The organism is Lysinibacillus sp. A1, from assembly GCF_000801965.1.
Classification (GTDB): domain Bacteria; phylum Bacillota; class Bacilli; order Bacillales_A; family Planococcaceae; genus Lysinibacillus; species Lysinibacillus fusiformis.
Genome location: NZ_JSZM01000021.1, coordinates 1 through 57,671 on the forward strand (window position 1 = coordinate 1; position 57,671 = coordinate 57,671).

Genomic DNA, 57,671 nt, shown 5'->3' on the forward strand with positions numbered 1-57,671 from the left:
TAATTTTTAAACATAAGGACCCTTCTTTCTGTATAATTTGGTTGTGGTGACTTAATTTTATCAGAAGTGGTCCTTATTTTTTATGAAAAAATGTAAAGCGTGTGAAATTTTACTGATGGTAAAATTTCACACGCTTTTTAATTTAGAGGTGGGTTTTGTCCCAGCCTCTTTTTTATAGGATGTCACATGTCATGTAAAGCGTTCTACTAATTCATACATGCGCTCTGCCTCTGTATGCAGCTCCTGTGAGGAGTGCATGATAGACGTAACGGCTGACTTTTGTTCATCAATGGATGCATTAATTTGCTCTGTTGCAGCAGCAGATTCTGTGGCCACGCTTGCTATTTCGTTAATAGCATGAATGACCACTACACGATTTTCTGCCATTTCACTCATACCCTCATTAAGAGAAACAAGGTGCTCGGTTATGTCTTGAATAGAATCGGCTAGGAAAGTAAAAGCTCCTTTTACTTCTGTAATCGACATTGCCTGACTTTGTGAAAGTTGAAGAGTGTGTATCATTTTTGTATCTGAATTGACCGTATCTATCTCAATGCGCTGTAATAGATTTTTAACGCGATTAGTAGCTTCATTTGTATCCTCTGATAAATTTCGTACTTCTTCTGCTACTACAGCAAATCCTTTACCATGTTCACCTGCACGAGCTGCTTCGATACTTGCATTTAGCGCTAATAAATTTGTTTGCTCTGAAATGGAAGTTATTGTTTGTACGACTTGATGAATTTCTTTCATCTGGCTTGTTAAACTTGAAAAATTAGTTCTTAACTCTTCGATTACTTGCGTGAATTCATGAGAATTTTGCAGTAATAGATCTACTTTTTGTCTACCATTTTCTTGTGATTGATTAATAGTATTCATATTTTCGGTAATGTCATTATATTTACTTGTAGCATTGGAAATCAGAGATGATAGTGTTTCCACTTTACTACTAGCCATTTCAGCCTCCTCTGCTTGCACAACAGCCCCTTTAGAAATGTCGTTGATAGCTTGATGGATTTCATCAGCTGAGGCGGTCGTTTCCTCTGTAATCGCACTAAGCATTTCTGAAGAAACTCTCATTTGGGAGGCACTGTCCTTTGTATTGTTGACCATCTCATGCAAGCTTTGCTTCATATCATTGACATTCTTCGCTAGTGTGCCAAGCTCATCCTTTGTCGTAACGGGGATGTCCTCTCCCGTGAGCTTACCTTGCGCAATATCCGATGTGATCACCATAATTTTTCGTATGTAGGCGGTCATCTGTCCAGAGAAGAACCAAAAAAGCACGACACCAATTATAGTAGCTAGCATGGTTGTACCAAGTGTGTAAACTAAAACATTTTTAGTGCCTGCATTAAAATCCATTTCATATGTACCAGCCGCGATGATCCATCCCCAATGCTTGTCCATTTCAACATAAGTAATTTTTGGAGCAACAATATCTGGATTGGAGGGTAGTGCCCAGTAATACCGCACATATCCGCCACCTGCTTGTGCCGTTTCAATCATTTCCTTTACAAAATAACGTCCATCACTCGTTTGTAAATCGGATATATTTTGACCTTCAAGAGAGGGGTGAGTTTCAACCATACCATTATCCTTAAAGGCATAGAAATAAAAATTATCACCGTATTTTACAGGGTTATCGATAGATCGCCTTTGATCTTCAATTTTATTCCCAACAATCTGTGTTCTGGCACTTTCCTGTGCTTCTTCTAACGTTAATTTTCCATTTTGAACCTGGCCATCTAATTGTGCAATTAATTCAAGTATACCTAGAGTGCCATTCTTAAGACTTTGTCTACCTACCTGATCCATCTCGCCTTTTGCTACAAAATAATTCACTGTTCCAACCAGCACTGTAGATATGAGAATAACAATAATAGCTAAAGCGACCAACTTATTACGCACTGATTTAATCATAGAAAAGACCTCCGTTCCTCTAAAGTAATACAGTATAGTTATAGTATAATATAAAATTATCTAATAAAATAGAAAATTCTGATAATAAATAGAATATTTTGTTTTGTATTGTAGGCACGGTGTTTATAAAGAAATGGGGTAATGAAATGATCAAAAAAACCCCACTTCAGATTGTTCTATCCTGAAGTGAGGTTATAACGTATTAGTACACTTTATCTCCATTGAAGATAGAGTTTTTCACGATTACATAATCAACATTTCGAATAGCATCTAGCTTTGTGCCACCTGCATAAGAAATAGAAGATTGTAAGTCTTGCTGCATTTCAATTAATGTATCTTTAATGCTTCCTTTATGCTCAACATACATTTTCTTTCCTTCGACGTTTTTACGTTCGCCTTTTTGGAATTCTGAAGCAGAGCCGAAGTATTCTTTTACCTTTTTACCATCGACTTCGATTGTTTGACCAGGTGACTCTTCGTGACCCGCGAATAAAGAACCGATCATCACCATTGAAGCGCCAAAACGTACAGACTTAGCAATATCACCGTGTGTACGAATACCACCATCAGCAATAATTGGCTTTGTAGCAGCTTTTGCACACCAGCGAAGTGCAGCTAACTGCCAGCCACCTGTACCAAAGCCTGTTTTAATTTTAGTAATACAAACTTTACCTGGTCCAATTCCAACCTTTGTCGCATCAGCCCCAGCGTTTTCAAGCTCACGTACAGCTTCTGGTGTTCCCACGTTACCAGCAATAACAAAGCTATTTGGTAAGTGTTTTTTAATATGCTGAATCATACGAATAACAGCATTAGAATGACCATGTGCAATATCGATTGTAATGAAATCAGGTACTAAATTTGTAGCTGCTAATTCTTCAATAAACACATATTCTTCTTCTTTTACACCAACGCTAATAGAAGCAATTAGACCACTGCCATGCATGTCTTGAATAAAGTTGATACGTGCTTCTGGTTGGAAGCGGTGCATGATATAAAAGTAACCGTTTTCAGCAAGCTTCTTAGCAAGAGTTTCATCTATAATTGTTTGCATATTAGCAGGTACTACAGGAAGTTTAAAAGTATGTCCTCCTAAAGTAACGGAAGTATCACATTCTGAACGGCTTTCTACGATACATTTTGCGGGAATTAGTTGAATATCTTCATAGTCAAATACGTTATCCATTATATACACTCCTAAAATACGAATATTTTTAAAGATTTATTTTAAATTGTTCGCCATTTGGTAATTTACATGATTTTTGAGGAAATGTCAAAGCTTTTGCTAAAATAAATAAAAAATTTGAAGATAAGGCTATATTTCTTATGTTATAGATGAATTATTTATCTTTTAGTTTGTGTTATGATTTATAATCCATGTACAATATAATTGTTTCAAAAAATGTCAAGGGAGTGTTGGAAATGGCGGTAGAGGTATATTTAATTTTTAACGGAAATTGTCGAGAAGCTGTAGCGTTTTACGAAGATGCTTTTAGTACGGACAAGGCTGAAATTATGACATTTGGGGATTCACCACAAAACCCTGATTATCCATTACCAGAGGAAGCAAAAGATCTTGTTATGCATACACGACTTTCCGTATTCGGTAGTAGAATTATGTTCTCAGATACATTTCCAGGCTCACCATATGCGGTTGGAAACAACGTTACATTAGCAGTTGTTTCTGATGATGAAGAGCAGATGCGAAAAGCATTTGATAAGCTTAAAGATGGTGGGAAAGTTGTTATGGAGCTTCAAGAAACTTTTTGGAGTAAATGTTACGGCTCCCTTACAGATAAATTTGGTGTAGAGTGGCAGTTTAGCCATGAGGTAAATGAATAATTAATACAATTCAAAGCACGGTGATCATTCACCGTGCTTTATTTTTAGTAATGAAAACGATTGACATAGCCCTGTAATTCATCCGCCATATCGAGTAATGCTTTAGAAGATGATGCGATTTCCTGCATCGAGGACAATGTTTGTTCAGTTGAAGCGGCTACTTCTTCAGATGCTGTTGCATTGAGTTTAGCATGATCCGACAGTTCAATGGCCGTTGCCGAAACCTCTTCCACTACAGCAGACATTTCCTGAGCAGAAGCCGATATATCCTCCATTTTAGGAGCAATGTTTCGTAAGCTCTCAATAATACTTATAAATTTCTTCTTTGTGTCCTCAGACAGCTGTAAGCCCTCTTGGACATCTGTAGAAGCCTTCATCATGGTTTGAACAGATTTAGCCGTATCTTGTTGAATGCCTGTAATTAGCGTGGCAATTTGCTCTGCTGATTGATGAGATTGTTCTGCCAATTTACGTACTTCATCTGCCACAACTGCAAAGCCTTTGCCATTTTCGCCAGCTCGTGCTGCCTCAATCGCTGCATTCAATGCAAGAAGATTTGTTTGGTCTGAAATATTACTAATAATCTCGATGATGGAGCCTATTTCTTTTGTACGATCGAATAGTGATTTAATCATGCTATCAGACTGTGCTACAGATTCATTGATGGATACCATTTGATTCACCGATTGTTCGACAGATTGTCCACCCTCCACTGCTAAATGGATAGCCTGACTGGATAGATCAGAGACTTGTAGTGCACTATCTGCTACCTCTACAACTCCTTTTGCAATTTCCTCTATGGAAATTGCATTTTGATCGATTCCTGTTGTTTGTTTTTCTGTACTTATAGCTACTTGCTGCATTGCCTCTGTCACTTGTTCAGAAGCAGCGATATTCTGCTCAGCATTTGCTGAAAGACCTTGTGCAGCAGTTTGAACATGCTGAGAGCTTTGATCAACATTGCGAATGAGCTTTTTTAAGTTTACTTTCATGGAGACAAATGCCTCACCAAGCTGTCCAATTTCATCCTTCGTATGAATATCAATATATTCCGTTAAATCCCCATCACTTATTTTTAGTGCGCTCTGCTGTAATCGCTTAATAGGGCTAACAATGGATTTAATCATAGCAAGCATAAAAATAATGCCAACAATAATAGAAACTGCAATGATTAGTAGGGTGATATTAAGTGTTGCTGAGGCAGCATCTGTAGCCTCTACGGTAAACATTGTTCCGATAACCTTCCATCCTGTCAGTTCGTTTGTCTCAAAGCGTAAATGTTGGTTTTTTTCAATAATGATGCCTTCCTGTTGTTCATAAACCTTGGATATATATTTTTCTGTAGCTTCGGTTCCACTTTCTTTATCCCTTTGTGCTACATATAGCTGATTACTATCCAGTATGGCCGCAAAGCCAGTTTTCCCAATACGTGTATCATCTGTTAGTGCACTTAGCACAGAGATATTTAAATCTAAGGCAATAACACCTGAATCATCAGGGAGAGCTTGCATAACGGTCACTACTATATTATTTGTAGATTTTGATAGATAAGGAGAAGTGATTGACGCATGTCCCTTGTTTTCAATCGCTTCCGTATACCAAGGTCGAACACGCGGATCATAATCGCTAGCATACTCATGGACAGGTGCATCAATCATGCCACCATCTGCAGTACCTATATAAAGCAATTCTACCTCAGGGTGTGTATGAACGTATTCTTGGAAAAGGTTATTCAATTCCTGACGATTCTCTGGCTGTAAATGAGATAGATTTAACTTTTTTGCAAAATATTCAATATCATATACTTTAGGCGCAATCATATTTGTAATATTGGTATTAAGCATTCTGACACTTTCCATAGCACTTGCTTGTTGCTCATTTAAAATTTGACTTTTAGTACTTTTAAAGGAGGTATAGCCGATCATAAGTGCAGGAACGAGAAGGATGACTAAAAATGCAAAGATGAGTTTCTTTCTTAAACTAAGTTGTTTCATAGGGTATTCCTCCTTAATATGTCATGATTAGTTTGTAGATCATGGGACAACGAAGGCTAATAATGGTTGTACATGGAATTAGTCTTTGTTGTAATCTGATTCTAAGAGGAAAAGAGAGAATAATCAACATAATTTTCTGAAAAATCTGGAAAATAAAGTTAGGTTTTGGTGATATTTAAAGAAAAATGTCCTATTTTGTAGTTTTAGACAAAAGAAAAATCTGGGCTCCATGAAGTGCTGAACCCAGATTTTTAAATGAGGTACCTTAATAGTGAAAACGATTTACATGACCCTGTAATTCATCAGCCATATCAAGTAACGTTTTAGCAGCAGAAGCTATGTCCTGCATGGAGGATAAAGTTTGTTCAGTTGAAGCTGCAACTTCCTCTGTAGTTGCTGCATTTAATTTAGCATGGTCTGATAGTTCAATGGCTGTAGCAGAGACTTCCTCCACGACTGCTGACATTTCTTGAGCAGAAGCCGAAATATCCTCCATTTTTGGTGCGATGTTTCGAAGGCTTGCAATAATATTCGCGAATTTTTTATTCGTTTCCTCCGTTAGTTGTAAGCCATCTTGGACATCTGAAGATGCTTTTACCATTGTTTGTACAGATTTAGCGGTATCTTGTTGAATCGTCGTAATGAGTGCAGAAATTTGGTCTGCTGAGTGATGTGATTGCTCTGCTAATTTTCGAACTTCATCAGCCACTACGGCAAAGCCTTTTCCATGCTCTCCTGCTCTTGCTGCCTCTATAGCCGCATTCAGCGCAAGTAAATTTGTTTGGTCGGAAATCGCACTAATCATTTCCAAAATATAGCCAATTTCTTTTGTGCGATCATAAAGTGTCTTAATCATTATATCTGATTGTGTAACAGACTCATGAATCGAATTCATCTGCCTAACGGTTTGTTCGACAGCTTGCCCGCCTTCCTCTGCCAATTGGATAGCATGGCTAGAAAGATCAGATACCTGCATAGAGCTATCTGCAACTTCCACAACCCCTTTAGCAATTTCCTCCACGGAAATCGCATTTTGGTCAATAGCAGTAGTTTGTTTCTCTGTACTGATAGCCATCTGTTGTACGGCGTCAGCAACCTGCTCAGAGGCAGCAATATTTTGCTCAGCATTTGCAGATAAATCTTGAGCGGATGTTTGTACATGCTGTGAGCTTTGGTCCACGTTGCGAATCAATTTTTTCAAGCTCACCTTCATAGAGATAAAGGCTTCACCAAGTTGTCCAATTTCATCCTTGGAATGAATGTCTATAAACTCAGTTAAATCGCCTTCACTAATTTTTAATGCGCTATGTTTCAGCTTATTAATTGGATTAACAACAGATTTAATCATAAAGAGCATGAAAATCACACCAACTACAATTGAGGCAACAATGATTATTAAGTTGATATTTAATGTGGAGGCAGCTGCTTTTGCTGCTTCTGTGGTAAACATTGTTCCAATAACCTTCCAACCTGTAAGCTCATTAGTAACAAACTGTAAATGACGATCTCTTTCAATAATCGTCCCGTTTTCTTGTTCATAAACTTTCGCGATATAGTTTTCTGTTGCCTCAGTACCACTTTCCGTATCAGGCTGAGCAATATAGATTTTATTGTTATCTAAAAGAGAGGCATAGCCCGTTTCGCCGATGCGTATTTCATTCGTAATGTCACTTAATGTAGAAATATTTAAATCTATTCCTATTACACCTGAACCATCTGGTAGAGCTTGAGTGATGGTAATGACAATATCGTCTGTAGATTTTGAAACATAAGGTGCGGTAATTGAGACTTGGCCATTATTTTCTAAAGCCTGCTTATACCAAGGTCTTGTACGAGGGTCAAAGTCATCCGCATACACTTGGACAGGTTCATCCAGTAGTTTCCCGTCAGCAGTACCAATATAAATAAGGTCAACTTCAGGGTGCATATTCACATATTCCTGTAGAAGGGATTTAAGCTCAGGAATTTTATTTTCCTGCAAATAAGATTGATTAAACTTTTTTGAGAAATATTCCACATCTTTCAATTTTGGTTCAATCGTGTTCGTAATATTGGTATTAAGTATGCGCACGCTTTCAGTTGCACTAGCATGCTGTTCTTCTGAAATTTGCTTTTCAGCGCTTTGGTACGACACTATTCCAATTAACAGTGTTGGAATGAGAAGCATTGCTAAAAACGAAAAAATAAGCTTTTTTCTTACACTTAGTTGTTTCACTTGTATTATCCTCACATAACATTTTTTATTCTATACTTTTCCCTATAAGGTAAATAATTCTCATTCTAACAGAAATAAAGTAAAAGGTAAGCCCTAATAGATATTATTATCAATTTTTAGAAATTTCTCTAAACAGATTTGTTAGAAGCTATATAATGCTTTGATTTGTTGTATACTAAATTCATAAAAGAGGAGGGAATAGAGTCATGATTCATCAAATTGGACAAGTCATGTTATATGTTAACGACCAAGATGCTGCAGTGAAATTTTGGACAGAAAAAGTAGGGTTTATTATTAAAAACGAGCAGGAAGAGGCGGGAATGCGTTGGATTGAAATTGCACCGTCGAAGGAAGCTCAAACATCCTTTGTGCTACACAATAAAGAAATCATTGCTAAAATGCAGCCAGAATTAAATTTAGGAACACCCTCTATTATGTTTTACGCTGACCACATTGAAGAAATGTATCAGGATTTTCAGGCAAAGGGCATTAAAGTGGGCGATTTAGTCATGATGCCAATGGGTAGAGTTTTTAATTTTGCTGATCCAGAAAACAATTACTTTGCATTAGTTGAAAAATAATAATAAATGAATGAATCTGCTTATTTTTGTCGTGAAGTAGGCGAAAATAAGCAGATTCCTGTTTAATATCTTCTTATATAAATGTGAGTTAGCCCTCTATGGTAAATCTTCTCCGAAAATACTAACCGTTTGTCGATCTACTACAAATTCGTGGCCATCCCATTTTAATATATTTTCCACATATCCTAAGCCATCAGCATGGTACCTACCCGCAATCTCTTGATACGCTAAAATTTCATAGGTCCCATCCCGATCATAATCAACAGGGTATAATCCGCTAATTGGGTCAACCCAGCCTTCAATCGGTTGCTTTAATGTCCCATCTGGATGATAGATTTCTGCTAAATATTCTGGGCCTTTATATTGTAGATCAAGTATATATTTTTTTGCAGGAGCCTTACTTTGAACAACTGCCTTATAGTTGTTGGCATAATTGACAGTATATTGGAGCTTAGTATTAAATGATTCTGTGTCAAAAATGGAATGCACCTGATTATTCGTAGAGGAGAATATTTCCCCGTTAATAATTCCTCCGCTACCTCCTGTATCAGAAATAACCATGATATCCTCAATATGATTACCAGTAAAATCTCCTAGAAAAATGGTTGGGTGATAGCCCACATTTTCTTTTAGTGGGATTTGTTCAATTCGCCCTGTTTGCCCATAAAAAATGGTTAAGGTTATGTTTTCCCATAATGGGCTACCAGGCCTTTGAGTCCCCATTAAAAAAATAGTTTCAAAGAAGCCATCCCCATTAATATCTCCAAATTTAGTTTGAATAACCTGTGGTGCTAAATGGGATGCGATGCCCGTACCTTGCGGAGAATTTATGTTATTAGTCATATATACACCTCTCTCATAGTCTTAGCATATGTTGTAAACAAAGCTTGGTGCATAAAAATTCGAATAGGTCTAAACCATATTAAACAGACAAAAAAACTTGAATTTCACCCATTGACATTTTTAAAGGTGATAAGTAATATAAATGTCAACGAATCAGAAAATTCAGTACCACATGTTATCTCACTACAAATTTGTAGCGCGGGATTTTTTTTATTATTAATCCTTAGTAAATATATAAGATTTATATATATTGGGAAGAAGGAGATTTTTTGAAGAAATTATTTGTTAAAACGGAGCAACAACGATTTTGGTTAGATAAGTTAGAAGCCATCTCAAGTCCTATAAAGGCCGAGGCAGCTGAGGTAGATGAACAATCTCGTTTCCCGTTCGAAGCACATCGACTACTCCAGCAAATTGGTTATCCGCAACTCACTTTACCGAAACAATATGGAGGAGAGGGCCTATCAGTCTATGACATGGTGCTTATACAAGAAACATTAGCAAGCTATGACGAGAATGCCTCGCTCTCCCTCGGATGGACATTAGGCGTTGTTGGCGAAATATATGACACAAAATTATGGACGGAGGATTTATTAACGGCATTCGCGGAGGAAATAAAGAAAGGTGCCATGATTAATAGGGCTGTAAGTGAAGCAGCAACTGGGAGCCCAACACGTGGGGGGAGACCAGGGACAAATGCTGTGTCTATAAAAGATGGATGGCGCATAAATGGACGCAAAATCTTTACTACAGCTTCGCCAGTGTTAGATTATTTTCTCACTTCGGCTTGGATTGAAGAGAAGCAACAAATTGGGTTCTTCCTCATCCATAAAGATTCAATAGGATTATCCATTGAGGAAAATTGGGAAATGTCTGCCATGCGAGGTACTAGCAGCCATGATCTCGTATTAAATGATGTCGTTGTGGCTAAAGATCACTTAGTCGAATTACCGAGCCATGCTAGTGGCGGTAAAATAAATGGCTGGATTCTACATATCCCGGCCACATATTTAGGCATTGCACAAGCTGCCCGTGACTATGCCGTACATTTCGCTAATCATCATCAGCCTAATAGCTTGAATGCCCCGATTAGTACATTACCAAATGTTCAACAGCTTTTAGGAGACATTGAGTTAAAGCTTCATCAAGCACGCTTTGTCTTATATGGGGTAGCTGAGGCATACGATGATCCGGCAAGACGCGCCATTTTAACAAATGAAATGGCTGTTGCTAAACATACCGTAACGAATATCGCAATTGACATTGTTGATAAGTCGATGCGTGTAGTCGGGGCGAAAAGCTTACAATTGTCAAATCCGCTACAGCGCTATTATCGAAACGTACGTGCGGGGCTTCATAACCCACCAATGGATGATATGACCATAATTAAATTAGCAACGGCTGCTATCGAACAGCAGAAATTAAATGACCATCAATAATAATGTGGATAATAAGGAGAAATGTTACATGAAGAAGAATAAGATATTTCAATTTGCCGCGATTGGATTAGCTTCCATCGCACTTTTAGCGGGCTGTAATTCTGGAGAATCAGCTGATAAGAATTCAGATGAAGGTAGCGAAGTTCGTACAGTCAAAGTTGCCTATGATCAGGCCTCAAAGCCTATTAGTTATATAGACGATAATGGAAATCCAACAGGTTATGACGTAGAGGTAATGAAATTAGTAGATGAATTATTACCAGACTATCAATTTGAATATGTAGGAACGACAAGTGATGATTTATTAATTGGTGTAGAGCAAGGGAAATATCAGGTAGGGGTGAAAAACGCATTCTTTACACAGGAACGTACAGAGAAATTTATTTTCCCAAAGGAATTTTTAGGGTTAAGTAGTGCAGGCCTAGTATTACGTAAAGAGGATGAAGGGATAAAGACATTAGCTGATTTTGCGAAAAAGGGCTATTCGTTGGCACCTATTGCAGCTAATAATGCGCAATACACAATTATTGATGAATATAATACGGCCAACCCTGACAATAAAGTAAAGCTTCAAGCGGGTGACGCATTTACAGTTGACGTTGTGCAGTGGGTAAATGAAGGACGTGTCGATGGTGGCGTTATGATTGAAGGACCATTTAAACAGCAAGTGCTTGCAGAAGATGGACCCTATAATAACTTAAAAGATGAAGTAGTCTATAATGAATTTTCTGTGATTAAAACATGGCCTCTTTTCAATAAAAAGGAACAAGAATTTGCGGATGCTTACGATAAAGCCATCGCTCAAATTAAAGAACAGAAGAAAACAAACGAATTGAGCACGAAATTCTATGGCCGTGATTTATTTGAAGTGTTGGAAACGGTTAATCGTTAATTTAAAGCATATTGACCATTATTAGGACTGTTGAGGCTGGCACGCTCAGCAGTCTTTATTCATAAAATAAAAGTTGGTGAGGAAATGGATAAATACTTTGACGCGACCTATATTTGGAGCGCGATCCCCGTCTTATTACCGTTTTTAAAAATCACGTTTTTAGTTGCAGGGTCCTCTATAGTCTTAGGCACAATATTTGGCTTATTACTAGCGGCAGCTAAGCTCTCTTCTGTCAAGCTATTACGAAGATTAGCGAACCTGTATACGACGATTATGCGATGTACACCATCTATTGTTTTATTATTTCTTGTCTATTATGGTGTGCCCGCATTAGCTGAAAACTTTGGTCTCAATCTCCATTCCATTGAAACAGCTATTTTCGTGGTAGTAACATTCACATTACAATTTGCAGCAATTATGTCAGAGGTGATGCGATCGGCTTATTTAGCCATTCCGAAAGGGCAGTTTGAAGCGGCTGTTAGTGTAGGGTTAACGCCCATACAAGCCTACCGAAGAATTATTTTCCCCCAGGCACTTGTCGTTGCATTACCGAACTTTGGAAATGGCATGATTGCTTTATTACAGGAGGGTGCCTTGGCCTATACAATTGGATTAATTGATATTGTAGGGAAGGCCAATTTAATTATAGCTAGTAATATTAATGCGCATGCCTTAGAGATTTATATCGCCTTGGCTATTATTTATTGGGTATTATCTATTATTATTGAAAAGATATTTGCTATATTAGAAAAGATATTTGGTAGGGGTAAAAAGACCTTAGAAACAACATAAGGAGGCGTAACCATGAATTATCAATTTTTACTTGAAACATTTTTCGTTGCACTATCAGGTGTTCCCATCGCACTCCTTGTCACAGTTGTTGCTTTGTTCATTGCGCTTCCACTAGGATTTTTACTGGCGTTAACGAGGATAAATAAAATTCCAGTTATACATCATTTAGCAAAGATCTACGTATCCTTTGTGCGAGGAACACCAATTATTATACAAATCTTTATTATTTATAGTAGTATTCCGCTTATGTTAAGAATTATTTTTGAAAAATATCAAATTCCATATGATATATATAAAATCAATCCAATATGGTATGCATTTATTGTGTTTGCATTCAGTTCAACAGCTATATTAATAGAGGTATTTCGTTCTGCATTAAGTACCATTGAAAAGGGACAATTGGAGGCAGCATACTCAGTAGGTTTGACAACATTCCAAGCGTATACCCGAATCATTATTCCACAAGCATTAGTTGTTGCGCTTCCAAATATTTGTACAGCGACAGTCAATTTGATAAAAGCAACTTCTTTAGGGTACGCAATGTCTCTACCTGAAATTACCTTGAAGGCAAAGGTAGCTGCAAATGTCGGCTACAATTACGTGGAAGCCTATCTGGATATCTTTATTGTGTATTTAATTTTATGTAGCACAGTCGAATACTTGTTCAAGCGTTATGAAAAATATTTAAGCAAATACAAAGCGGCAAATGCCTAAGGGGTGAATGAGCATGTTAGAAATTAAAAATATTCATAAATCATTTGGTGAAAATGAAATTTTAAAGGGTGTAGATTTAGCTATCGATCAAGGTGATGTAGTCGTTATTCTAGGTCCTAGTGGCTCAGGAAAAACAACATTATTACGCTGTATCAATTTTTTAGAGAAAGCGGATCAAGGACATGCGACATTTGGAGATATTGAAGTGGATTTTCAACATGTAAAGAAAAAAGACGTACATGCAATTCGCCAGCGTGTGGCATTTGTCTTCCAAAACTATAATCTTTTCACGAATAAAACGGCATTAGAAAATGTCACAGAAGGGCTAATTATTGGACGAAAAGTTCCTAAGACAGAGGCAGTGGAAATTGGCAAAAGGGCTCTTGATAAAGTAGGCTTATCTGAAAAATACGACGCATATCCAAGTCAGTTATCGGGAGGTCAGCAACAACGGGTAGGGATTGCAAGGGCGGTAGCGTTGAATCCAGATATTATTTTATTCGATGAGCCAACGTCTGCACTTGACCCCGAACTAGTAGGCGAGGTACTACAGGTCATGAAAAATATTGCAGCTGAGGGGACAACAATGCTTGTGGTGACGCATGAAATGGGTTTTGCAAAGGACGTAGCAAACCGTGTTATCTTCATGGATGGAGGAGTTGTCGTAGAGGAAGGTAGTCCTCATGATATTTTTGTTAGCCCGAAAGAAGAGCGGACGAAGAAATTTTTAAAACGTGTCATTCCAGAAGACTATACGTTCTATATATAACGAGGATCATTTCCATTCGGACTAAGCTCCATGTATACAGGGGTGTCGTCTGGAGCTTTGTAGCCCTGAATGGAAATCACTTCGTGCATGCAACACTTCCCTATCATTGAAGGAAGTACGTTAATTTATTGATGGAATAAATGTGTAACTCATGCATAGCTCTCGTACAGGCTGTATAGAAATAGTTACGTTCTGTTTCTCGTGAATAGTTGGCGGCTGATGCATTATAAATCAGGACCGCGTCAAATTCGATCCCCTTTGCCATATAAGCAGGAAGTAATAATATCCCCTTTTTAAATTGCTTAGTATTGTGTGTAATAAGTTGAATATCAACGTGATGGCTTAATTGTTCAAACACTGCTGAGCATTCCGCTGCAGTTTTACAAATAACAGCGATCGTTTCAAATTTATGAGATAGGTCGTTGATGCTCTGAATAATTTGTTTATTTAACTCCAACTCATTTGGCAATATTGTAATCGAAGGTTCTAGACCATTTCGGTTAAACGCCTCTACTTCACTACCATCATTTAAAATTTTAGCCGTGAGCTGAATGATTTGCTTTGTTGAACGATAGCTTTTCGTTAAAATCATCTTTTCGGCCTGCTCACCATACAATTGAGGGTCAAGCAGTGAAGGATTATCAAAGGTATGCGGATGTATGGTTTGATGGCTATCGCCTAAAATTGTCATACGCGCTTTAGGGAATAACTGCTGTAAGACGGTTAGTTGGAATGGTGAATAATCTTGTGCTTCATCAATTAGTACATGGCGAATTGTTGTATTTGTTTGCTGACCTTCAATTTTATCCTGTAAATATAAAAACGGGGCTGCATCTTCATAAGCAATTAATCGTTTTGCTAAATTAGGAAGGGTGTTTTGGCAAATATCCTCCCAATTGTCTGGGACAAGCTGCTGAAAGTCTTGATTGAGAGTATTAGATATATCAAAGAGTTGACGATAGGTACCTAATATATGAAGGAACCTTAATTGATTGACAGAGTTTCGTAAAGGTTTAAAATGCTTTTTTACAATTTGGCGCGCTAATTTTTTGCGTTCATGATCAAAATCATCAAATGAGTTTTCTGTATAGCGTCCCTCATATAAGAGCTCACTGTAAGACTTGGAGTAGTCTTCCTTGTCTAATAGCTCAGTTGCTTCTTCTACCCAATCCTTCGTACGCTCAGCTCTTTCAATTTTCGTTAATTGCTGTAATAACCATTCCTTCACTAATTGTAGGCGGTTTGGTATCGACATGGAGGATGGGAACGAATAAAAGTATTCCGTAATTTCCTGTGCAGTAATAATTCGTTCTCCACGAAAAACAATATTTTTAAATAATAAGCCTTTGTTCGACAAATAACTTACATATTGGTCGATCAATTGCTTGTAAGTCAGGCTTGCTTTAAATGAAATGCTATTTAATTTTGTTACATATTGAGCTTCATCTTTTTCTGTTAATAGATCTTCAAGCTGCTCATAAGGGTATTCTAATTGGAACTGACGACCTAAACGTTTTTCAGCATATTCAATAAACGTTAGTTGTTGCATATTGTCTTCACCTAAATCAGGTAGGACAGTATGGACATATTGATTAAAAAGCTGGTTAGGCGTGATTAATAAAATTTGATCTGCTGTCATTTCATTACGATATCGGTATAATAAATAAGCCACTCGTTGGAGTGCAACGGCCGTTTTACCACTACCCGCAACACCCTCTACTATGAGGTAACGTGAGTGGATATGGCGAATAATTTTGTTTTGTTCCGCTTGAATGGTGGCAACGATACTGCGAATATGTTCGTTTGCATTTTGTGCAAGGATATCGAGCAATAAGTCATCACCAATGGTTAAGCCGGTATTAAACATGGATTGTAGCTGACCATTTTTAATAATAAATTGCCGTTTAAGCAGCATCTCACCGTGAATATCCTCCGTTGTAGTTTCGTAGGAAGCTTCACCAGGAGTGCAATCATAATACATACTGGAAATGGGTGCACGCCAGTCATAAATGATGATGTTTTCATCTTGCTCATCCAAAAGTGTGGCAACACCTATATAAATTTTTAGAGGTTCAGAATGCTCACTTTGTAAAAAATCGATTCGTGCAAAATAGGGTGACTGCTGTAAACGTTCATAAACCTTCACATTTCGAATGGCCCTTTGCTGTGCAAGTTCTGAATCTGAAAGTAGCTCTACTTGTTGTTTAATAGCAAAAAATGTTTCATCAACATCCTCAGCAGTATCTAAATTGACTCTGACATCGTTCCAGAAAGTTTTCTTAATGGCGACAGCATTTTCTTTAAAGCCCTTTTCTTGAAGCAGTAATTCCTTCATTTTGGCATCAATGATATTTAAACAATGCTCAAGGTGCTGCTTTTCTTCCATCCACTCATGTTGATTTTCCAATGTCTACTCACATTCCTCTCCATAGTTATTATCTTCGCTCGGCATGAACCCTTATCTATATAGATGGTGGGATGTAGGTAATTGTGATTCCTTTTCAATGGCTGAACACTGATCCTTTGAATAACTCGAAAGTCCTCAAACGTAATTATCTCAAGGAGATTTAGTATGGTGATTGAATCAGGAAATTTATCATACATCTACTTCAGCAAGAAGTATAGTCTAGTAATTTTTGTAAATTCATGATACAATAATGGTGTAAGGTAATAAAATATTGATATGCATAGACTGCTCTACGAAAAGGTGGAGCAGTCTTTTTTATATGTAGAAAAGTCCGGAATTATTCCTGTTTTTATAGAAATGAGTATTAATTACGTGTCCTTTTAGTAGAAATGTATTTATTTGAATTATCAAAATATATTGACATTTTATATTCTATTTTTTATTCTTGAGTATAAAGTTTCCGTTAATCGGAATGATTTTCCGTGTAACGGAAAAATAGAGGTATAATCATTTGCCTAATTGCTATGTTGTCTATGTCTCGGTTTAAAGAATAATAAATAGTAGGGGGAGACGGTTATGGTAAACCTGCATCAAGAAAAAAAAGAAGATGAACCACGTATAAAGGGAATTAATGCATTTGTATTAATGTTTATTATTATTTTAGTGATGTCGCTATTAACGTATATTTTACCAGCGGGACAGTATGAAAGAGTTGAGAGTAATGGGAGAATGGTTGTTGATCCAGAATCCTTTCAATACATAAGCTCCAATCCTGTTGGCTTCCTTGAAATATTTAATAGTGTGCATTTGGGGATGCTTGAGGGTGCTCCCATCATTTTATTTGTCTTTCTATTTGGTGGAGCTTTAGGGATCATGCAAAAAACGGGTGCTATTGATTCGTTTATTAAAGTGATGGCCTCTAAGTTTGGGAAAAAGGAGTACGTATTAATCCCTATTCTCGTATTAATATTTGCTAGTTTAGGAACATTAATTGGCTCTGCAGAGGATACGCTAGTATATATAGCCATCATTATCCCTTTAACAATGGCACTGGGTATGGATGCAATGACAGGCTTTGCAATCGTTATGCTCGGTACATTAGCAACGGGCTTTACATCGGGCATTACAAACCCTTTTAACATTGGTGTCGCTCAAACAATTGCGGAGCTTCCAATGTATTCAGGGATGTCATATCGAATAGTCGTGTTTGCCGTTTTTTATATTTTGACAGTCCTTTTTATATATAGACATGCTAAAAAAGTGAAAAGCGACCCATCGAAAGGGATTTATGGAAAGTTTAATCCGGAGGAAAGCATAAAGATTGATCTGGACTTTAAAATAAGTACACGACATTTACTAGCATTACTCGTACTATTAGTTAATTTTGTTGCATTAATTGTAGGGGTAATAAAGTTCCAATGGTATATAAGTGAAATTGGCGGCATCTTTTTATTGAGTAGTATTATTATGTCTATTATATGTAAGATTGGACCGAATAAAATGGCTGAAGGTTTTATTATGGGAGCTCGAGATATGGTAGAAGGAGCTCTAATCATTGGATTTGCCCAAACCATTTTAGTAATTACGACGAATGGAGGATTAATTGATACTATTCTGCATTTTGTTTCTAATGCCGTAAGTGTTCTACCAGCTTCTATCAATGCAGTAGGGATGTTTTTACTGCAGCTTTGCTTAAATTTCTTAGTACCATCTGGAAGTGGACAAGCAGCGTTAACAATGCCGATTATGACACCCTTAGCAGATTTAATTGGTGTAACTAGGCAAACTGCAGTGCTGGCTTTCCAATTTGGTGATGGTATTTCAAATATGGTTATTCCAACGAGTGGGGTTTTATTAGCAGGATTAGCAATCGCAGGTATCCCATTTTCAAAATGGGTTAGATGGGTATTTCCTTATTTCCTTATACAGACAAGCTTAGCCATTGTCTTATTAGTCATTGCACATCTCATAAACTATGGACCATTTTAATAATATATCAAATAGTAGGAGTGATTAGATTGGTAGAAACAATTGATTTAAAACAACAGGTAATAAAATGGCGTCAGCATTTGCATATGTATCCAGAATTATCACATCAGGAGTATGAGACAGCCCGATATATTTATAATCAACTAGTAACCTTTCCACATTTAGAGGTGAAGCGTTTAACAGAGACGAGTGTATGCGCATTTTTAAAGGGGACGAAAACAGAAAATAAGGGGCATACCATTTTACTACGAGCTGATATTGATGCATTGCCGATTGAAGAAGAAACGGATTTACTTTTTAAATCAACCAATCCTGGAGTCATGCATGCGTGTGGTCATGATGCCCACCCAGCGATGCTACTTGGTGCAGCAAAAGCATTGGCTGAGCGTGGGACAGATTTTTGTGGAGAAATTCGTTTTGTTTTTCAGCATGCTGAAGAGGTGACGCCTGGAGGAGCTGCTCAACTAGTAGCCCTAGGAATTGTAGAAAATGTCGATTATGCCTTTGCTCTACATGTGAGCCCTGATTATGAGGTAGGACAATTTGCTATGAAAGATGGTAAATTTACTGCAGCAGCCGATGATTTTGAAATTAAAATCTACGGTCGAGGCGGCCATGCGTCTACACCAGAGGTCGCTATAGATCCATTACTTATTGGTTCTGAAATAGTTGTAGCTCTGCAAACAATTGTGTCACGTAAAGTACCAAGTACACATGCGCCTGTTTTAACGGTGGCAAAATTTCATTGTGGAACGGCCTTAAATATTATTGCAGATACAGCAGAGCTTGGTGGAACGATTCGTTCACTAGATTCTACGATTCGTGTAGATGCGCGAAAACATTTAGAAAAGATAGCTACAAGTATTGCTTCCATGCACGGTGCAAAGGTAGAAATTAAATGGGAGCTAGGATGTCCCTCTGTTACAAATGATAAAGAGTTAACAGCGTTATCTCGCCGTATAGCGGGAGAGATTGTGGGAGATACAGGTGTGAAGGAGTTACCTGGACCAATGTTTGGTACTGAGGATTTCGCAGATTTTTCAGAAGTTGTTCCTTCATCGATGCAATTTATAGGGGTACATAACGAAGAGTTTGGAGAAGCGTACCCATTACACCATCCTCGTTTTAAAATTGATGAAGAAGCTCTAATTTATGGTGTTCGTTACTTTGAAAATATTGCACGAACACTATGTCCATAAGGGTGAAGTAAGCTAAAAATAATTCATATAGAAGGCATGAGTGCGATTTAGTACATGACTCGTGCCTTTTAAATTGCTTGTAAGGATATATTGAAAAGCACTAAAGGATTGTTTATCTTATACGATATAGAAACTGGAAGGGAGGTGAGAAGAGATGAAGGTAATTTTCACAGTTGGATTACCTGGAAGTGGAAAAAGTACATTTGTGAAGCAGCTTGCGAAAAGAGAAAATGCTGTTGTTCTTTCTAGTGACGCTATACGTCAGGAGTTATTTGGTGACGCAACAAAACAGAAATCACGTCAGGTCTTTCGTACATTATATGAGCGTCTTAATGACCTTGTGGCAAAGGGTTATACGGTCATTGTAGATGCTACCAATATCGAACGGGAGCGGAGGATATTTGCACTACGTAAATTGCCAAGCTCGGTTAGGAAGGAATGCTATTATTTTGACACGCCCTATTCCATATGTGTAGCTAGAAACCAACAACGAAAGAGAAATGTACCGTTAGTGGTAATGGAAAAAATGAGCAAGCATTTAGAATTTCCGACGGCGGGAGAAGGGTTTGATGAAGTGCATATCGTACATGAATCTAGCCCCTATGCAATTTCCCAACAACAATTTATTTCGCTTATTCAACGTGAGCCCAATTATGAGGAGCTTTTTCAAACACTTCGAGCAATCCCACTTTTTAAAGAGATTTATCATTTCAATCAAGAAAATCCACATCACCAATTCCTATTATGTCAGCATACTTATTTTGTCTTTGCCTATATCAATGAATACTATTCGGAAAGTGATAAGCTGGCATTACAAATAGCAGCATTATTCCATGATGTGGGTAAGCCATTTTGTAAGAAGTATAAACCGTTGCAACAACGATTTGGCTATTTTGGCCATGAAAATGTATCGGCACAGAGGGCTTGTCATTTTTTATTGGAATTGGGCTTTGAAGAGGATTTTGTTTTAAAGGTCGTCTATTTAGTGCAATTCCATATGCTAATCCAGTATGGTGGCGATCAAGGGGGAAGTGAAATTTATCATTTATTAGATGGGGATTTATTAACAAAGCTTTACTTTTTCCGTGAAGCCGACCAATTTGCTAAATAAACAGAAAAGAAAGGAAGTGTAAATATGACGAAATTAATGAAATACCCAAGAAGCTTCCATTTACCATGGAGCAGAAGCTATACCCATGATGACAAGGTTGCTAAAAATGTGAATCATTTTATTGGGAAAGAGGTTGTTGTCACTGAAAAGTTAGATGGAGAAGGGACAACGCTGTACAAGGACTATATGCATGCTAGAAGCATCCATTCAGCTAACCATCCTTCTAGACATTGGGTCAAAACATTCCATGCTAGTTTTTCTTATCAGATCCCAGATAGTTGGCGATTATGTGGGGAAAACATGTATGCGAAGCATTCTATATATTATCAGGCATTAACAAGTTATTTTTATTTATTTAGTATTTGGAATGAAGATAATATTTGTTTAAGTTGGGATGAGACGGTGGCCTTTGCGGAAAAATTAGGTGTTGAAACGGTGCCTGTTTTATACAGAGGGATTTTTGATGAGCGTAAAATAAAACGAATGTTTACTGGGAAATCAATGTTTGATGGTGAGCAAGAGGGTTATGTCATTCGAAATGCTGGATCCTTTCATTATGAGGACTTCCAATATAATTTGGGTAAATTTGTGCGACCTCATCATGTTCAAACAAGTGAGCATTGGCTACAAGAAGAAGTAATACCTAACCGTTTAAAATAAACGTAATTACATTCATTTATGAAAAGGACTGAGAAAAATGTAATACTTTATAGAATAAATCAACCATCGTATATATGAGGAAGTTGCTAGGCTGCATATCCCTTTCATCTAGGGATTACAGGTTCGATTCCTGTCATCCTCCATCCAAAAAAGAACTCCCGTCACTAGTACGAGAGTTCTTTTATATTATTTAGTGTAATTATCGAAATATCCTTGAATATAAATCATAGGAGTTCCTTTGTCCCCTGAACCGGATGTTAAATCAGATAGAGAGCCGATAAGGTCAGTTAAGCGGCGCGGTGTTGTTCCTTGTGCAGCCATTTGACCTGTTAAATCTTCATCTTTATTTTGAATGTATTCAGAAATAGCAGCTTTTAACTCTTCTCCTCGAAGATCAGCAAAGTCATTATCTGCTAAATATTTTAATTTAACCTCGTTAGGAGTTCCATTTAATCCGGCTGTGAAGGCTGGAGAAACAACAGGATCTGCTAACTCCCAAATCTTACCCACAGGATCTTTGAATGCACCATCTCCGTAAATCATAACTTCTACAGTTTTTCCTGTAGCTTCTTTGATTTTAGCTTGGATACCGTCAACAATCGGCTGGCAAGTATGTGGGAACAACTTAATACTATCTTCTGTAGCTTTGTTAGAGCCAAGTAGTCCATATTCAGCATTGAAACCAGAACCATTGATGGATTCAGCTAAAATATTATCAAGGCTGTAAACTTTTTCAGCACCGTTTGCTGTTAAAATGCGCTTTGTGCGGAAACGTGAGTGAATATCACATGCTAGAACACTCTTTGTATAATCTAAAATTGTTTTTGGGTTATTGGAGAAGATGACCTCACATGTAGCCCCTTCTGCTTCAATTAATTCTTTATAGTATTCAATATAATCTACACCAGTAAATGTATGCTTTTTATAGCCGAAATGCTCGCGGAATTCCACTTCATTTAATGTATCTGTCCAAGGATTAATGCCTTTTACATCTAACTCATCGATATCGACAAGATGATTACCAACTTCATCAGATGGGTAGCTTAGCATTAAGACAACCTTTTTAACGCCCTTAGCAATACCACGTAAACAGTTAGCAAAACGATTTCGACTTAAAATAGGGAAAATAACTCCTACAGTATCATTGCCAAATTTCGCGGCCACGTCCACAGCGATATCATCAATTGTTGCGTAGTTCCCTTGTGCACGTGCTACTACTGACTCAGTTACGGTCACAATATCTCGATCCTCAATAGCGTAACCTTCTACTTTCGCAGCATTTAACACCGTATCTACAACGATTTGTTCAATATGATCGCCTTCGTTAATAATAGGACCACGAAGACCTCTTACAACTGTACCGATTACACGTTCCAACTTAATCTCTCCTCATTTAACTTTCGTAAAGTGATGTAAAATCCATATGGTTTTACTATACGCCTCACTCATGATATAAGTAAAATTAATAGTTCATATACTAGCTATAAGAGGTGCTTATATGATAGGGAAATTAGATTTATACCGTGTTTTTAGTGTTGTAGCTAAAAATAATAGCTTTTCAAGAGCCGCCAAGGATTTATATATGACTCAACCTGCTGTTAGTCAAGCGATGATGCAACTGGAAAAGGAGCTGGGTACACGTCTTTTTAATCGAACGCCTAAGGGGGTCACTTTGACAACAGAGGGCAGTCTGCTATTTGAATATACAAATTCGGCTTTAGGACTATTAGATGCGGGTGAAGAAAAGTTATTAGAATTTAAAAATTTAACAACTGGGCAACTAAAGATTGGCGTAGGAGATACGATTTCACGTTTTTTCCTTATGCCTTATTTAGAAGCATTTCATACGATGTATCCGAATATTAAGTTGGAAATGCTAAATGGTACTACCTCTGAAATTTGCAATTTTATTAAATCGGGTGAGGTGGATATCGGTTTTTGTAATTTTCCTATAGAGGATTCGACATTACAGTTAACGGTATGTACGGATATTCAAGATATTTTTGTCTGTGGGGAGAAATATAAGACACTGGCTTCTAAAAGTTTAAGCTATGAGGATCTGTTAAAATTCCCGCTTATTTTCCTAGAGAAAAAATCTAATTCACGCAAATATGTAGAGGATTTCTTACTATCCAATGGGGTTCATATTGAACCTGAGTTTGAGTTAGGTTCACATGATCTTGTATTAGAATTTGCCCGTAGTAATCTCGGAATCGCATGTGTTACAAAAGAGTTTTCAAAGGATTATCTCCACCGAGGGCTTCTATACGAATTATCTTTAAATGGGAAAATTCCGCCAAGGAGTATAGGTATGTGCTTTTTAAAGACCGTACCCCTTTCTCGAGCGGCGACCAAATTTGTCGAAATCATTGAACATAAACGTTTTAATACTAGAAGAACCATCAAAAAAGCTTAGCGACGAGAAAAGTCAGCTAAGCTTTTTTTTGATAATGCTTCAATTAAAATATCGACATTCCGCTTATTTTTCATAGTTGGCGAACAAAGATAAGAAAATGTCCGCATAAAATGCTGTCCTTCAAGGGAGAGAATCGCCATATCACCATTTTTCAACTCACGCTCAATGACACACGCAGACAGTAGGGAAAGCCCAAGTCCTTGCATAACGCTTTCTTTAACGCCCTGATTACTGCTAATGGTTAACAGTGATTGAACCAGTAAACCATTAGCTCTAAATAAATGATCTAAATAATAACGTGTGCCGGAGCCTTCCTCACGCGCAACCCAGCTTTGCTGTTGAAGCTTGTCCGCAGAAATTGGCTGTTGCTTTGTCAGTGGATGATTACTTGCACTGACAATAAACAGCTCATCCTGCATAAATGGCTTTATCAAAAGTTCATTGTCGTGTGCCTGTCCTTCTATCAGGCCAATATCAACTTGCAATAATTTTGTATATTGAATGATTTCTTTCGTATTACCAATAATAATTTGAAGCTCAAGTTGTGGGAAGCGTTGTTGCAAGCTAGCGATAATGGGAGGCAATATATATTCTCCAATGGTAAAACTAGCACCTATGACAAGTGTCCCTTGAACTTCTTGATGATAGGCTGCAATGTCATCCTTAGCTGCCTCAGTGATAGCCATAATCTGCTTAGCCCGTTTATAGAGAATTTCACCAGTTGGTGTAATTTGTACAGATTTTGGTGAACGAATAAATAAAGTAGTTTGTAATTCCTGCTCAAGGTTTTTAATGTGTAAGCTGACACTTGGTTGTGAAATATGAAGTATTTCTGAGGCCTTTGTAAAATTATTGACCTCTACCAGTGTGATGAACGTTTTTAAAGCCTCATATTGCATATCTACACCTCTGTAATTAGAAATATTAATAATAACTATTATATATATGTATTTTACTAATCATGAGCTTTTTAATAAAGTAGAAATCAACAAAGGAGAAAGAAGTGAACATCATGATTAATGGACAGAGCAAAGGGAAATACGCACTTCATCCAAACTTTCTAAAGGGACTATTACTAACACTCTTTATAGCCTTAGTTGCAAAATATATTGCTACTTTTCCTTTCTTTTCAATATTGGGGCAATTGGTCATTGCTATTATATTAGGGATGGCTTGGCGTGCAGCATTTAAAGTACAGGATTCCTGGCAAGTTGGAATTGCATTTTCCAGTAAGAAGCTATTACGATTCGGTATTATTTTATTGGGGATGCGTTTAAATTTAGCTGATATTTATCACGCTGGAGCCAATGTTTTTTTGATTGCCGTCATTAATTTATTATTTGCATTAATCGTAGTGTACGGTCTTACAAAAATTTTTCAAGTGGATCAAAAGCTAGGGATACTAACGGCTTGTGGAACCGCCATTTGTGGAGCTGCTGCTGTAGTGGCAATCGCACCTCAAATTAAAGCAAATGAAAAGGAAACCGCTGTGGGGGCAGCCATTGTTGCGTTATTAGGAACGGTATTTACACTTGTTTATACAGTGCTTTATGCTGTTATGAATTTAACGCCAACAGAGTATGGCATTTTCGCAGGTGGTACCTTACATGAAATTGCTCATGTAATTGCCGCTGCATCTGCAGGTGGAAATGAAGCCATTGATATAGCGGTCATTGTAAAGTTAACACGGGTCGCATTGCTTGTACCAGTAGCCATTATAATCGGTATTTTCTATCGAAGAACGGCTAAAGGGGAAGAGAAAAAACCATTTTCATTGTCAATCATACCGTGGTTTATAGTAGGTTTTTTGGCAATGAGTGCGATTAATTCATTAGGTATTATACCAGCTTATGTGGCGCAAGCCCTTGTAAATATTGCTTACATTTTGATTGCTATGGCGATGGCTGGTCTTGGGTTAAATGTTGAGATTAAAACGTTTAAGGAGCTTGGAGTAAAGGCATTTGTTGCTGGTTTAATTGGTTCAGTTTGTCTATCCGTGTTAGGCTATTTTCTTGTTATTTTTTTAGCATGATGATGAAAAATATCTCCCTGTATATTAGGACTAATCATTTATTAAAAGATGCTGTACAAACTATCTTAATGAAAAAGACCCTGCATTGTATGTCAACATGCAGGGCTTTTTAGATAGAATCAGAAGATCATGTATAAATATTTAGTGTGTTTATGAACGTAATGCTTCAATGGAAGTTGCTAATTCAGCAACTACTATTTTGCTACCGATAATTGGGCTATCCGTTTTTTCCCCTTCAGAGCCTGAACTTGGACGGTGATGGGCTGCAGCAAATGCATCGCTATTACGCCATGCTTGGAAATGCTCCTTGGATTCCCAATACATATTAACACTCATTTCGTCATAAGTAGGATCATCAGTTGAAATTAATACCTCTACTTTATGGAAGCCTTCAAATTGTTGTAGAGGACCTGGTTTTGTAAAGTTTGGAGCCATTCTTGCTGCAAAACCTGGCTTCACTTGAATACGATTTGTAACAATGATCATGCTTTTCCCCCCTTATTTTCATTTACTAGGTTTTTGAATGAATTATCACTGATTATCATTCGCAATCAATGATAAGTGGCTGAGGAAGACATTGTCAATAGAAGTCCTCAATATATTCTCATCGTAAGTAAACTTCTGCTTATATGCTGACATTTAACTGACATAATCCGGTGCTATAATAAACATAAGAGCTAGTTAGTCGCGAGGTGAACAAAAATGGCGCATATATTAGTAATAGAAGACGAATATGCAATTAGCCAGGTGTTAAAAGTTTATTTAAAAAAGGTCGGCTATGATGTAACACAGTGCTTTAGTGGTGGTGAGGCTTTAGATAAATTTATTGAGACTCAACCAGATTTAGTGTTACTAGATATTATGCTGCCTGAGAAAAATGGTTGGATTATTTTAAAGGAAATTAGAGAATACAGTGCTTGTCCTATTATAATGTTAACTGCTTTAGGCGAGGTTAATTACCGTTTAGAAGGATTTGACCAAGGAGCAGACGATTATATTCCAAAGCCCTTTATTGCAGATGAAGTTGTTGCGAGAGTGAAGGCCGTTTTAAGACGGGCTGAAGGAAGCACCGATTCATCCTCTTTAAAGCGTTACGGTTCTCTCGAAATTGATAGGAAGGCACATAGAGTGTTTCTAAGAGGGAAGGAAATACTATTAACGCCTAGAGATTTATCGGTGCTTTTATTTTTAGCTGACCATCCGAACCAAACATTTACGCGTGATCAGCTTATTGATCATGTTTGGGGCTGGGAGTATGACGGAAGTGATCGAGCGGTAGACTTAGCAGTGAAACGGCTTCGCAAAGCGTTGATGGATTGGGATGAAACAGAGGGCGAAATAAAGACACTACGTGGATTGGGGTATCAGCTGAGTGTTCAAAAGAAATAAAAGAATATCTTTACTTCAATATTGGACAAGCCGTTACTTACTTACACTATTTATAGGTTTAGCTATAATTTCCTTGATTTCGGCAGCTTGGATTCGCCATACGACGTTTGAAAATCGACTAGAGATGATGGAGTTTTTAGCGGATGAGACGGTCTATCGTTTAACCGATAATTCGGGACTCAATAATGGGCCGTTTAACGGTATTCCTGGTTTCATTGGGGATCGGGAACGTTTTACTATGAGAGAAATTGATCCTATCCTGTATGTAGTCGATACAAAGGGCAATATCATAACAAGTAACCGCCCTGTACCACCAGGCAGTGCTAAAAATGTAGAGAGTATGTTAGATGGTGAAGAAGGTACAAAGGAATTAACGATAGGATTAGAGCCTGTTCAATATGTGGTCAAAAGAAAAATAGAAAATAGTCAGGAGCTAATTGGCTGGGTGCTAGTAGTGGAGAAGAAAGAAAATTTAACAAGAGTGAATCAAGCCTATGGTCAGCTTGCTATATTGATTGGGGCGTTGGCTTTGTTAGGCTGGGTTGCTATCTATTTTTTATCCAAACGATTAGCACGTCCCATCAAACAAGTAGCAGCAGCAGCAAAACAAGTGCAGGAGGGTAGCTATTCAGTCGATTTACCTCAGGATTGTAAGGAAAAAGAGGTATATGAGCTTGTAACTTCCTTTGAAAATATGGCTCAAAAACTTGAACAGCTGGAGAAAACCAGAACAGAATTATTGGCAGGTGTCACCCATGAACTGAAAACACCGGTCACTTCTATAAGTGGGCTATTACAAGCTGTAAAGGATGGCGTTGTAACAGGACAAGATGCAATGGAATTTATTGATATGGCTGTGATCGAAACAACAAAAATGAAAACAATGGTCGGTGATTTACTTGCTTTTAACCACTTTGCAGTAGATGCGATTCCGGTGAAGCTTGAGACTGTAAATGTCAATCAACTTCTGCGGGAGGCGGTCGCACAGTGGGAAGTAATGCAGGAAGATGACAGTGTGCATGTAAGCTTGCACCTAGTTGATCCTGCCATCCATGTACAGGTAGATATTGTCCGTATTCAGCAAATTATGACGAACTTATTAACCAATGCTAAACAGTCGATGGATATAGGATCTGTAACGCTAACACTTAAAGAGCAAGGGAATACGGTCTCCATTATTGTAACGGATACAGGTCGAGGTATTCCTGTAGAGGATCAGGCATTTATATTTGAGCGTTTTTATAGAGGAGAGAATAAAAAATATGCCATTCGAGGGTTAGGTCTTGGATTACCTCTTAGTAAAATGATGGCACAATCTATTGGTGGTGACTTAAAACTAATCGAAAGTCATGCCACAGGAACTTCCTTTGAATTACTATTGCAAAAAGCTACTACGTCGTAAAGGCGTGGTAGCTTTTTTTATGGGCTTCATGGCAACAACAGGCCAGAAATGATTTGTAAAATATCAGTGAAGAAAATGTAAAGTTGACATCTGCCTGACACAAACGCTCTTTATAGTAAACAGTGTAGACGAGAAACGAGCAAAAAGATGCTTTTGCTATCTTGGGCTTCAGCCGCTTTATGACAATGAAAATTTAGTAGGGAGTGAGATGTATATGCCTATAGTAACCTCATTTAATCCAAATGGTCGTCAAGAAATTAAACAGGCGATTTCCTATCCAGACTATGCGTTATTAAAAGCCAAGCTACAGTATATTATGCAGCTGGACAAGCATGCGGGTGCGGATGGGAAATATGTAATTCGAAGTACGTACTTCGATAATTTTGCGAATAAAGTGCTCAATGAGAAAAAGGAAGGCTATATTAATCGAGATAAATACCGTGTACGAATATACGGTCAATCTAGTGCCATTATCAATCTTGAGCGCAAGAGTAAACGGAATAATTTAACCTTTAAAACGAAGTGTGCAATAGCTCAAGCTGAATATGAAAAAATGCGTCTTGGAGATATTTCATGGATGGAGGAGGATGAGCGAGGACTGATTAGGGACTTATATCAGGAGATGAGTTACAGCCAACTTAGACCAACAACAGTAGTAGATTATGAGCGAGAGGCGTATATTTACCCATTTGGTAATGTGCGAGTAACTTTTGATAGTAAGGTGCAATCCAGCTTACGCAATACAGATATGTTTAATCCAAGCTTACCCATGGTGGATGTACTAGAACAAAACCTAGTGATTTTAGAGGTGAAATATGATGACTATTTACCGGACATCATCAAATATTTACTTCAGTCTGTAGATACACGTGCCGAGGCTTATTCAAAATATCAACTTAGTCGTATGTACGGCTAATAAAAGGAGAACGAACGATGGATACAATTACATTTAGTGATATTTTTAAATCTAATTTTTTAGAAAAAACAACATCTTTTTCATTAATCGATTCAATTATTGGTTTGGTCGTAGCATTTTTCATTGGGCTTTTCATTTACGCAGTTTATAAGAAAACCTTTAACGGAGTGATTTACTCTCATTCATTCAATATTGCATTGCTCATTATGACAATGGCGACAGCACTCGTGATTATGGGGATCAGTTCGAATGTTCTTCTATCTCTTGGTATGGTTGGTGCATTATCCATTGTGCGTTTCCGAACGCCTATTAAGGATCCTATGGATTTAGTTTATATTTTCTGGGCAATTGTTTCAGGTATTTTATGTGGGGCAGGTTTTATTCCTTTAGTCATTATTGGAGCGGTGTTAATTGGTCTTGTGTTGTTAGTATTTGTAAATAAAATTACAGTAGAAAATCCTTATTTATTAATTGTAAAGTTTGAGGAAGAGCTAGCATCTCAAGAGGTGGAGCGAATTATAGCTGCACAAACAAAAAAATTCGCCCTCAAATCGAAGTCGATTATGAACAATGAGGAAATGGAAACTACGTATGAAATTCGCGTCAAACAAAACGATGCTAAACTAATGGATCTACTAACAAAAGTGCCAGGTGTAAAATCTGCCATTATGCTAAGCTATGACGGGAACTTTACAGCATAATGACTGTTTTCACAAAAAGGATTCCAAAGCGAGGTGTCAGTGATGATTAAAACCCGAATTGTCTACCTATGCATGGCAATTCTTCTCCTTCTCTTTGTCGTGATATATGCTGTACTTCCGAATGTAGGCATTGAAACAAAGAATACCGAGTTCTCTTATGAGAATATAATTTTTAATAAAAACAAAGTTACTACAGTCGATATCGAGATAGCCGAGGAAGATTGGGCTGACATGCTGGAAAATGCGGCAGATGAAGAGTTAAAACAGGCAGATATTACAGTAAACGGCAAGAAAATTGAGAATGTGGCTATACGCACTAAAGGAAATTTAACGTTACGATCAGTCATCAACAGTGACTCAGATCGTTATAGCTTAAAAATTGATTTTGATTATTATGATGATACTCAAAGCTTATATGGCTTGAAAAAGTTAAATTTAAATAATAATTATAGTGACTCTACATTAATGCGAGAGTATATATCCTATGAATTAATGGAGCAAATGGGCTTACCAACGCCAGCACATTCCTATATGTATGTCACCGTAAATGGTGAGGAGCGTGGTTTGTTTTTAGGCGTAGAAGCAGTGGATGAAACGTTCCTAGCTAATAACTATGGCTCCAATAATGGCTTTTTATTTAAGCCAGATGGGACAGGCAGTGATTTAAAATATATAAGTGACGATATGACGGATTATACAGGTATTGGTTTAAAAACAAATAAAGATAATATGGATCAATCCAAATTTGTGGAAATGCTGGATGCTATTAATAATGGTGGAGACATTGAGAAATATTTAGATGTCGATGAAATGCTACGATATTTCGCCGTCAATACGGCACTTGTAAATTTAGACAGTTACCAAGGGAATATGAAGCATAACTATTATTTATACGAACAGAATGGCAAGTTTTCAATTATCCCTTGGGATTACAATATGTCCTTTGGTGGCTTTGGAGCAGGTGGCGGTGGAATGGGAATGGGTACAGAAAATCGTCAAAAGCCAGTGGATGCTTCTAATTCAAAAAGTTCACCAATGGAGAACAATGGACAAACGGATCAAGCGGGTGTGGATAGGCAACAACAGAATGGCCAGTTTAACATGGATATGGGCATGTCAGGAAATCTAATGTCCGAAAGTGCTATTAATTTTAGTGTGACTACTCCTGTCTCTGGCACAACTTTGGAGGAACGGCCACTACTAAATGCCTTACTTTCTAATGAGAAATATCGGGCTCAATATGAAGGCTATTTAAAAGAGTTAACGACGAATTATTTAACAGAGGATTATGTACAATCCATGACAAAAAAATTAGCGGTGCTTTTAACAACCTATGTCGAAGCGGATCCAACTAAATTTTCTACGACGGAACAGTTTTTAGAGGCAGTTGAAGGTGAGAATAGTTTACCAGAGTTTGCAAAGCAGCGCTCCGAATCTATTTTAAAACAGCTCTCTGGGGAGCTCGTTGTGGAAGCATCGACAACCTCTCAGGGAAATATGATGCCGATTCCAAATGAAAATGGAGAAATGAATGCTATGCCTGATAATTTTGATCCGAGTCAGCTACCTGAGAACTTTGATCCATCTCAAGGTCCTCCGTTTAACAAAGAAGGCAATGGACCAGGGAGGGGAGAAGGTCCAAATGGTGGGCCTATGCAGCGCCCCGATGAAAACGGAGCGCCGATGGGCATGCCTGGTGCCAATAATGAAATCGCCGATCCAGCGGCCACTATTGATAAGACTACAGTGATTACCATCATTGCATCCTTAGTATTATTACTCCTTTCACTTCTCTTTGTTTATAGATTTAAGCGTAGAGGCTATTAAAAAATGACCATATCCAAACTTTTGGGTATGGTTTTTGCTTTTTCTCGTGCTAAAATAAAGCATTCTGTTCTTAGGAGTCCTTTTATATGAATGAACAACAGTTTGATAAATATTTGCATATTAAGACCGTGGGAGAACAATATGGTTTCCCAAAGCTTGCTCACTATCACCGTTATGAACCAACCCCTTATATTGGGCTAGAACAATTATTTGCTATCTATGAGATGCCTAACGACCCTGTGTTTATTGATATGGGCTGTGGAAAGGGAAGGGTACCCATTTATGTTCATCATCAATTTCATATCCCAACGATCGGAATAGAGATGGACGCTGGATTTTATGCAGAGGCAGAAGAAAATAAACGAAGCTATCTTCAAAAAAAGCGTTCACATGCACCTATTACATTTATTCATACGATAGCAGAGGCATATGAAATAAAGCCGCGAGATAATGTGTTTTTCTTTTTTAATCCCTTTTCCATTCATATTTTCCGCACGGTTATTCAGAACATTTGGCAATCCTATGAGCAAAAAATGCGAGATATTCATATAATTTTATACTATCCTCCCTATGATTATTTACAGTTTTTACATCAGGGGACACCATTTGAATTGCTCCATGAAGTGCATTTAGAAAATGAAACTAATATGAATGAACGCCTTTGTGTGTTCGAATTAAAGAAAGCATAGGGCAATCGCCTTCATGCTTTTTTCTCTTTTCTAGACTTATTTTCAGGGAAATAATTTATTGAAGATGAAGAACAGCCAAAACCTTATCTTAAAAAAATAAACGCATATGATAGTTTTGTACTACACTATAAACTGAATTGAGAGATAATTCTTAAATAACTAATTATACTGAAAAATCACTCTAGACTAAATATAAAGAATGTTTTACAATGTAAAAGTCATAAATGAATAATATTGTTCTGTTGTTTTTAGGTAGTTATAAATAATTATTTTTGCTATTGAGGAAATGAATTTATTTGTTTATAATTATCAGAAATATCGAATATTTTAGAAATCTTCAGGGGGAATCTAATTATGAAAGAGAGTAAAAAGCTTAAGAAGTTCGGTTCACTATTAGTAGCATCTTCATTACTTGCTGGTGTACTTGCTGGTTGTGGTAACGGAGACGACTCAAGTTCAGGCGGTGGCTCATCATCAGGCGGTGGTTCATCTGATGGCGATACAATTAAAATTGGTGCAAACCTAGAGCTTTCAGGAAATGTAGCATCTTACGGTTCTTCAATCGGTCTGGGCGCAGAATTGGCTGTAAAAGAAATAAATGATGCTGGTGGTATTGATGGTAAGAAGATTGAACTGATTAAAGTAGATAATAAATCCGAAAACTCTGAGGCTACAGCTGCAGCTATTAAACTAGCAACGCAAGATAAAGTAGTAGCAATGCTAGCTCCTGCAACTTCAGGAAATACAGTAGCAACGGTTCAAATTGCCAATCAAAATAAAATCCCGATTGTTACTGGTTCTGGAACTGCCCCAAATATTACGGTAAATGAGGATGGCAGCGTTAACGAATATGCATTCCGTACATGCTTTATTGACCCATTCCAAGGGATTGTGGCAGCTAACTTCGCTTCAGGTGAGCTAAGTGCGAAAAACGTAGCTATTTTTGCTGACAATGCGTCTGATTATGCAAAAGGTTTAGCAAAGTCCTTTAAAGAAACGATTACTAAAAGTGGAGGGGAAATTGTAAAGGAAGAAGCTTATGTAGCGAAGGATACAGACTTCCGTACACAATTAACTAATATTAAAGCAGCGAATCCAGACTTTATCTTTATCCCTGGATACTATGAAGAGGTTGGATTAATTGTTAAACAAGCCCGTGAAATGGGTATTGATGTACCCTTAATGGGGGCTGATGGTTGGGATTCACCAACTTTAGTGGATCTAGCTGGCAAGGATGCATTAAATAATACGTATATTACTAACCACTATTCTGCAGAAGATCCAGACCAAAAAATTCAAGACTTTGTAAAGGCATTTAAAGCGGCAAATGGTGATAAGGCACCTGATGCGTTCAACGCACTTGGATATGACTCTATTTACTACATTGCTGATGCAATTAAACGTGCAGGTTCTACAGATGGAGAAGCTATTAAAAATGAATTAGCTGCAACAAAAGATCTTTCTTTAGTAACAGGTACTTTCTCAGTTGACGAAAACCATAACCCAATTAAAACAGCAACAGTTCTTGAATTTAAAGACGGTAAACAAGTGTTCAACTCTAAAGTTAATCCTTAATGTTTTGTAAGTAAGGGGGAGGCGGGTAAACACGCCTTCCTTTTTTCTGTTTTAGATAACTAGAATAGCAGCATAAAACATAACTTTTTAGTATCGAAGCATGTACAGATTTCTCATTTTTCAGAAAATTCAAAGGAGTGAATGCGTATGGAATGGATACAGCAACTTGTGAATGGTATTTCACTAGGAAGTATCTACGCGTTAATAGCGCTAGGGTATACGATGGTATACGGTATTATCAAGCTGATTAACTTTGCCCATGGTGACGTTTTCATGATTGGTTCATTTATCGGCTTTTACGCAATTGCTAAATGGGAGCTTGGCTTTTTCCCAGCATTATTATTGGCAATGCTCATTTGCGCAATTTTTGGTGTTTTAATTGAACGGATCGCCTATAAACGATTACGAAATGCAACACGTATTGCGGCATTAATTACAGCGATCGGCGTATCGTTATTAATTGAATATACAACGATTTTCTTCAGAGGGGCTCAACCGGCAGCGTATCCTGAAGTGTTCAAAAATAAGTCTTTTGATATTTTAGGCGTACAAATTAGTAGTACCTCTATTTTAATTTTATCAGTCGCAGTTGTACTGATGATTCTTTTACAATTCATCGTACATAAAACAAAAATCGGGAAAGCCATGCGTGCCGTTTCTCATGATGCGGATGCAGCACGTTTAATGGGGATTAACGTTGATAATACAATCTCTGCAACATTTGCAATTGGTTCGGCTTTAGCTGGTGCAGCCGGTGTTATCTTCGGTGTGTATTATACGAAAATTGACCCGTTAATGGGTGTTATACCAGGGGTTAAAGCGTTTATCGCAGCTGTTCTTGGTGGGATTGGGATTATTCCCGGCGCGATGGTCGGTGGTATGTTACTAGGCGTTGTAGAATCTTTAGTAAGTGCGCTTGGCTTCTCTTTATGGAGAGATGCAGCGGCATTCGTTATTTTAATTTTGATTTTAATATTCAGACCATCGGGTATCTTCGGTAAAAATGCCCGTGAGAAAGTGTAGGTGAGCGATTATATGAAAAAGTCTAAAGTTTTCTGGGGCTATGCCGTATTAGCGCTAGTCATCTATGCAGTTGTGCAATTATTGATTACGACCGAAGTCATTGATATGTACTATAAAAATATGCTGATTACGATGTGTATTAACATTATGCTTGCTGTCAGCTTGCATATTGTTATTGGGGTTACAGGTCAATTTTCGATTGGGCATGCTGGGTTCCTAGCAGTAGGGGCCTATGTATCAGCGATTATTACGACGAAACTTATGATGCCATTCCCATTGGCGATTTTATTAGGGGCAGCGGCAGCGGCTGTCGCAGGCCTTATTGTAGGTATTCCGACACTTCGTCTAAAAGGGGATTATCTCGCAATTGCCACTCTAGGATTTGCGGAGATTATTCGTATTATTTTCTTAAATACGGATTATGTTGGCGGTGCTGCAGGGATGCAGGTTAAATATTTATCTAACTGGACGTATGCATTTTTCGGTGTAGTATTAACAATTCTTGTCATCTCCAACTTTACAAATTCGCGTCATGGTCGCGCATGTATTTCTATTCGCGAAGATGAGATTGCAGCAGATGCGATGGGAATTAATACAACTTACTATAAGGTTGTCGCATTTGCGATTGGATCTTTCTTTGCTGGGCTAGCAGGTGCAATTTTCGCCCATAACTTTTACATTATTCAACCGACAACTTTCGGTTTCCTAAAATCATTTGATATTTTAATTTATGTTGTACTTGGTGGCTTAGGAAGTCTTTCAGGTTCCGTGATCGCTGCGGTTTTCTTAACGATCGTATCGACATATCTAGCAAACTTCCCAGAGACTCGTATGATTATTTACAGTTTAGTACTAATTATCGTAATGCTTTATCGACCAACAGGATTAATGGGAACAAAAGAAATTACGGATTTATTTAAGTTTGGTAAAAAAGGAGGTACAAAATAATGACTGGAAACCTTCTTATTAATGTTGAAAACATGGGGATTCAATTCGGCGGTTTAAAGGCAGTACAGGGTGTTAATATGTATCTCAATCAAGGTGAATTAGTGGGATTAATCGGTCCCAATGGTGCTGGAAAAACGACTAGCTTTAATATGCTGACAGGGGTATATACACCAACAGAGGGGACCATCACATTTGGCGGACAGAAATTAAACGGGCTTGCACCTTACCAAGTAACACAAAAGGGAATAAGCCGTACCTTCCAAAATATTCGTCTATTTAAAGAGCTATCTGTTCTAGACAATGTCAAAGTGGCCAACCACTCGCTTGCTAAGCATTCGATGTGGTCATCGATTTTTCGCTTACCCACGCATTTCAAGGGTGAGGCCGAAATGGAGCTTCAATCCATAGAGTTTTTAAAAATCTTTGGTTTAGATGCCTATATGAATGAGTTAGCTAAAAATTTACCATATGGAATGCAGCGACGATTAGAGATTGCCCGTGCATTAGCGGCAAATCCAAAGCTATTATTATTGGATGAACCAGCTGCCGGGATGAATCCACAGGAAACGCATGATTTAATGGAATTAATTGCATTTATACGTAAGGAGTTTGGTTTAACGATCTTACTGATTGAGCATGATATGAGCTTAGTAATGGGTATTTGTGAGCGTATTTATGTACTCGATCATGGACAATTAATTGCTGACGGGACACCAGAAGAAGTTCGCAACAATCCAAAGGTAATTGAAGCGTACCTTGGTGAGGAGGTTATCGGCTAATGCTAAAAGTACAAAATATAGATGTTTATTATGGTAACATTCAAGCATTGAAGGGCCTCTCTTTAGAAGTAAATGAGGGTGAAATTGTCACATTAATCGGTGCAAACGGTGCTGGGAAAAGTACATTGTTAAAAACATTGTCAGGCTTATTAAAACCAAAAGGTGGCATTATTGAATACGAAGGCTTCTCTATAGCGGGGAAAGCAGCTCAAACTATTGTTAAATCGGGGATTTCCCACGTTCCAGAAGGACGTCGTGTTTTTGCCAATATGTCTGTAGAAGAAAATTTAGAGCTTGGTGCCTATTTGCGCAATGACAAAGCAGGAATTAAAAAAGATATGGACCATGTTTTTGAGTTATTCCCTAGACTATTGGAGCGTCGTAAACAGCTATCAGGAACATTGTCTGGTGGGGAACAGCAAATGCTTGCGATGGGTCGTGCCTTAATGGCAAAGCCCAAATTGCTATTAATGGATGAGCCTTCAATGGGGCTCGCACCGCTAATGGTTAAAAATATTTTCAATATTATTGAACAGGTAAATAAAGAGGGGACAACAGTATTGCTTGTTGAGCAAAATGCCAATATGGCACTGTCTGTCGCTAACCGTGCATACGTGCTCGAAACAGGGCGCATTGTTTTATCTGGTTCCGCTAAAGAGCTTCAAGAAAGTGAAGAAGTAAAAGCAGCTTATTTGGGTGGTTTATAATGGAGAGGGGCGTCTCAACAAGGAGAGGCCCTTTTTCGTTGTTCTTCCTACTGAATAATCGAAGGTAGCATTTTACTATTCATTTTTGGTATGGTGGAAAAAAGGAGTGATGTTTTTTGAACTATTCAGCACAATATTTTATTCAACAACTAAATCTAGCCGAACATCCTGAAGGAGGCTATTATATTTCTTCATTTCGGGCTGCAGAAGACATTGCAGTAAGAGATGTTCAGAGACCTATTTATACGAGTATTTATTTCTTACTTCGCTCACAGGACATTTCACATCTGCATCGTTTGCAGTCAGATGAGCTATGGTATTACCATGCCGGTAGTCCGCTTACAGTCCATATGATTTTTCCAGATGGAACATATGAAGCGAAGAAGCTTGGCTTGAACGTAGAAGCAGGGGAGATACCACAAATTGTGGTCCCTAAAAATACGATATTTGGATCATCGGTGGAGGAAGCAGATACGTTTAGTTTAGTGGGATGTATGGTTGCCCCAGGCTTTGACTTTGATGATTTCGAATTGTTTACACAGGACGAGCTTTTAGCAGATTACCCTCAGCATGAGGCTGTAATTCGTAAAATGGCCTACCAAACGATTAAATAAAAAATATGCCGTCTCATTCATTGTGAGGCGGCGTTGTTTGTTTACCATAAAATTTCTTCCGGATAGCTAAGCTGCATTTGTATTGCGTGGAGAGGTTGTTTCGTGGCAATCGCGGCTTCCATGAGGTGTGATTTAAGTGCTACATATTCATGATCCTCTACAAGTAAGCGTAATGCAAATGCTCCTAGCTGAGCTTTACGTTCTTCTTTATTTAATTGGATATATGCTAAATTCAGAACATCCACATACTGTGTGGCGAAAAGGAAGGTTAAAGGGCTTTTTGCCTGTAGCATTGTTAAAAAGACTCCATAATCCTCTTCATTCACTTCCTGTTCTAAACAATCCGCAATAGCAGCTTGAAATTTACGAATCGTCGCTATCTCATGATTCCAAATAGATGCATTATTTAATGTCAGGTGAAGATCAATGAAATCGTTTAAAGCGATAGCGCTAAAGATAATTTCAGGCCAAAGGATATCTGTAGCGAAATAGATGTTTTTATTGGGGAAAATCAGTTCATGTTGTGTGAGGGTGTTCTTGTTAACACCGTTACTCACAAACTCTAGTTGGTGTTCCCCAAGCATAGCATGTCTCAGTTTATAGCAAACGCTTAAAATACGGAGTCGGGGACCTTGATAATCATAGTATTTATTGGCATCACCAGTTACTTTGTAAATAGCGTTGATCAGCTCATCTAAATCCCAAAAATCTCCGCAAATTTGTACACCTGTTAACTGCTCTGTGCTTTGAATGGAAATCATCGTCCTCGCCCTCCTCTAATACTTATTTTGGTGTGTAATTTAGTAGTTTGAATAGCTCTGCCTGCTCTTTATCAGTTAGGTCTCGCCATTGGCCTACTTTTAAATTTCCAAGCTTAATATTCATAATACGAATACGCTGTAGACGCTTTACCGAGTAGCCAAGAGCTGAACACATCCGGCGTATTTGACGATTTAAGCCTTGCTCCAAAATGATTTTAAAAACTTTGTCTGATATCTTTTCAACATAACAAGGTAAGGTCGTGGTATCTAGAATATCTACACCTGCGCCCATCTTGTTAATAAATTGCTCTGTTATAGGTTTATCTACTTGAACAATATATTCTTTTTCATGATGGTTTTCAGCGCGAAGAATTTTATTGACGATATCGCCATCATTAGTTAATAACAATAGCCCCTCCGATTCCTTATCGAGACGCCCAATATGAAAAATTCGTAAAGGATGATTTACAAAATCAACGACATTGCCTTTTATATGGCGTTCCGTTGTGCTTGTTATGCCGACCGGCTTGTTTAAAGCTATATAGACAAGCTTTTGTTCTTTCTTTACCTCTTTTCCATCAACGCAAACAATGTCCCCATTCTCAACCTGACTTCCAACTGTCGCAGGTTCGCCGTTAATTGTAACTTTTCCTTCGGCTATCCACTTATCAGCGCCACGACGCGATATAATGCCTGTTTCACTTAAATATTTATTAATACGCATATTGTTCTCCTAAATCTAATATTATTTTTAAGTATACCTTAACGTTATACAAACCGTGAATTCTATATACTTTTCTAGTAAAAATAAATTGCTTGAAAAATTTTTTAAAAAGTTGAAATTATTATTTGTTTCTGACAATATATTAGATGAGAGGATCTCTATGAAAATATTGTTATTTCGCTATAAAATAATGTTTTTTGTAGATAGTCTCATTAAATTGTGTAAAGGGGAGAAGTAAAATGGTTTATGCATTTCCAAACACTGAAGGATCGGTCGTTCAATTCAAACAGAAATATGATAATTATATTGGTGGCGAATGGACACCTCCAGTGAAGGGTCAATACTTTGATAATGTCACTCCTGTTACTGGACAAGTTTTTACACAAGTAGCACGTTCCACAGCTGAGGATATTGAACTGGCACTTGATGCAGCACATGCTGCTAAAGATGCGTGGGGAAAAACATCACCGACAGAACGTGCAAACATTTTACTTAAAATTGCGGACCGTATCGAGCAAAATTTAGAAAAGCTAGCCGTTGCCGAAACATGGGATAACGGAAAGGCGGTACGTGAAACTTTAAATGCAGATATCCCTCTTGCCATTGATCATTTCCGTTACTTTGCTGGAGCTTTACGTGCTCAAGAAGGCTCTGTAAGCCAAATCGATAACGATACAGTTGCTTATCATTTCCATGAGCCAATAGGGGTAGTGGGCCAAATTATACCTTGGAACTTCCCGTTATTAATGGCTGTATGGAAGCTTGCGCCAGCACTAGCTGCTGGAAACTGTGTCGTATTAAAACCTGCAGAACAAACACCAGCATCCATTATGGTGCTTGTGGAACTAATAGAAGATTTATTACCATCAGGTGTCATTAATATTGTGAATGGTTTTGGTTTAGAGGCTGGGAAACCGCTTGCATCTAATCCACGTATCGGTAAGATTGCTTTCACTGGTGAGACGACAACTGGTCGTTTGATTATGCAATACGCGTCTCAAAACCTAATCCCAGTTACATTAGAGCTTGGTGGTAAATCACCTAATATCTTCTTTGAGGATATTATGGATAAGGACGACGAATTTTTAGATAAAGCAGTGGAAGGCTTCGTTTTATTTGCTCTGAACCAAGGGGAAGTATGTACATGCCCTTCCCGTGCAATTATTCAAGAATCTATTTATGATAAATTTATGGAACGTGTACTACAACGAGTAGAAGCTATTAAAGTTGGTAATCCGCTTGATCCAAACACAATGATGGGAGCACAGGCTTCAAGCGAGCAGATGGAAAAAATCCTTTCTTATTTAGATATCGGTAAGCAAGAAGGTGCAGAATGTCTAATCGGTGGGGAGAAAAATAATGTAGGAGAAGGCTTTGAAAATGGCTACTACGTTAAACCAACTGTCTTTAAAGGCCATAATAAAATGCGTATTTTCCAGGAGGAAATTTTTGGTCCTGTTGTAGCTGTTACTACGTTTAAAACGAAAGAAGAGGCATTAGAAATTGCGAATGATACACTGTATGGCTTAGGTTCAGGTGTTTGGACAAGAGATATTAATACAGCATATCGCTTCGGTCGTGAAATAGAGGCAGGTCGTGTTTGGACAAACTGCTACCATGCTTATCCTGCACATGCTGCATTCGGTGGCTACAAAATGTCAGGAGTTGGGCGTGAAAATCATAAAATGATGCTATCTCATTACCAACAAACGAAAAATTTATTAGTTAGCTATAGTGAAAATAAACTTGGTTTCTTCTAATCCATAGGGAGGTGCATGAGCGTGATTGAACGTGTATTAGCCACGGCAGAAGCGCTGGCACTCATCGAGCTATTAAAAGAGAAACATGGGCCTGTTATGTTTCATCAATCAGGCGGGTGCTGTGATGGTTCTTCCCCTATGTGTTATCCGGACGGAGACTTACTATTAGGTGATCAGGATATATGTTTGGGCGAAATAGGTGGAGCTCCATTTTATATGCATAAAAATCAATATGATTATTGGAAACATACTCAAATCATACTGGATGTAGTGGAAGGTAGAGGTGGGATGTTTTCATTAGAGGGCGTTGAAGGAAAACGTTTTTTAACAAGATCGAGAGCCTTCACATCAGAGGAGTTACAGGAGCTAGGATTAATTTAACGAGTCATTTGTACAGCGGCAAAAACTTTGCCGCTGTCTTTTTGCATTAATTTTTAGAAAAAAGGGTATGTAAAGCTATATTGTTAGACGAATTTCGTAAAAATAAAAATAGCTGTAAACGTTCTTTTAAGGTCACGGTAAATATTAATTTCCGAGTGGTTTTTGCAATCAACAGTAGTTCCTCCTTTCGTATTTGTTTAATATTTCCTATTAAATCAAAAAAATGGGGTAACATATATTAAATTAAGTTTACTTTTTATGTTAATTGTTACAAATGGGATGAATCTTTCTCGCATTATGTAACGTAAAATGGGTAAAGGAGCGTGCTAAATATGGATTACTTGATGATAGAAAATCAATTTACAAATACGGTAGAAGATGTTTCGAAGGCTGCGGGATGGACAGTGGATCGTAAAATTGTTTTAGCTATAGCTAGTACGTTTGTTGCGTCAGGGAAAACATTTGATGCGGTCCAATACAAACATATTTTACAGGAAATGAAGAAGCAATCCTCGTGGATGTCTCCCTTAAGAACTACGGTAGGCTATAGTATAGCTGCTAATTTAATGGAGCATGCGGATGCTGAAAAAGCAGTAATGAATTTATTAACGAATGTGAATGCATTAAAGGAAGCGAAATTTAGAAGCGGTAACTTTAGTTATATTGCAGCTCAGTTTTTGACAGAGGACGAAAAGGATAAAAACGCGCATGCATATGCAGCTAGAGCTTTATTTGATGCCATTCGTAAACATCATCCATTTTTAACATCCTATGAAGATATTCCATACACTGTGTTACTAAGTAGTCCATCTGATGATGTGGAAGTACGTGCGGAAACGATGAATCGCTATTATAAAGAGTTACGAACATATAATTTTAATACAGGGAATGAGCTGCAATGGTTGTCACAAGTATTAACCTTCCTATCTCCACAATTTGATCGTCAACTAGTTCCCAATGTCGTGACCATTCGAGATACGCTAAAAAATCAAGATGTCAAAGTAAAGGCCATGCATTATCCCTTACTTGGATTTTTAGCCTTACTAGATCTTACTCATCACCAATTGCAAGAAGTTATACATTTATATCATGAATTAAAGGATTTAAAATTATTAAAATGGCATCGTGAATTTGTTCTCTTTATGGCTGTACAAATCGCCATTTATGATATGGCGAAAGTACAAAAATCACTGTCTATGACGATTATGTCATCTATTGAATTATTAATTCAAGCTCAGCATGCTGCAATGATAGCGGCAGTTAGTGCAGCCGCTATTGCATCGAGTTCGAGCTCTTCGTGATAGAATGAGGGAGAACAATTATGGGAGGTGCATTTGAAGGATGAAGGAAACAAAACTGTGGATTAATGGTCAATGGCAAGATGCAAAGGAAAGCTATGAGCTAAAATCACCATATAGTGGTGAGGTGATTGCTCAAGTGGCAAAGGCATCTATACAAGATGTGGAGAGAGCAATCGATGGTGCACAGCAAGCATTCCTTTCGTTTAAAAAGACGACAGCCTACGAGCGTGCCGAAATTTTATATAAAGTTGTCGATTTAATGCGACAACGAAAAGAAGAATTTGCAGAGATTTTAGCATTAGAGGCAGGAAAGCCTTTGACAGCAGGGTTAGCGGAAATTGATCGTACCATTGCCACCTATCAATTTGCAGCAGAGGGTGCCAAACAACCAAAAGGCGAAACTGTACCGATGGATGCGGCACCTGGAGCAGGAGATCGTATAGGCTGGACAAAGAGAGAGCCATTGGGGGTAATTTCTGCTATTACACCGTTTAATTTTCCGTTTAATTTAGTGGCCCATAAATTAGGACCGGCGTTTGCAGTAGGTAATACAGTTGTTTTAAAGCCGGCAACTCAAACACCATTAAGTTCTCTTGTTATGGCCGAAATTTTCTGTGAAGCAGGTTTGCCAGATGGAGCGTTGCAAATTGTGACAGGAAGTGGTGGAGAGCTCAGCGATACTTTGGTTACACATCCTCACGTCAAAAAGGTGACGTTTACGGGCAGTGGTAAAGTTGGATTAGGTATTAAAGAAAAAGTTGGCTTACGTAAAGTAACTTTAGAGCTTGGTTCTAATGCAGCTGTCATTGTCGAACCATCGACGCCTTTTACTAAAATTATAAGTCGTTGTGTGAGCGGTGCCTTTAACTTTGCTGGACAAGTATGTATTTCTTTACAACGCATTTATGTACATTCTTCTATTATTGATGAATTTACGGAGGCATTTGTTGCGGAAACTAAAAAGCTTGTAGTAGGAGATCCTTTAGATAAAAACACAGATGTAAGTGCTATGATCAACCCGAATGAGGTTGGACGAATTAAAGAGTGGATTGAAGAAGCACAGGCACAAGGAGCAGTTATTGCAACTGGAGGAGTATTTACAGAACGGACGTTAACCCCAACTGTTATGACGAATGTGACGGCTGATATGAAAATTGTTTGTCAGGAAACATTCGCGCCAATCGTCTCAATTGTTTCATATGAAACATTAGATGACGCAATTCGACTTGTCAATGAGTCAGACCTTGGCTTAAATGCAGGTATTTACACGAATGTATTACCAGATGCCTTGTATGCAGCCGACGAATTACAGGCAGGTGCTGTCATTATAAATGATGTTCCGACATTCCGTGTAGATAATATGCCCTATGGTGGTGTGAAGATGAGTGGCTATGGGCGAGAGGGCATTAAATGGGCCATTGAGGAAATGACAGACATGAAATTTATTACGATGAAAAAATCGTTCTAAATTTGCATAAGCTCTTTTTCTACGATACGATGACGAAAGAACATACATGAAGGGAAGTTACAAGAAATATGACAAACAATGCTGTACCCATGAGCCAATCACGTACGGTTCAATCACGTCTCGTATTACCTCCAGACACAAACAATCACAATTCCATTTTCGGTGGAAGAGTGTTAGCTTATATTGATGAAATTGCTGCTATTACAGCGATGAAACATGCGAAGGGACTTGTAGTCACAGCTTCAATAGACTCAGTTGATTTTTTATCGGCTGCCCATGTAGGAGATATTCTTGAAATTGAAAGTATAGTTTCCTCTACAGGACGTTCTTCAATGGAGGTTTATGTTCGCGTTGTTTCCCGCAATATAGAGACTGGTGAGGAAAAATTAACGACAGAATCATTTGTAACCATGGTTGCAGTAAATGAAGAAGGAAAACCGGTACCGGTACCTGCCATTTATCCTGAAACAGATGAGGAAAAACGTTTATTTGAAACAGGGCCTGCAAGACGAGAGCATCGTAAACAAAAGCGTGCATTGCCACATTAAGGTTAAAGGGAGCTTCACCTAAAGCGGTGGGGCTCCCTTTGTTATATTACATATTCAATTCATTAACTACATTAATAAGTGAATCAGATGAAGAGGAAACAAGTGTAGCTCCTTGTGATAGCTCGGTAATTAAATTAGAAATGGCTGAAATGTCTCTAGATGTATGAACATACTGTTGTTGAATGCCAGATACGGCATCAGCTATATCATTAAATGATTTAGATAAGTTTTCTTGCGTATTGACGCTATGTTGAATTTTTTGATCAACATTAATAACTGAATTTGCCATTGTTGTAATATTACTTTCAGTTTCTTTAATGAGATGTGACACATTTTGCACGGCATTTTTCGTTTCTTCAGCAAGCTTTCGTACTTCCTCTGCTACTACGGCGAAGCCTTTGCCATGTTCCCCTGCTCGAGCTGCCTCAATAGACGCATTTAAAGCTAATAAATTTGTTTGATCCGCAATTCCCGTGACAAGTCCTACAATCTCAGAAATTTTTTGAGAGGAGGTACGTAACTGATTCATAGTTACCTCAAGGCTGTTGACACTTTGTAAAATAACTTGGATTAAATCATTTTGCTCTTTCAGCTGATGTTGCCCACGTCTTGATTTCTCCTGTGTATCTGCAACGAAGCTTAATCCCTGTTTGGTTGCCTCTGCAATATCATCCGTTTGCGAGGAAATGACTAACAACGATGCAGCTGTCTCTTCACTAATGGCATTAAGCTCCTCAGCTGTACTTTGAATTGTCGTAACAAGGGCGTTTTTCGTTTGATCAGCGGCTGTTCGAATACGATCTTCCTCTTTTTCGTATGCCTCGATCACAAGCTGTTGCTCAAAATTAATGATTTTGCAAAATGCGTTAATTGCACGAATGGCATCATTCTTTGAGATATCCACTTCATTCACAAAATTTGTGAACGTAGAAGTAAGGGATTGGAAGGATGCTATATACCATTTTGATTGTAAGCCAATTCGAACATGAGTTTCAGCAATGGCTTTTCTTTCAGCGATATAGGCGTCATTAATATGACTTTCAAAAATATCGCTTAAATGCTTATGTAACGTAACTTTTAAACGATCTATATGCGAGGTTCTATTAATAATGTCTACTAAATCTTGGCTCAAGCTAATGGCTGCATAAAATTGCTCCACCATTGCAGGAATTAGATCCTTAGCTAACGGTTGTAGTTGCTTAATAATGGCTAAATCCTCAATTGTTAAATTTAAAAGCTGTAATTGCTTTTGAAGGTTTGGATGACTTAAAACATCTAATTGTACATGGCCCTTAAAATTTTCAGGTGTTAATGTAATTGAGTAGCTGGAACTGCTGTTTTTTGAAAACCAACTCATTATTGTTTGCTCCATTCTTAATATCCATAATAATTGTGAGTAAAATGCACTTCTGAATTTGCTAGGTCTGTAAATTTGATAAATAATTGGTATTAAATCTATTTTACTATTATTTGCTGAATATTTGGTTAAAAATTTGGTTATTTCTTTATTTTTTTACTTTATTGGCAGTCCGACTAGTGAGGCGAAGTAAATTTGAATTTAAATTGGGAAACCTGTAAAATACGAACTGTTTAAGGAGAGAAAAATTGAACGTGAAAGATTATAGGAGGAGGTATTATATGGAGAAAAAACGCTTTAAATTCGTTATTCCAGTCATGGTCATTGTTGCAATAGGTTCCGTTTACATGCTACGAAACTACTATGCGGAAGTACCACATATTGAACAGCTATTAATTACAATTTGCGCCGCTCTAGGGTCAGGGGTTTTAGCATACTTTTTATTCCCACAGCAGGGTGACAATAAAATTGACGATCGAGGTCCTTACTAATAGTGATAAATGAAGCTGCTCGTTTGATTGTTAAACGAGCAGCTTTTTGTGGGAATTAAGGCTTAAATAATTTAAACCAGCCTTTATGTTTAAAGATAGTAAGCATAGCGATTACAACAATAATCATAATACCGAGGACAATAAAATAGCTGTATTGTCCATGTAGCTCAGGCATATTATCAAAGTTCATCCCATAAACACCTGCAATAAAGGTTAGTGGAATGAAGATCGTTGAGACGATTGTTAGAGTCATCATTATGCCGTTCATGCGGCTTGAGCTCATAGCCATATAACTATCTCGCATATCTGCTGTCAGCTCTCGATTGGATTCAACCATTTCTGTCAGTTTTAAAAGATGGTCGTATATATCTCCAAAATAAGCTCTTTCAGATTTGTTCAATGAAAAGCGGTAAGAATTAAGTACTCGATATAAAAGGTCTCGCATCGGTAAAATGGCACGCCGCAAATCGAGCAAATCACTACGAAACTCGAAGACAATCTTCATGGCATTTACATTGCTTTGGTATGTAAGCTCGCCTTCAAGTGCATTTAAATGATCTTCAATTTTATAAACAAGTGGAAAATAACTATCAACGATTTTATCAATGGTTTGATACGTTAAGTAGACTGTGCCACGTTCCCAGTTTTTTGGCTGGCTTTCTAACATCTTTTGTACCTTTTCAATTTCGGGAACGGGGTTCTTATGGAATGTCACAATATACTTATTCGAGGCAAAAATATTAACCTCTTCTGCAGCTAAGGTCAGCTCGTTTAATCGATGAATGACGAAAAAATGGAAATCGTCATAAAAATCCAGTTTAGGTCGTTGTAATCGCATTAAGCAATCTTCAATAGCTAGTGGGTGAAAATGAAAAAATGAATCTAGCAAAGATTCTTCCTCTGCAGTAGGGCAATTAAAATCGACCCAGTACCATTCGAATTCTTGTTGATGTATCGATTCCAAAGGGAAATCTTTTAGTAATTGTTGTTTTTTTGTAATGCCAATGGTGCTTATCACAGCTTTCACCTCAAAGTATTTACTACAAAATAAATTTAATGTTCTTCTTTAAAGCATACCCATCCACCAAACAAAGTAGTGGCAAAAAATCGAGCAGGTTTTATAAAACCTACTTCTTGTAATAAAGTTAAAATCGCTTCCTCGGGCATAAATGACAGGGCCCGGATGGATTTTTCCATTTCTGCAACATCAGCTACGGAAAGCTTTGTATGTTGGAGCCAATAGGAACGCCATAAATCGAATTGCAGTTCCGTTTCAATAGTACCAGGTTGACCGTATTTCGAAACTAGGACAAACGGTGCGCCAGGTTGTAAATGGTTCCAAATTTCTTTCAAGGTCGATAGCTTATCTTCATAGCTTTGAATAAAATGAAGGACGAGTACACAACTAGCTGCATCATATTTTATAGCAGGTAGATGGGTATCCAGCAATGTTCCTTGATAGAACGACAGATCATTCGGTAAAGATTGGAGACGCTCCTTTGCTATTTCGAGCATGGATTCTGACGGATCAATACCAGTAAATGACCAATGTGGTCTTCCATCTGCTAGCTGCAATATTTCATTGCCACTACCTGCACCAACAACCAATATATCCGCATGCTCATGTAATGTGGAACGATAAAAAGTTTGTATTAAACGAAGCATTGCATCATAGCTTGGTAGAGTACGGCGAATCCCCTTTTCATATTCATTTGCTAATATGTGGTTGAATTCCATTTCTCATCACGACCTTTCAAAATTTTTTTAAAAAACTCACTTTAAACTGAAACTATTACGGGTATAGTTCCGTAAATAGTAGTACATAAAACGATAGATAACGTATAAAGAAAGGGTTGATATATATGGAGAGTAAATGGTCTAAAGTAATCATACACGCAAGTTCGTTTTTTGCGCCATGGTTAGTTCCCATTATCTTCTTTTTAATTAGTTCGGATGAGGAAGTGAAGGCAATTTCTATTCAAGCTATTCTTTTCCAACTTGTCATGGCAATTTTACTTGCTGTTTCTGGATTCTTAAGCATTTTCATTATTGGCATTCCATTTTTAATTGTTTTTGGGATTATGCTATTTGTAGTACCAATTATAGGTATTGTCAAAGCATTAACTGACGAGCCTTGGCGTTATCCGATTGTAGGTCGTTGGGTATAATTTTTATAGACGCAAGTATATGCTAGTTGCATATGCTTGCGTTTTTTCTATGGATAAAAAGGGTACATTAGGTGTAGGAAGCAAAATGATATGCTTGATACCCACTAATTAGTGCTATTTTCTACGCTTGAATATCGTTTTTTAGCCTTTTCATTTTTCTCTAGGCGAAATCATTGCAATTATTTTCAAGCGTTTTGTATAATATACTCAAAGAAAGTCAAAGATAGTCAAAGTCAGTGAAGCAAGCGAGGTGTATTCCTAAAATGCGTAATATATCAGACATCATAGAAGGTTACTTAAAGCAAGTACTTGAATTAGGTGGAGAAGGACATATTGAAATAAAACGTAGTGAAATTGCAGACAAATTTCAATGTGTACCATCACAAATAAATTATGTCATTAATACAAGATTTACCGCCGAGCGAGGTTACCTTGTGGAGAGCAAGCGAGGTGGTGGTGGATACATTCGAATTTTACGTGTCCGCGCGAATTCACAGATTGATCTAATCGACGATGTTCTCCGGCATATTGAAGGTGGAGCATCGCAAACAATGGCAGAAGATTTAGTATATCGACTTATCGATGAGCAGGTAATTTCAAAGCGAGAAGCGAAATTAATGTTAGCAGCAATTGATCGCTCAACAATCGATTTACATCTCCCTCTAAGAGATATAATTCGTGCAAAAATATTGCGGGCGATGCTGACAACTATAAAATACGAGCAACAGAAATAGTGAGGTGATGGAAATGATATGTGAACATTGTAAACAACGTAATGCGACAGTTACTGTAACACAAGTTCAAAATGGGCAAAAGGTGGAGCACCATTATTGTGACGTCTGCGCCTCACAATTCCATCCATTTCATGCAGAGTTTAAACAAGAGCCAGTTTCCATACAACAGTTATTATCAAACTGGTTTGGCTCACCTACATGGCAAAAGGTAGGAGAAAAACAACAAACACAGCCACAACAGCAAACATGCCCACAATGTGAATTTACGTATAAGCAATTTTTAAAAGAAGGTAAGTTTGGTTGCCCAAGCTGTTATGACACTTTTAGTGAGCATTTACCTAAGCTCTTTAACCGCATACAGGCGGGCCCCCAACATATTGGGAAAATGCCAGGTGCCCATAGCAATGTGTATGTCATTAAAAAGCAAATAGAGGATATCCGTAAACGCATGAAGTTCGCTGTAGATGAAGAACAATTCGAAGAGGCAGCAAAGCTTCGAGATGAAGTCAAAGAGCTTGAGAAGCAGTTACAATTTGAAGGTGGTGATGTGTCTTGATGATTGAATCGTTTTTAGAGCGTGCGACACCTACTTGGATGCGTATTGAAGACGACTATTCTGATATTGTCATTAGTACACGAATTCGCCTTGCTCGAAATTTAGATGGCTATCGTTTTCCACTATCGTTTTCAGAGAACGAGGCTTTACAGGTGGAACAGGCAGTTACACATGCAGTAAGCGATAGTCCAACCCTTCAAAATGATTATGCATATTTTGCTATCAATGATCTAACACCTTTACAACGTCAAATTCTTGTAGAAAAGCATTTGATTAGTCCGCAGCTTGCCAAAAAAGAACAGGTGGGCTCCGTGCTTCTGTCACAAGATGAATCCGTGAGTATTATGGTGAATGAAGAGGATCATTTACGCATTCAATGTATGACAGCGAGTTTCCAGCTTCAAAATGCCTATGAACAAGCGAATAAGATTGACCGTATTCTAGAGAAGGTCTTACCTTATGCTTTTCGAGATACGTTTGGCTATTTAACAAGCTGTCCTACAAATATTGGTACTGGGCTACGAGCATCTGTGATGATGCATTTACCTGCTCTTACGTTAACGGGACAGATGAATCAAATTATAAATGCGATGACACGCTTAGGTATGACCGTAAGAGGTATATATGGTGAAGGAAGCGAAAATTTAGGAAATGTTTATCAAGTGTCCAATCAAATTACTCTCGGAAAGACAGAGGAAGATATTTTAGCAGATATACAAAGTGTTGCTGAAAAAATTATACAAAAAGAACGGCATGCAAGAGGTAGATTGATGGAAAAAGCCGAGCTGGCTTTAGAAGATCGAGTTTATCGAGCTTTAGGTACCCTTACGTATGCAAGAATTTTAACGAGTGAGGAAGCGGCTACCTGTCTTTCGAATGTTCGTTTAGGAGTCGACCTACAGTTGATTGACGGTATACTCGCAACAACTTTAAATGAGTGTGTCGTCAGTATGCAACCAGGTTTTTTACAGCATTATGCAGGTGAGGCATTACCGCCTGCTGAACGTGATCGTGTACGAGCTGAAATGCTTCGTGAGGCATTATTTCAAACACACACGAATAAGCCTAATAATGGGGAAAAAGGAGAGGATTTATATGATGTTTAATCGTTTTACACAACGCGCGCAAAAAGTATTACAGCTTGCTCAGGAAGAGGCTATTCGTTGGAAGCACGAATCCATAGGCACAGAGCACATTTTATTAGGGCTTATACGTGAAGGCGGCGGTATTGCTGCAAAAGCGTTAGAAGCTATTGATATTAGTCCTCAAATGATTGAAGCTGGTATTGAAGAATTAGTCGGTAAAGGGAAAGAAGATGTTGGTCCAATAGTTCACTATACGCCTCGAGCGAAAAAAGTAATTGAACTATCGGTGGACGAATCACGTAAATTAGGTCATTCGTATATCGGTACAGAACATTTACTATTAGCACTTATCCGTGAAGGTGAGGGTGTAGCAGCTCGCGTCTTAAATAATGCAGGTGTAGGCTTAAATAAAGCTCGTCAGCAAGTTTTATTATTATTAGGAAATAATGATAACGCGCAGTCTGGTCAACAAGCGGCACAAGCGGCGAATACCCCAACATTAGATAGTTTAGCCCGTGATTTAACGCAAATTGCCCGTGAAGGTACGTTAGATCCTGTTATTGGTCGAAGCAAGGAAATTACACGTGTTATCGAAGTGTTATCGCGTCGTACAAAAAATAACCCTGTCCTAATTGGTGAGCCAGGTGTTGGTAAAACAGCTATTGCTGAAGGGTTAGCACAGCAAATTATTAATAATGAAGTACCAGAAATTCTTCGCGACAAACGAGTGATGACGCTTGATATGGGAACTGTCGTTGCAGGTACAAAATATCGTGGTGAATTTGAGGACCGTTTGAAAAAAGTAATGGATGAAATTCGACAAGCCGGCAATATCATTTTATTTATTGATGAATTGCATACTTTAATCGGTGCAGGTGGTGCAGAAGGTGCGATTGACGCATCTAATATTTTAAAACCGTCCTTAGCACGAGGGGAGCTTCAATGTATCGGTGCGACAACGCTTGATGAATATCGTAAATATATTGAAAAAGATGCAGCATTAGAGCGTCGTTTCCAACCGATCCAAGTGGATGAACCAACGGTGGAAGAAGCTATTCTCATTATTCAAGGTTTACGTGACCGCTATGAAGCACATCACCGAGTGAAAATTACAGATGAAGCAATTGAGGCAGCGGCAAAAATGGGTGATCGATATATTTCAGACCGCTTCTTACCAGATAAAGCAATCGACCTTATCGATGAAGCGGGTTCAAAGGTTCGCTTACGTTCATTCGCAGTGCCACCAAACTTAAAGGCACTTGAAGATAAGCTTGAAAATGTTCGCTCGGAAAAGAACGCTGCTGTTTCAGGTCAAGAGTTTGAAAAGGCTGCAGCACTTAGAGATACTGAGCAAAAGCTTAAAGATGAGATTGAAGCTACACGCAAGAATTGGAAAGAAGAGCAAGGCAAGGCCGAGTCCAAAGTGACTGTTGATGATGTTGCAGCAGTTGTATCGATGTGGACAGGAATTCCTGTAGCTAAAATCGCTTCTGAAGAATCTTCGAAATTATTACAACTTGAAGAAGAGCTACACAAACGCGTTGTAGGTCAAGGCGAAGCGGTAGAAGCTATTTCACGTGCGATCCGTCGTGCAAGAGCGGGCCTTAAAGATCCAAAACGACCAATCGGTTCATTTATTTTCTTAGGACCTACAGGGGTTGGTAAAACAGAGCTTGCAAGAGCACTGGCTGAAGTGATGTTTGGCGACGAAGATGCTATGATTCGTGTCGATATGTCTGAGTACATGGAGAAACATTCGACTTCTCGTTTAGTAGGTTCGCCTCCAGGCTATGTAGGCTTTGACGATGGTGGTCAATTGACTGAAAAAGTCCGTCGTAAACCATATTCTGTTGTATTACTAGATGAAATTGAAAAAGCACACCCTGATGTTTTCAATATTCTACTGCAAGTTCTTGAAGATGGACGATTAACGGACTCTAAGGGTCGTGTAGTAGACTTCCGCAATACAGTAGTCATTATGACTTCAAATGTTGGCGCGGATGCACTTAAATATCAAAAAAGTCTTGGTTTTAATGTTGGTGGCGCAGATTCTAAACATAACGATATGAAGAGTACGATGCTAGAAGAATTGAAAAAAGCATTCCGCCCAGAATTCTTAAACCGTATCGATGAAATGATTGTCTTCCATTCATTAGAAAAAGAGCATTTAAAAGAAATCATTGCGATGATGGGGAATGCTCTAACAAAACGTTTGAAAGAACAAGATATTTCACTAGAATTAACCGATGCAGCGCTTGAAAAAATCGCACAGGAGGGCTATGACCCTCAATACGGTGCACGTCCACTACGTCGAGCATTACAAAAACAAGTGGAAGACCGCTTATCAGAAGAATTACTAAAAGGTAATGTGGAGAAGGGTAATCATGTTGTCATTGATTATGTAAACGATGAATTTATTGTGAAGAAAAAAGAGGGCGTTTCTATCTCTAAATAATTTCGAACGAAAGACAGTGAGGCATTAAGTGCCAAGCTGTCTTTTTTTTTGTACAATTAATATAAGAACAAATATTCGAGGTGAAAGAAAATTGGCAAAGAAAAAAACGAAATTTGTATGTTCAGGCTGTGGCTATGAATCAGCAAAATGGATGGGAAGATGTCCAGGGTGTGGGGAATGGAATAAGATGGTGGAGGAAGTAGAAGTGGTTGCGAAAGGACCACGTGGGGCTTTCCAGCATTCTGCCACTGTTACTCAAAAGGCAATCCCTATCATTCAGGTGGAAGCTAGTGAAGAGTCCCGTGTAGCGACAGAAATGGGCGAGCTGAACCGTGTATTAGGCGGTGGTATTGTGCCTGGCTCTCTAGTATTAATAGGCGGTGATCCAGGGATTGGGAAATCCACTTTATTACTACAAGTTTCAGCCTTGCTTTCTAATAAAGGTCATCGTGTGCTGTATATTTCTGGTGAGGAATCTATCCGTCAAACGAAGCTACGTGCGGAGCGTTTGGGGGTAATTTCGCAAGAGCTGTATATTTATTCTGAAACAAATCTTGAGTTTTTGAATCAAACGATTGAGGAAGTACAGCCGAAATTTGTCATTGTCGATTCCATACAAACCGTCTTTCATCCAGAGGTAACAAGTGCGCCAGGTAGTGTCTCACAGGTCCGTGAGTGTACAGCTGAGCTTATGCGAATTGCTAAGACAAAAGGAATTGCGATCTTCTTAGTTGGGCATGTTACGAAAGAGGGGCAAATAGCAGGGCCTCGTATTTTAGAGCATATGGTGGATACAGTCCTGTATTTTGAAGGGGAAAGACATCATAATCATCGTATTTTACGAAGTCAAAAGAACCGCTTCGGTTCTACAAATGAAATTGCTATATTTGAAATGCTACAGGGTGGGCTAAAAGAGGTTTTGAACCCATCTGAGCTGTTTTTACAGGAGCGTTCACAAGGAGCTGCGGGCTCCACGATTGTTGCCTCAATGGAGGGAACAAGGCCAATACTCGTTGAAATCCAGTCACTCGTAACGCCTACCAGCTTTAATTACCCTAAGCGGATGGCAACAGGGGTTGATCAAAATAGAGTGCAATTACTGATGGCCGTACTTGAAAAGCGTATGGGTCTCATGCTACAAGCGCAGGATGCATATATTAAAGTTGCTGGTGGTGTAAAATTGGACGAACCTGCCATCGATTTAGCTGTTCTGACAAGCATCGTTTCTAGCTTTAAGGATCAGGCTGTGCGAGCAACGGATTGCTTTGTTGGTGAGGTAGGTCTGACAGGAGAGGTGCGTCGAGTATCCCGTATTGAGCAACGTGTCATTGAAGCAGCGAAGCTTGGTTTTAAAAGAGTATTCATACCTACTTCCAATATAGGTGGATGGGATTTTCCACAAGGGATTGAAATTATCGGGGTAGAAACGATAAAGGATGCATTAAATGCCTGCTTTAGAGAGTTATAGGAAAAACCATGCATGTTGGATATTATTCTGACATGCATTTCCTTCAGTTTTGACGGAAAAAGAGGAAACTCAAGTAAAGGGATAGGCGTCCTAGTTAATGCATGGTGAAGGTGTAATGGAAAATAGAGATTAAATAATGATAATTTGATGGGCTGATGAAGGATTTTCTACAGTAAACTATGTATAATCTTAACTAACAATAGGAGGTGACAGCTTGTGAAAAAATTTGTTCAAATTGCTTTTTTACTGATTGGAGGAGCGTTGGGCCTTGTTTTCTTACCGCCATTATACGAATTGCTTCATTTATCATCTAATCCTTGGCTTGATAATCCTTACGTATCAGTAGCATTAGGAGCGCTTTTACTGTTTACATTGTCATTTGCGTTTTCCGATTATTTTGTGAAGCTCATTAGTTGGATGGAAGAGGTCCTGTTTAAGGTCCCTGTCGGAGATTTATTATTCGGTACGCTTGGCCTAATAATAGGGCTAATTGTAGCGTATTTCTTAGGCTTTGCTATTAATAGTGTAAAGGTCCCCTTTGTTACAGAGGTACTCCCTATTATCCTGTCATTTGTATTAGGATATTTAGGCTTCCGTCTAGGTTTTAGAAAAAGGGATGAATTAATACAGCTTTTTACTTTACGTAGTAATCATACGAAGAAAAAAGCTGCTGAGGGTGCTGAAATTCCAGAAGTGCGAGGAAGTTACAAATTATTAGATACAAGTGTCATTATTGATGGTCGTATCGCAGATATTTCTGAAACAGGATTCATCGAAGGGGTTCTTGTGGTGCCTCAGTTTGTCCTTACAGAGCTTCAGCATATTGCCGATTCCTCTGATACATTAAAGCGTACAAGAGGACGTCGAGGTTTAGATATATTAAGAAAGTTACAGGATGAACGTAAGACAAATGTAGAGATTACAGATGAGGATTTTGAGGATGTGCAAGAGGTAGATTTAAAACTTGTACGACTGGCAAAAAAAATGGGTAACGATACTCAAATTGTCACAAATGATTTTAACCTTAATAAAGTCTGTGAGCTACATCATGTGAAAGTATTAAATATAAATGACTTAGCGAATGCCGTAAAACCTGTCGTAATTCCAGGTGAAGATATGCAGGTGGTAGTCATTAAGGATGGGAAAGAGCATAATCAAGGGGTCGCTTATTTAGACGATGGTACGATGATTGTTGTGGAGGGCGGTCGTAGCTTTATAGGACAGGCCATAACAGTAACAGTAACGAGTGTATTGCAGACGTCAGCAGGTCGTATGATATTTGCGAAGCCGAAGGACGATTAGGATGTGAAAAAATGCAGTATGAAGTAGTTTTACCTGCCGCAGGAAGCGGTAAACGTATGGGGGCAGGACAAAATAAATTATTTTTAAAACTTTTAAAGAAGCCTATACTGATACACACATTAGAGGTATTTCAACAAGATCCCTTTTGCACAGGTATTTGGCTCGCGGTAAAACCGGAGGAGCGTATCTATATTCAAGAATTGCTCGATGAATATCGCATTACGAAAGTCAAAGGTTTACCTGATGGTGGTGCTGAACGACAGCATTCTGTACATTCATGTATGAAGGAAATGCAACAGGTAGACATTGTGCTTGTTCATGATGCGGCACGGCCTTTTATTACACATGATATTATTGCAAAACTTGTTCAAAGTGCCCACGACTTTGGTGCAGCTATAGCAGGTGTCCGAGCGAAAGATACAATGAAAAAAGTTAGAAATGGTGTCATTGAGGAAACGGTAGATCGCGACAGCCTATGGATGATTCAAACGCCGCAAGCCTTTCGGTTTGATTTAATTGTTGAGGCAGAGGATGTTGCTGAAAAAGTAGGTTTTCTTGGTACCGATGAAGCGATGCTAGTCGAGCGTCTGGGTCACACGGTGCATATTGTAGAAAGCAGCTACGAAAATGTAAAAATGACAACGCAAGAGGATTTACTATTCGGAGAAGCTATTTTACGAAAACGCGCATTGCAACTAAACGAATAGTTAGTAGTTTAAACATC

At 38.1% G+C, this 57,671-nt stretch carries 53 protein-coding genes and 1 pseudogene; 39 read left to right on the forward strand and 15 right to left on the reverse strand.

The window, feature by feature from the left end; all coding sequences use genetic code 11:
* Nucleotides 1–189: 189 nt before the first annotated feature.
* Nucleotides 190–1,923, reverse strand: a complete 1,734-nt coding sequence (locus PI85_RS16915) for a methyl-accepting chemotaxis protein (RefSeq protein WP_200886582.1) — start codon at nt 1,921–1,923, stop codon at nt 190–192.
* Between the two features lie 202 nt (nt 1,924–2,125).
* Complete coding sequence (gene guaC / locus PI85_RS16920) at nt 2,126–3,109, reverse strand: GMP reductase (RefSeq protein ID WP_036121753.1); 984 nt, start codon at nt 3,107–3,109, stop codon at nt 2,126–2,128.
* A gap of 236 nt (nt 3,110–3,345) precedes the next feature.
* On the opposite strand from guaC, the gene PI85_RS16925 reads away from it, so the two are divergent.
* On the forward strand, nt 3,346–3,765 hold the full coding sequence (locus PI85_RS16925; protein WP_025116510.1) for a VOC family protein: 420 nt from the start codon (nt 3,346–3,348) through the stop codon (nt 3,763–3,765).
* Nucleotides 3,766–3,809: 44 nt separating this feature from the next.
* Here the strand turns inward: PI85_RS16925 and PI85_RS16930 are convergent, their stop codons facing one another.
* Together PI85_RS16930 and PI85_RS16935 are read right to left on the reverse strand one after the other, a co-directional pair.
* Nucleotides 3,810–5,759: a methyl-accepting chemotaxis protein gene (locus PI85_RS16930; protein WP_036121750.1), complete on the reverse strand. Its 1,950-nt coding sequence runs from the start codon at nt 5,757–5,759 to the stop codon at nt 3,810–3,812.
* Nucleotides 5,760–6,024: 265 nt separating this feature from the next.
* The gene (locus PI85_RS16935) at nt 6,025–7,974 is read right to left on the reverse strand and encodes a methyl-accepting chemotaxis protein (RefSeq protein ID WP_036121748.1); all 1,950 of its coding nucleotides are present in this window, start codon (nt 7,972–7,974) and stop codon (nt 6,025–6,027) included.
* Between the two features lie 206 nt (nt 7,975–8,180).
* Here PI85_RS16935 and PI85_RS16940 point away from each other — a divergent pair, with 206 nt between their 5' ends.
* Nucleotides 8,181–8,555: a VOC family protein gene (locus PI85_RS16940; RefSeq protein WP_036121745.1), complete on the forward strand. Its 375-nt coding sequence runs from the start codon at nt 8,181–8,183 to the stop codon at nt 8,553–8,555.
* Between the two features lie 96 nt (nt 8,556–8,651).
* Here the strand turns inward: PI85_RS16940 and PI85_RS16945 are convergent, their stop codons facing one another.
* Entirely contained in the window at nt 8,652–9,398 is a 747-nt protein-coding gene (locus tag PI85_RS16945) for a hypothetical protein (RefSeq protein ID WP_036121743.1), read from the reverse strand.
* A 269-nt stretch (nt 9,399–9,667) separates the two neighbouring features.
* Here PI85_RS16945 and PI85_RS16950 point away from each other — a divergent pair, with 269 nt between their 5' ends.
* The 5 genes from PI85_RS16950 to PI85_RS16970 all read left to right on the forward strand — a co-directional run bounded on the left by PI85_RS16950 (nt 9,668) and on the right by PI85_RS16970 (nt 14,004).
* Nucleotides 9,668–10,837, forward strand: a complete 1,170-nt coding sequence (locus PI85_RS16950) for an acyl-CoA dehydrogenase family protein (RefSeq protein WP_036121740.1) — start codon at nt 9,668–9,670, stop codon at nt 10,835–10,837.
* 28 nt (nt 10,838–10,865) lie between these two features.
* Nucleotides 10,866–11,729 carry a transporter substrate-binding domain-containing protein gene (locus tag PI85_RS16955; RefSeq protein ID WP_036121738.1) on the forward strand — a complete coding sequence of 288 codons (864 nt, stop codon included), beginning with the start codon at nt 10,866–10,868 and terminating at the stop codon, nt 11,727–11,729.
* A gap of 84 nt (nt 11,730–11,813) precedes the next feature.
* Nucleotides 11,814–12,521 carry an amino acid ABC transporter permease gene (locus tag PI85_RS16960; RefSeq protein WP_036121735.1) on the forward strand — a complete coding sequence of 236 codons (708 nt, stop codon included), beginning with the start codon at nt 11,814–11,816 and terminating at the stop codon, nt 12,519–12,521.
* A gap of 12 nt (nt 12,522–12,533) precedes the next feature.
* Nucleotides 12,534–13,235 carry an amino acid ABC transporter permease gene (locus PI85_RS16965; RefSeq protein ID WP_036121732.1) on the forward strand — a complete coding sequence of 234 codons (702 nt, stop codon included), beginning with the start codon at nt 12,534–12,536 and terminating at the stop codon, nt 13,233–13,235.
* A gap of 13 nt (nt 13,236–13,248) precedes the next feature.
* Nucleotides 13,249–14,004 carry an amino acid ABC transporter ATP-binding protein gene (locus tag PI85_RS16970; protein ID WP_008180632.1) on the forward strand — a complete coding sequence of 252 codons (756 nt, stop codon included), beginning with the start codon at nt 13,249–13,251 and terminating at the stop codon, nt 14,002–14,004.
* A gap of 103 nt (nt 14,005–14,107) precedes the next feature.
* Here PI85_RS16970 and helD read toward each other — a convergent pair whose 3' ends face one another.
* Entirely contained in the window at nt 14,108–16,411 is a 2,304-nt protein-coding gene (helD, locus tag PI85_RS16975) for an RNA polymerase recycling motor HelD (protein WP_036121729.1), read from the reverse strand.
* A gap of 576 nt (nt 16,412–16,987) precedes the next feature.
* On the opposite strand from helD, the gene PI85_RS16980 reads away from it, so the two are divergent.
* The 4 genes from PI85_RS16980 to PI85_RS16995 all read left to right on the forward strand — a co-directional run bounded on the left by PI85_RS16980 (nt 16,988) and on the right by PI85_RS16995 (nt 21,370).
* Complete coding sequence (locus tag PI85_RS16980) at nt 16,988–18,400, forward strand: YfcC family protein (RefSeq protein WP_036121727.1); 1,413 nt, start codon at nt 16,988–16,990, stop codon at nt 18,398–18,400.
* A 20-nt stretch (nt 18,401–18,420) separates the two neighbouring features.
* On the forward strand, nt 18,421–19,599 hold the full coding sequence (locus tag PI85_RS16985) for an amidohydrolase (RefSeq protein ID WP_327062276.1): 1,179 nt from the start codon (nt 18,421–18,423) through the stop codon (nt 19,597–19,599).
* Between the two features lie 154 nt (nt 19,600–19,753).
* Nucleotides 19,754–20,710: an AAA family ATPase gene (locus PI85_RS16990; RefSeq protein WP_036121724.1), complete on the forward strand. Its 957-nt coding sequence runs from the start codon at nt 19,754–19,756 to the stop codon at nt 20,708–20,710.
* Nucleotides 20,711–20,734: 24 nt separating this feature from the next.
* Nucleotides 20,735–21,370, forward strand: a complete 636-nt coding sequence (locus tag PI85_RS16995) for an RNA ligase family protein (protein ID WP_036121721.1) — start codon at nt 20,735–20,737, stop codon at nt 21,368–21,370.
* Nucleotides 21,371–21,556: 186 nt separating this feature from the next.
* On the opposite strand, the gene PI85_RS17000 is transcribed toward PI85_RS16995, so the two are convergent.
* A complete protein-coding gene (locus PI85_RS17000; protein WP_036121718.1) occupies nt 21,557–22,747 on the reverse strand; it encodes a coenzyme F420-0:L-glutamate ligase in 1,191 nt (396 codons plus the stop codon).
* A gap of 121 nt (nt 22,748–22,868) precedes the next feature.
* On the opposite strand from PI85_RS17000, the gene PI85_RS17005 reads away from it, so the two are divergent.
* Nucleotides 22,869–23,786 (forward strand): LysR family transcriptional regulator, encoded by a 918-nt coding sequence (locus tag PI85_RS17005; RefSeq protein ID WP_008180625.1) that lies wholly within the window; start codon nt 22,869–22,871, stop codon nt 23,784–23,786.
* Here the strand turns inward: PI85_RS17005 and PI85_RS17010 are convergent.
* Nucleotides 23,783–24,685, reverse strand: coding sequence for a LysR family transcriptional regulator (locus PI85_RS17010; RefSeq protein ID WP_036121715.1), 903 nt, complete (start codon nt 24,683–24,685; stop codon nt 23,783–23,785). The two genes, PI85_RS17005 and PI85_RS17010, sit on opposite strands and share 4 nt — an antisense overlap.
* Nucleotides 24,686–24,798: 113 nt before the next feature.
* Here PI85_RS17010 and PI85_RS17015 point away from each other — a divergent pair, with 113 nt between their 5' ends.
* A complete protein-coding gene (locus tag PI85_RS17015) occupies nt 24,799–25,818 on the forward strand; it encodes a YeiH family protein (RefSeq protein ID WP_036127468.1) in 1,020 nt (339 codons plus the stop codon).
* 150 nt (nt 25,819–25,968) lie between these two features.
* Here PI85_RS17015 and PI85_RS17020 read toward each other — a convergent pair whose 3' ends face one another.
* Nucleotides 25,969–26,304 (reverse strand): heme oxygenase, encoded by a 336-nt coding sequence (locus PI85_RS17020; RefSeq protein WP_036121712.1) that lies wholly within the window; start codon nt 26,302–26,304, stop codon nt 25,969–25,971.
* A 216-nt stretch (nt 26,305–26,520) separates the two neighbouring features.
* Between PI85_RS17020 and PI85_RS17025 the strand changes: the two genes are divergently transcribed.
* From PI85_RS17025 to PI85_RS17080, 12 genes are all read left to right on the forward strand, one after another.
* Complete coding sequence (locus PI85_RS17025) at nt 26,521–27,207, forward strand: response regulator transcription factor (RefSeq protein WP_036121709.1); 687 nt, start codon at nt 26,521–26,523, stop codon at nt 27,205–27,207.
* Nucleotides 27,191–28,609 (forward strand): HAMP domain-containing sensor histidine kinase, encoded by a 1,419-nt coding sequence (locus tag PI85_RS17030; protein WP_036121707.1) that lies wholly within the window; start codon nt 27,191–27,193, stop codon nt 28,607–28,609. Before PI85_RS17025 ends, PI85_RS17030 begins: the two co-directional genes overlap by 17 nt.
* Nucleotides 28,610–28,823: 214 nt before the next feature.
* On the forward strand, nt 28,824–29,525 hold the full coding sequence (locus tag PI85_RS17035; protein ID WP_036121705.1) for a polyphosphate polymerase domain-containing protein: 702 nt from the start codon (nt 28,824–28,826) through the stop codon (nt 29,523–29,525).
* Between the two features lie 17 nt (nt 29,526–29,542).
* Nucleotides 29,543–30,226: a DUF4956 domain-containing protein gene (locus PI85_RS17040; RefSeq protein ID WP_036121702.1), complete on the forward strand. Its 684-nt coding sequence runs from the start codon at nt 29,543–29,545 to the stop codon at nt 30,224–30,226.
* Between the two features lie 42 nt (nt 30,227–30,268).
* Nucleotides 30,269–32,053, forward strand: a complete 1,785-nt coding sequence (locus PI85_RS17045) for a CotH kinase family protein (RefSeq protein ID WP_036121699.1) — start codon at nt 30,269–30,271, stop codon at nt 32,051–32,053.
* An 86-nt stretch (nt 32,054–32,139) separates the two neighbouring features.
* Nucleotides 32,140–32,742 (forward strand): SAM-dependent methyltransferase, encoded by a 603-nt coding sequence (locus PI85_RS17050; RefSeq protein ID WP_036121696.1) that lies wholly within the window; start codon nt 32,140–32,142, stop codon nt 32,740–32,742.
* Nucleotides 32,743–33,096: 354 nt separating this feature from the next.
* Nucleotides 33,097–34,317, forward strand: coding sequence for an ABC transporter substrate-binding protein (locus PI85_RS17055; protein ID WP_036121694.1), 1,221 nt, complete (start codon nt 33,097–33,099; stop codon nt 34,315–34,317).
* 147 nt (nt 34,318–34,464) lie between these two features.
* Nucleotides 34,465–35,340: a branched-chain amino acid ABC transporter permease gene (locus PI85_RS17060; protein WP_012296114.1), complete on the forward strand. Its 876-nt coding sequence runs from the start codon at nt 34,465–34,467 to the stop codon at nt 35,338–35,340.
* 12 nt (nt 35,341–35,352) lie between these two features.
* A complete protein-coding gene (locus PI85_RS17065; RefSeq protein WP_036121691.1) occupies nt 35,353–36,288 on the forward strand; it encodes a branched-chain amino acid ABC transporter permease in 936 nt (311 codons plus the stop codon).
* Nucleotides 36,288–37,067: an ABC transporter ATP-binding protein gene (locus PI85_RS17070; protein ID WP_036121689.1), complete on the forward strand. Its 780-nt coding sequence runs from the start codon at nt 36,288–36,290 to the stop codon at nt 37,065–37,067. Before PI85_RS17065 ends, PI85_RS17070 begins: the two co-directional genes overlap by 1 nt.
* Nucleotides 37,067–37,774 (forward strand): ABC transporter ATP-binding protein, encoded by a 708-nt coding sequence (locus tag PI85_RS17075; protein WP_025116481.1) that lies wholly within the window; start codon nt 37,067–37,069, stop codon nt 37,772–37,774. Before PI85_RS17070 ends, PI85_RS17075 begins: the two co-directional genes overlap by 1 nt.
* A gap of 116 nt (nt 37,775–37,890) precedes the next feature.
* On the forward strand, nt 37,891–38,388 hold the full coding sequence (locus tag PI85_RS17080) for a cupin domain-containing protein (protein WP_036121687.1): 498 nt from the start codon (nt 37,891–37,893) through the stop codon (nt 38,386–38,388).
* Between the two features lie 41 nt (nt 38,389–38,429).
* Here the strand turns inward: PI85_RS17080 and PI85_RS17085 are convergent, their stop codons facing one another.
* Nucleotides 38,430–39,149 (reverse strand): hypothetical protein, encoded by a 720-nt coding sequence (locus PI85_RS17085; RefSeq protein ID WP_036121685.1) that lies wholly within the window; start codon nt 39,147–39,149, stop codon nt 38,430–38,432.
* 22 nt (nt 39,150–39,171) lie between these two features.
* A complete protein-coding gene (gene rluF / locus PI85_RS17090) occupies nt 39,172–39,873 on the reverse strand; it encodes a 23S rRNA pseudouridine(2604) synthase RluF (protein ID WP_036121681.1) in 702 nt (233 codons plus the stop codon).
* Between the two features lie 239 nt (nt 39,874–40,112).
* Between rluF and adh the strand changes: the two genes are divergently transcribed.
* The 5 genes from adh to PI85_RS17115 all read left to right on the forward strand — a co-directional run bounded on the left by adh (nt 40,113) and on the right by PI85_RS17115 (nt 45,331).
* Nucleotides 40,113–41,633 carry an aldehyde dehydrogenase gene (gene adh / locus PI85_RS17095; RefSeq protein ID WP_036121678.1) on the forward strand — a complete coding sequence of 507 codons (1,521 nt, stop codon included), beginning with the start codon at nt 40,113–40,115 and terminating at the stop codon, nt 41,631–41,633.
* Nucleotides 41,634–41,654: 21 nt separating this feature from the next.
* Entirely contained in the window at nt 41,655–42,014 is a 360-nt protein-coding gene (locus PI85_RS17100; RefSeq protein ID WP_036121675.1) for a DUF779 domain-containing protein, read from the forward strand.
* Between the two features lie 332 nt (nt 42,015–42,346).
* Complete coding sequence (locus PI85_RS17105) at nt 42,347–43,315, forward strand: DUF4003 family protein (RefSeq protein ID WP_036121671.1); 969 nt, start codon at nt 42,347–42,349, stop codon at nt 43,313–43,315.
* Between the two features lie 40 nt (nt 43,316–43,355).
* Nucleotides 43,356–44,783, forward strand: a complete 1,428-nt coding sequence (locus PI85_RS17110) for an aldehyde dehydrogenase family protein (protein WP_036121668.1) — start codon at nt 43,356–43,358, stop codon at nt 44,781–44,783.
* A 68-nt stretch (nt 44,784–44,851) separates the two neighbouring features.
* The gene (locus PI85_RS17115) at nt 44,852–45,331 is read left to right on the forward strand and encodes an acyl-CoA thioesterase (protein WP_025116473.1); all 480 of its coding nucleotides are present in this window, start codon (nt 44,852–44,854) and stop codon (nt 45,329–45,331) included.
* Nucleotides 45,332–45,377: 46 nt separating this feature from the next.
* On the opposite strand, the gene PI85_RS25250 is transcribed toward PI85_RS17115, so the two are convergent.
* The gene (locus PI85_RS25250; protein ID WP_369794269.1) at nt 45,378–46,160 is read right to left on the reverse strand and encodes a methyl-accepting chemotaxis protein; all 783 of its coding nucleotides are present in this window, start codon (nt 46,158–46,160) and stop codon (nt 45,378–45,380) included.
* A pseudogene (locus PI85_RS25255) lies at nt 46,143–46,703 on the reverse strand (protoglobin family protein); the annotation flags it as partial. The pseudogene PI85_RS25255 and the gene PI85_RS25250, both read right to left, overlap by 18 nt.
* A 266-nt stretch (nt 46,704–46,969) precedes the next feature.
* On the opposite strand from PI85_RS25255, the gene PI85_RS17125 reads away from it, so the two are divergent.
* Nucleotides 46,970–47,179: a hypothetical protein gene (locus PI85_RS17125; protein WP_008180623.1), complete on the forward strand. Its 210-nt coding sequence runs from the start codon at nt 46,970–46,972 to the stop codon at nt 47,177–47,179.
* 55 nt (nt 47,180–47,234) lie between these two features.
* Here the strand turns inward: PI85_RS17125 and corA are convergent, their stop codons facing one another.
* Complete coding sequence (gene corA / locus PI85_RS17130) at nt 47,235–48,197, reverse strand: magnesium/cobalt transporter CorA (protein WP_036121660.1); 963 nt, start codon at nt 48,195–48,197, stop codon at nt 47,235–47,237.
* A gap of 35 nt (nt 48,198–48,232) precedes the next feature.
* The gene (locus tag PI85_RS17135) at nt 48,233–48,916 is read right to left on the reverse strand and encodes a class I SAM-dependent methyltransferase (protein ID WP_036121658.1); all 684 of its coding nucleotides are present in this window, start codon (nt 48,914–48,916) and stop codon (nt 48,233–48,235) included.
* 125 nt (nt 48,917–49,041) lie between these two features.
* On the opposite strand from PI85_RS17135, the gene PI85_RS17140 reads away from it, so the two are divergent.
* The 8 genes from PI85_RS17140 to ispD all read left to right on the forward strand — a co-directional run bounded on the left by PI85_RS17140 (nt 49,042) and on the right by ispD (nt 57,654).
* Nucleotides 49,042–49,347, forward strand: coding sequence for a DUF4870 domain-containing protein (locus PI85_RS17140; RefSeq protein ID WP_036121655.1), 306 nt, complete (start codon nt 49,042–49,044; stop codon nt 49,345–49,347).
* 263 nt (nt 49,348–49,610) lie between these two features.
* Entirely contained in the window at nt 49,611–50,081 is a 471-nt protein-coding gene (locus PI85_RS17145; protein WP_031416734.1) for a CtsR family transcriptional regulator, read from the forward strand.
* A 13-nt stretch (nt 50,082–50,094) separates the two neighbouring features.
* Nucleotides 50,095–50,637: a UvrB/UvrC motif-containing protein gene (locus tag PI85_RS17150; protein ID WP_025116467.1), complete on the forward strand. Its 543-nt coding sequence runs from the start codon at nt 50,095–50,097 to the stop codon at nt 50,635–50,637.
* On the forward strand, nt 50,634–51,743 hold the full coding sequence (locus PI85_RS17155) for a protein arginine kinase (protein WP_036121652.1): 1,110 nt from the start codon (nt 50,634–50,636) through the stop codon (nt 51,741–51,743). The genes PI85_RS17150 and PI85_RS17155 overlap by 4 nt, the downstream gene beginning before the upstream one ends.
* Nucleotides 51,733–54,177, forward strand: a complete 2,445-nt coding sequence (locus PI85_RS17160; protein ID WP_008180611.1) for an ATP-dependent Clp protease ATP-binding subunit — start codon at nt 51,733–51,735, stop codon at nt 54,175–54,177. Before PI85_RS17155 ends, PI85_RS17160 begins: the two co-directional genes overlap by 11 nt.
* A 91-nt stretch (nt 54,178–54,268) precedes the next feature.
* Nucleotides 54,269–55,645 (forward strand): DNA repair protein RadA, encoded by a 1,377-nt coding sequence (gene radA / locus PI85_RS17165; protein ID WP_036121649.1) that lies wholly within the window; start codon nt 54,269–54,271, stop codon nt 55,643–55,645.
* Between the two features lie 216 nt (nt 55,646–55,861).
* Nucleotides 55,862–56,947 (forward strand): PIN/TRAM domain-containing protein, encoded by a 1,086-nt coding sequence (locus PI85_RS17170; protein ID WP_036121647.1) that lies wholly within the window; start codon nt 55,862–55,864, stop codon nt 56,945–56,947.
* Between the two features lie 11 nt (nt 56,948–56,958).
* The gene (ispD, locus tag PI85_RS17175; RefSeq protein ID WP_036121646.1) at nt 56,959–57,654 is read left to right on the forward strand and encodes a 2-C-methyl-D-erythritol 4-phosphate cytidylyltransferase; all 696 of its coding nucleotides are present in this window, start codon (nt 56,959–56,961) and stop codon (nt 57,652–57,654) included.
* Nucleotides 57,655–57,671 lie beyond the last annotated feature (17 nt).

Bases quoted from the DNA above. Each gene is read 5' to 3' on its own strand.
- PI85_RS16915 (WP_200886582.1), bottom strand. From the start codon at position 1,923: ATGATTAAATCAGTGCGTAATAAGTTGGTCGCTTTAGCTATTATTGTT.
- guaC (WP_036121753.1), bottom strand. From the start codon at position 3,109: ATGGATAACGTATTTGACTATGAAGATATTCAACTAATTCCCGCAAAA.
- PI85_RS16925 (WP_025116510.1), top strand. From the start codon at position 3,346: ATGGCGGTAGAGGTATATTTAATTTTTAACGGAAATTGTCGAGAAGCT.
- PI85_RS16930 (WP_036121750.1), bottom strand. From the start codon at position 5,759: ATGAAACAACTTAGTTTAAGAAAGAAACTCATCTTTGCATTTTTAGTC.
- PI85_RS16940 (WP_036121745.1), top strand. From the start codon at position 8,181: ATGATTCATCAAATTGGACAAGTCATGTTATATGTTAACGACCAAGAT.
- PI85_RS16945 (WP_036121743.1), bottom strand. From the start codon at position 9,398: ATGACTAATAACATAAATTCTCCGCAAGGTACGGGCATCGCATCCCAT.
- PI85_RS16955 (WP_036121738.1), top strand. From the start codon at position 10,866: ATGAAGAAGAATAAGATATTTCAATTTGCCGCGATTGGATTAGCTTCC.
- PI85_RS16960 (WP_036121735.1), top strand. From the start codon at position 11,814: ATGGATAAATACTTTGACGCGACCTATATTTGGAGCGCGATCCCCGTC.
- PI85_RS16965 (WP_036121732.1), top strand. From the start codon at position 12,534: ATGAATTATCAATTTTTACTTGAAACATTTTTCGTTGCACTATCAGGT.
- PI85_RS16970 (WP_008180632.1), top strand. From the start codon at position 13,249: ATGTTAGAAATTAAAAATATTCATAAATCATTTGGTGAAAATGAAATT.
- PI85_RS16980 (WP_036121727.1), top strand. From the start codon at position 16,988: ATGGTAAACCTGCATCAAGAAAAAAAAGAAGATGAACCACGTATAAAG.
- PI85_RS16990 (WP_036121724.1), top strand. From the start codon at position 19,754: ATGAAGGTAATTTTCACAGTTGGATTACCTGGAAGTGGAAAAAGTACA.
- PI85_RS16995 (WP_036121721.1), top strand. From the start codon at position 20,735: ATGACGAAATTAATGAAATACCCAAGAAGCTTCCATTTACCATGGAGC.
- PI85_RS17005 (WP_008180625.1), top strand. From the start codon at position 22,869: ATGATAGGGAAATTAGATTTATACCGTGTTTTTAGTGTTGTAGCTAAA.
- PI85_RS17010 (WP_036121715.1), bottom strand. From the start codon at position 24,685: ATGCAATATGAGGCTTTAAAAACGTTCATCACACTGGTAGAGGTCAAT.
- PI85_RS17015 (WP_036127468.1), top strand. From the start codon at position 24,799: ATGATTAATGGACAGAGCAAAGGGAAATACGCACTTCATCCAAACTTT.
- PI85_RS17020 (WP_036121712.1), bottom strand. From the start codon at position 26,304: ATGATCATTGTTACAAATCGTATTCAAGTGAAGCCAGGTTTTGCAGCA.
- PI85_RS17025 (WP_036121709.1), top strand. From the start codon at position 26,521: ATGGCGCATATATTAGTAATAGAAGACGAATATGCAATTAGCCAGGTG.
- PI85_RS17035 (WP_036121705.1), top strand. From the start codon at position 28,824: ATGCCTATAGTAACCTCATTTAATCCAAATGGTCGTCAAGAAATTAAA.
- PI85_RS17040 (WP_036121702.1), top strand. From the start codon at position 29,543: ATGGATACAATTACATTTAGTGATATTTTTAAATCTAATTTTTTAGAA.
- PI85_RS17045 (WP_036121699.1), top strand. From the start codon at position 30,269: ATGATTAAAACCCGAATTGTCTACCTATGCATGGCAATTCTTCTCCTT.
- PI85_RS17050 (WP_036121696.1), top strand. From the start codon at position 32,140: ATGAATGAACAACAGTTTGATAAATATTTGCATATTAAGACCGTGGGA.
- PI85_RS17055 (WP_036121694.1), top strand. From the start codon at position 33,097: ATGAAAGAGAGTAAAAAGCTTAAGAAGTTCGGTTCACTATTAGTAGCA.
- PI85_RS17060 (WP_012296114.1), top strand. From the start codon at position 34,465: ATGGAATGGATACAGCAACTTGTGAATGGTATTTCACTAGGAAGTATC.
- PI85_RS17065 (WP_036121691.1), top strand. From the start codon at position 35,353: ATGAAAAAGTCTAAAGTTTTCTGGGGCTATGCCGTATTAGCGCTAGTC.
- PI85_RS17070 (WP_036121689.1), top strand. From the start codon at position 36,288: ATGACTGGAAACCTTCTTATTAATGTTGAAAACATGGGGATTCAATTC.
- PI85_RS17075 (WP_025116481.1), top strand. From the start codon at position 37,067: ATGCTAAAAGTACAAAATATAGATGTTTATTATGGTAACATTCAAGCA.
- PI85_RS17085 (WP_036121685.1), bottom strand. From the start codon at position 39,149: ATGATTTCCATTCAAAGCACAGAGCAGTTAACAGGTGTACAAATTTGC.
- rluF (WP_036121681.1), bottom strand. From the start codon at position 39,873: ATGCGTATTAATAAATATTTAAGTGAAACAGGCATTATATCGCGTCGT.
- adh (WP_036121678.1), top strand. From the start codon at position 40,113: ATGGTTTATGCATTTCCAAACACTGAAGGATCGGTCGTTCAATTCAAA.
- PI85_RS17105 (WP_036121671.1), top strand. From the start codon at position 42,347: ATGGATTACTTGATGATAGAAAATCAATTTACAAATACGGTAGAAGAT.
- PI85_RS17110 (WP_036121668.1), top strand. From the start codon at position 43,356: ATGAAGGAAACAAAACTGTGGATTAATGGTCAATGGCAAGATGCAAAG.
- PI85_RS17115 (WP_025116473.1), top strand. From the start codon at position 44,852: ATGACAAACAATGCTGTACCCATGAGCCAATCACGTACGGTTCAATCA.
- PI85_RS17125 (WP_008180623.1), top strand. From the start codon at position 46,970: ATGGAGAAAAAACGCTTTAAATTCGTTATTCCAGTCATGGTCATTGTT.
- PI85_RS17135 (WP_036121658.1), bottom strand. From the start codon at position 48,916: ATGGAATTCAACCACATATTAGCAAATGAATATGAAAAGGGGATTCGC.
- PI85_RS17140 (WP_036121655.1), top strand. From the start codon at position 49,042: ATGGAGAGTAAATGGTCTAAAGTAATCATACACGCAAGTTCGTTTTTT.
- PI85_RS17145 (WP_031416734.1), top strand. From the start codon at position 49,611: ATGCGTAATATATCAGACATCATAGAAGGTTACTTAAAGCAAGTACTT.
- PI85_RS17150 (WP_025116467.1), top strand. From the start codon at position 50,095: ATGATATGTGAACATTGTAAACAACGTAATGCGACAGTTACTGTAACA.
- PI85_RS17160 (WP_008180611.1), top strand. From the start codon at position 51,733: ATGATGTTTAATCGTTTTACACAACGCGCGCAAAAAGTATTACAGCTT.
- ispD (WP_036121646.1), top strand. From the start codon at position 56,959: ATGCAGTATGAAGTAGTTTTACCTGCCGCAGGAAGCGGTAAACGTATG.